Source organism: Pararhizobium sp. DWP3-4 (assembly GCF_049898205.1).
Lineage (GTDB): Bacteria > Pseudomonadota > Alphaproteobacteria > Rhizobiales > Rhizobiaceae > Pararhizobium.
On the sequence record NZ_JAFCXF010000003.1, the window covers coordinates 111,860 to 166,874 of the forward strand.

Annotated in this window: 60 protein-coding genes, 1 other RNA gene and 2 pseudogenes (2 of these 63 cut by a window edge); 19 read left to right on the top strand and 44 right to left on the bottom strand. The window is 59.4% G+C overall.

The window, feature by feature from the left end; translation table 11 throughout:
* On the bottom strand, positions 1-826 hold the 5' portion of the coding sequence (mnmA, locus tag ACP7E6_RS09870; protein WP_426229605.1) for a tRNA 2-thiouridine(34) synthase MnmA. The gene continues 371 nt to the left of window position 1, outside the view; 826 of the gene's 1,197 nt are visible here — the first part of the coding sequence; the start codon lies at positions 824-826; its stop codon lies off the left edge, out of view.
* Positions 827-1,005: 179 nt separating this feature from the next.
* Positions 1,006-1,752 (bottom strand): LuxR C-terminal-related transcriptional regulator, encoded by a 747-nt coding sequence (locus tag ACP7E6_RS09875; RefSeq protein ID WP_426229607.1) that lies wholly within the window; start codon positions 1,750-1,752, stop codon positions 1,006-1,008.
* A 496-nt stretch (positions 1,753-2,248) separates the two neighbouring features.
* On the opposite strand from ACP7E6_RS09875, the gene ACP7E6_RS09880 reads away from it, so the two are divergent.
* A complete protein-coding gene (locus ACP7E6_RS09880; RefSeq protein ID WP_037099805.1) occupies positions 2,249-2,524 on the top strand; it encodes a DUF1153 domain-containing protein in 276 nt (91 codons plus the stop codon).
* A 37-nt stretch (positions 2,525-2,561) separates the two neighbouring features.
* Here ACP7E6_RS09880 and ACP7E6_RS09885 read toward each other — a convergent pair.
* Positions 2,562-3,010: pseudogene (locus ACP7E6_RS09885) on the bottom strand (paraquat-inducible protein A).
* 114 nt (positions 3,011-3,124) lie between these two features.
* On the opposite strand from ACP7E6_RS09885, the gene ACP7E6_RS09890 reads away from it, so the two are divergent.
* Positions 3,125-3,406, top strand: a complete 282-nt coding sequence (locus ACP7E6_RS09890) for a GNAT family N-acetyltransferase (protein ID WP_426229610.1) — start codon at positions 3,125-3,127, stop codon at positions 3,404-3,406.
* A 104-nt stretch (positions 3,407-3,510) separates the two neighbouring features.
* On the opposite strand, the gene ACP7E6_RS09895 is transcribed toward ACP7E6_RS09890, so the two are convergent.
* Positions 3,511-3,861 carry a hypothetical protein gene (locus ACP7E6_RS09895; protein ID WP_037099811.1) on the bottom strand — a complete coding sequence of 117 codons (351 nt, stop codon included), beginning with the start codon at positions 3,859-3,861 and terminating at the stop codon, positions 3,511-3,513.
* Positions 3,862-4,302: 441 nt separating this feature from the next.
* Here ACP7E6_RS09895 and ctrA point away from each other — a divergent pair, with 441 nt between their 5' ends.
* Complete coding sequence (gene ctrA, locus ACP7E6_RS09900) at positions 4,303-5,001, top strand: response regulator transcription factor CtrA (RefSeq protein WP_060639445.1); 699 nt, start codon at positions 4,303-4,305, stop codon at positions 4,999-5,001.
* A 225-nt stretch (positions 5,002-5,226) separates the two neighbouring features.
* Here ctrA and ACP7E6_RS09905 read toward each other — a convergent pair whose 3' ends face one another.
* Entirely contained in the window at positions 5,227-5,589 is a 363-nt protein-coding gene (locus tag ACP7E6_RS09905) for a response regulator (RefSeq protein ID WP_426229613.1), read from the bottom strand.
* Positions 5,590-5,699: 110 nt separating this feature from the next.
* Entirely contained in the window at positions 5,700-6,347 is a 648-nt protein-coding gene (gene chpT / locus ACP7E6_RS09910; protein ID WP_426229931.1) for a histidine phosphotransferase ChpT, read from the bottom strand.
* A gap of 321 nt (positions 6,348-6,668) precedes the next feature.
* On the opposite strand from chpT, the gene ACP7E6_RS09915 reads away from it, so the two are divergent.
* Complete coding sequence (locus ACP7E6_RS09915) at positions 6,669-7,202, top strand: DUF1134 domain-containing protein (protein ID WP_426229932.1); 534 nt, start codon at positions 6,669-6,671, stop codon at positions 7,200-7,202.
* Positions 7,203-7,373: 171 nt separating this feature from the next.
* Positions 7,374-8,573 carry a hypothetical protein gene (locus ACP7E6_RS09920; RefSeq protein ID WP_426229615.1) on the top strand — a complete coding sequence of 400 codons (1,200 nt, stop codon included), beginning with the start codon at positions 7,374-7,376 and terminating at the stop codon, positions 8,571-8,573.
* Between the two features lie 7 nt (positions 8,574-8,580).
* On the opposite strand, the gene ACP7E6_RS09925 is transcribed toward ACP7E6_RS09920, so the two are convergent.
* Together ACP7E6_RS09925 and ACP7E6_RS09930 are read right to left on the bottom strand one after the other, a co-directional pair.
* Positions 8,581-9,402, bottom strand: coding sequence for a TrmH family RNA methyltransferase (locus tag ACP7E6_RS09925; RefSeq protein ID WP_426229617.1), 822 nt, complete (start codon positions 9,400-9,402; stop codon positions 8,581-8,583).
* Between the two features lie 12 nt (positions 9,403-9,414).
* Entirely contained in the window at positions 9,415-9,798 is a 384-nt protein-coding gene (locus ACP7E6_RS09930) for a hypothetical protein (RefSeq protein ID WP_426229619.1), read from the bottom strand.
* A 30-nt stretch (positions 9,799-9,828) separates the two neighbouring features.
* Between ACP7E6_RS09930 and ACP7E6_RS09935 the strand changes: the two genes are divergently transcribed.
* From ACP7E6_RS09935 to rpoH, 3 genes are all read left to right on the top strand, one after another.
* Positions 9,829-10,851, top strand: a complete 1,023-nt coding sequence (locus ACP7E6_RS09935) for an RluA family pseudouridine synthase (protein ID WP_426229620.1) — start codon at positions 9,829-9,831, stop codon at positions 10,849-10,851.
* A gap of 170 nt (positions 10,852-11,021) precedes the next feature.
* The gene (locus ACP7E6_RS09940; protein WP_426229622.1) at positions 11,022-11,279 is read left to right on the top strand and encodes a DUF2171 domain-containing protein; all 258 of its coding nucleotides are present in this window, start codon (positions 11,022-11,024) and stop codon (positions 11,277-11,279) included.
* A 234-nt stretch (positions 11,280-11,513) separates the two neighbouring features.
* On the top strand, positions 11,514-12,419 hold the full coding sequence (gene rpoH, locus ACP7E6_RS09945; protein ID WP_426229624.1) for an RNA polymerase sigma factor RpoH: 906 nt from the start codon (positions 11,514-11,516) through the stop codon (positions 12,417-12,419).
* Positions 12,420-12,495: 76 nt separating this feature from the next.
* Here the strand turns inward: rpoH and ACP7E6_RS09950 are convergent, their stop codons facing one another.
* Together ACP7E6_RS09950 and ACP7E6_RS09955 are read right to left on the bottom strand one after the other, a co-directional pair.
* Positions 12,496-14,820 carry a hypothetical protein gene (locus ACP7E6_RS09950; protein WP_426229626.1) on the bottom strand — a complete coding sequence of 775 codons (2,325 nt, stop codon included), beginning with the start codon at positions 14,818-14,820 and terminating at the stop codon, positions 12,496-12,498.
* Between the two features lie 62 nt (positions 14,821-14,882).
* A complete protein-coding gene (locus ACP7E6_RS09955; RefSeq protein WP_426229628.1) occupies positions 14,883-16,181 on the bottom strand; it encodes an adenylosuccinate synthase in 1,299 nt (432 codons plus the stop codon).
* Positions 16,182-16,608: 427 nt separating this feature from the next.
* Here ACP7E6_RS09955 and ACP7E6_RS09960 point away from each other — a divergent pair, with 427 nt between their 5' ends.
* Positions 16,609-17,523, top strand: a complete 915-nt coding sequence (locus ACP7E6_RS09960) for a DMT family transporter (protein ID WP_426229630.1) — start codon at positions 16,609-16,611, stop codon at positions 17,521-17,523.
* On the opposite strand, the gene ACP7E6_RS09965 is transcribed toward ACP7E6_RS09960, so the two are convergent.
* The 9 genes from ACP7E6_RS09965 to ybgF form a co-directional block, all read right to left on the bottom strand.
* Complete coding sequence (locus ACP7E6_RS09965) at positions 17,520-18,047, bottom strand: GNAT family N-acetyltransferase (RefSeq protein WP_426229633.1); 528 nt, start codon at positions 18,045-18,047, stop codon at positions 17,520-17,522. The genes ACP7E6_RS09960 and ACP7E6_RS09965 overlap by 4 nt on opposite strands.
* 88 nt (positions 18,048-18,135) lie before the next feature.
* Complete coding sequence (gene serA, locus ACP7E6_RS09970; RefSeq protein ID WP_426229635.1) at positions 18,136-19,731, bottom strand: phosphoglycerate dehydrogenase; 1,596 nt, start codon at positions 19,729-19,731, stop codon at positions 18,136-18,138.
* A 76-nt stretch (positions 19,732-19,807) separates the two neighbouring features.
* The gene (locus ACP7E6_RS09975; protein WP_426229636.1) at positions 19,808-20,986 is read right to left on the bottom strand and encodes a phosphoserine transaminase; all 1,179 of its coding nucleotides are present in this window, start codon (positions 20,984-20,986) and stop codon (positions 19,808-19,810) included.
* Between the two features lie 152 nt (positions 20,987-21,138).
* On the bottom strand, positions 21,139-21,945 hold the full coding sequence (locus ACP7E6_RS09980; protein ID WP_426229637.1) for an outer membrane protein: 807 nt from the start codon (positions 21,943-21,945) through the stop codon (positions 21,139-21,141).
* Positions 21,946-22,128: 183 nt separating this feature from the next.
* Positions 22,129-22,950 (bottom strand): outer membrane beta-barrel protein, encoded by an 822-nt coding sequence (locus ACP7E6_RS09985; RefSeq protein ID WP_426229638.1) that lies wholly within the window; start codon positions 22,948-22,950, stop codon positions 22,129-22,131.
* Positions 22,951-23,181: 231 nt separating this feature from the next.
* Positions 23,182-24,534, bottom strand: coding sequence for a phosphoglucosamine mutase (gene glmM, locus ACP7E6_RS09990; protein WP_426229639.1), 1,353 nt, complete (start codon positions 24,532-24,534; stop codon positions 23,182-23,184).
* Positions 24,535-24,903: 369 nt separating this feature from the next.
* On the bottom strand, positions 24,904-26,844 hold the full coding sequence (ftsH, locus tag ACP7E6_RS09995) for an ATP-dependent zinc metalloprotease FtsH (protein WP_426229640.1): 1,941 nt from the start codon (positions 26,842-26,844) through the stop codon (positions 24,904-24,906).
* Positions 26,845-26,945: 101 nt separating this feature from the next.
* Positions 26,946-28,328, bottom strand: coding sequence for a tRNA lysidine(34) synthetase TilS (tilS, locus tag ACP7E6_RS10000; RefSeq protein ID WP_426229641.1), 1,383 nt, complete (start codon positions 28,326-28,328; stop codon positions 26,946-26,948).
* Positions 28,318-29,313, bottom strand: coding sequence for a tol-pal system protein YbgF (gene ybgF, locus ACP7E6_RS10005; protein ID WP_426229642.1), 996 nt, complete (start codon positions 29,311-29,313; stop codon positions 28,318-28,320). The genes tilS and ybgF overlap by 11 nt, the downstream gene beginning before the upstream one ends.
* 198 nt (positions 29,314-29,511) lie before the next feature.
* Here ybgF and ACP7E6_RS10010 point away from each other — a divergent pair, with 198 nt between their 5' ends.
* Entirely contained in the window at positions 29,512-29,646 is a 135-nt protein-coding gene (locus ACP7E6_RS10010) for a hypothetical protein (RefSeq protein ID WP_426229643.1), read from the top strand.
* Between the two features lie 77 nt (positions 29,647-29,723).
* Here ACP7E6_RS10010 and pal read toward each other — a convergent pair whose 3' ends face one another.
* The 5 genes from pal to tolQ form a co-directional block, all read right to left on the bottom strand.
* The gene (pal, locus tag ACP7E6_RS10015) at positions 29,724-30,251 is read right to left on the bottom strand and encodes a peptidoglycan-associated lipoprotein Pal (protein ID WP_426126890.1); all 528 of its coding nucleotides are present in this window, start codon (positions 30,249-30,251) and stop codon (positions 29,724-29,726) included.
* 193 nt (positions 30,252-30,444) lie between these two features.
* Positions 30,445-31,749, bottom strand: a complete 1,305-nt coding sequence (gene tolB / locus ACP7E6_RS10020) for a Tol-Pal system beta propeller repeat protein TolB (protein ID WP_426229933.1) — start codon at positions 31,747-31,749, stop codon at positions 30,445-30,447.
* A 38-nt stretch (positions 31,750-31,787) separates the two neighbouring features.
* Positions 31,788-32,855: a hypothetical protein gene (locus tag ACP7E6_RS10025; protein WP_426229644.1), complete on the bottom strand. Its 1,068-nt coding sequence runs from the start codon at positions 32,853-32,855 to the stop codon at positions 31,788-31,790.
* A 10-nt stretch (positions 32,856-32,865) separates the two neighbouring features.
* The gene (gene tolR, locus ACP7E6_RS10030) at positions 32,866-33,327 is read right to left on the bottom strand and encodes a protein TolR (RefSeq protein WP_113317157.1); all 462 of its coding nucleotides are present in this window, start codon (positions 33,325-33,327) and stop codon (positions 32,866-32,868) included.
* 46 nt (positions 33,328-33,373) lie between these two features.
* Entirely contained in the window at positions 33,374-34,093 is a 720-nt protein-coding gene (gene tolQ / locus ACP7E6_RS10035; RefSeq protein WP_426126885.1) for a protein TolQ, read from the bottom strand.
* Positions 34,094-34,401: 308 nt separating this feature from the next.
* On the opposite strand from tolQ, the gene ACP7E6_RS10040 reads away from it, so the two are divergent.
* From ACP7E6_RS10040 to ligD, 3 genes are read left to right on the top strand one after another with little or no spacing between them, the layout of a single operon-like run.
* Positions 34,402-34,674, top strand: coding sequence for a hypothetical protein (locus ACP7E6_RS10040; RefSeq protein ID WP_426229645.1), 273 nt, complete (start codon positions 34,402-34,404; stop codon positions 34,672-34,674).
* A gap of 26 nt (positions 34,675-34,700) precedes the next feature.
* Complete coding sequence (locus tag ACP7E6_RS10045; protein ID WP_426229646.1) at positions 34,701-35,540, top strand: Ku protein; 840 nt, start codon at positions 34,701-34,703, stop codon at positions 35,538-35,540.
* 9 nt (positions 35,541-35,549) lie between these two features.
* Complete coding sequence (ligD, locus tag ACP7E6_RS10050) at positions 35,550-38,168, top strand: DNA ligase D (RefSeq protein ID WP_426229647.1); 2,619 nt, start codon at positions 35,550-35,552, stop codon at positions 38,166-38,168.
* Between the two features lie 2 nt (positions 38,169-38,170).
* Here the strand turns inward: ligD and ybgC are convergent, their stop codons facing one another.
* Positions 38,171-38,614 (bottom strand): tol-pal system-associated acyl-CoA thioesterase, encoded by a 444-nt coding sequence (ybgC, locus tag ACP7E6_RS10055; protein ID WP_426229648.1) that lies wholly within the window; start codon positions 38,612-38,614, stop codon positions 38,171-38,173.
* A gap of 125 nt (positions 38,615-38,739) precedes the next feature.
* On the opposite strand from ybgC, the gene ACP7E6_RS10060 reads away from it, so the two are divergent.
* Genes ACP7E6_RS10060 through ACP7E6_RS10070 form a run of 3 tightly spaced genes read left to right on the top strand, consistent with a single transcriptional unit; the run spans position 38,740 to position 41,730 of the window.
* The gene (locus tag ACP7E6_RS10060; protein WP_426229649.1) at positions 38,740-39,960 is read left to right on the top strand and encodes an NAD-dependent epimerase/dehydratase family protein; all 1,221 of its coding nucleotides are present in this window, start codon (positions 38,740-38,742) and stop codon (positions 39,958-39,960) included.
* Positions 39,957-40,829, top strand: a complete 873-nt coding sequence (locus ACP7E6_RS10065) for a glycosyltransferase (protein WP_426229650.1) — start codon at positions 39,957-39,959, stop codon at positions 40,827-40,829. The genes ACP7E6_RS10060 and ACP7E6_RS10065 overlap by 4 nt, the downstream gene beginning before the upstream one ends.
* A gap of 13 nt (positions 40,830-40,842) precedes the next feature.
* Positions 40,843-41,730: an NAD-dependent epimerase/dehydratase family protein gene (locus ACP7E6_RS10070; RefSeq protein WP_426229651.1), complete on the top strand. Its 888-nt coding sequence runs from the start codon at positions 40,843-40,845 to the stop codon at positions 41,728-41,730.
* A 36-nt stretch (positions 41,731-41,766) separates the two neighbouring features.
* On the opposite strand, the pseudogene ACP7E6_RS10075 reads toward ACP7E6_RS10070, so the two are convergent.
* The 9 genes and pseudogenes from ACP7E6_RS10075 to ruvC form a co-directional block, all read right to left on the bottom strand.
* Positions 41,767-42,275 (bottom strand): annotated as a pseudogene (locus ACP7E6_RS10075) (NUDIX hydrolase).
* 3 nt (positions 42,276-42,278) lie between these two features.
* A complete protein-coding gene (locus ACP7E6_RS10080; protein ID WP_426229652.1) occupies positions 42,279-43,151 on the bottom strand; it encodes a metallophosphoesterase in 873 nt (290 codons plus the stop codon).
* Positions 43,152-44,192: a Holliday junction branch migration DNA helicase RuvB gene (ruvB, locus tag ACP7E6_RS10085; protein ID WP_421873719.1), complete on the bottom strand. Its 1,041-nt coding sequence runs from the start codon at positions 44,190-44,192 to the stop codon at positions 43,152-43,154.
* The gene (locus ACP7E6_RS10090; protein WP_426229653.1) at positions 44,189-44,593 is read right to left on the bottom strand and encodes a PIN domain-containing protein; all 405 of its coding nucleotides are present in this window, start codon (positions 44,591-44,593) and stop codon (positions 44,189-44,191) included. Before ACP7E6_RS10090 ends, ruvB begins: the two co-directional genes overlap by 4 nt.
* Positions 44,590-44,874 (bottom strand): AbrB/MazE/SpoVT family DNA-binding domain-containing protein, encoded by a 285-nt coding sequence (locus ACP7E6_RS10095; RefSeq protein ID WP_113241988.1) that lies wholly within the window; start codon positions 44,872-44,874, stop codon positions 44,590-44,592. Before ACP7E6_RS10095 ends, ACP7E6_RS10090 begins: the two co-directional genes overlap by 4 nt.
* A gap of 74 nt (positions 44,875-44,948) precedes the next feature.
* Positions 44,949-45,566 carry a Holliday junction branch migration protein RuvA gene (ruvA, locus tag ACP7E6_RS10100; protein WP_426229654.1) on the bottom strand — a complete coding sequence of 206 codons (618 nt, stop codon included), beginning with the start codon at positions 45,564-45,566 and terminating at the stop codon, positions 44,949-44,951.
* A gap of 13 nt (positions 45,567-45,579) precedes the next feature.
* Positions 45,580-45,993: a type II toxin-antitoxin system VapC family toxin gene (locus ACP7E6_RS10105; RefSeq protein WP_426229655.1), complete on the bottom strand. Its 414-nt coding sequence runs from the start codon at positions 45,991-45,993 to the stop codon at positions 45,580-45,582.
* Between the two features lie 2 nt (positions 45,994-45,995).
* Positions 45,996-46,247: an AbrB/MazE/SpoVT family DNA-binding domain-containing protein gene (locus tag ACP7E6_RS10110; RefSeq protein ID WP_426229656.1), complete on the bottom strand. Its 252-nt coding sequence runs from the start codon at positions 46,245-46,247 to the stop codon at positions 45,996-45,998.
* A 57-nt stretch (positions 46,248-46,304) separates the two neighbouring features.
* Positions 46,305-46,817, bottom strand: a complete 513-nt coding sequence (gene ruvC, locus ACP7E6_RS10115; protein ID WP_426229934.1) for a crossover junction endodeoxyribonuclease RuvC — start codon at positions 46,815-46,817, stop codon at positions 46,305-46,307.
* Positions 46,818-46,989: 172 nt separating this feature from the next.
* Here ruvC and ACP7E6_RS10120 point away from each other — a divergent pair, with 172 nt between their 5' ends.
* Complete coding sequence (locus ACP7E6_RS10120) at positions 46,990-47,991, top strand: LLM class flavin-dependent oxidoreductase (RefSeq protein ID WP_426229657.1); 1,002 nt, start codon at positions 46,990-46,992, stop codon at positions 47,989-47,991.
* Between the two features lie 45 nt (positions 47,992-48,036).
* Here the strand turns inward: ACP7E6_RS10120 and ACP7E6_RS10125 are convergent, their stop codons facing one another.
* The 8 genes from ACP7E6_RS10125 to ACP7E6_RS10160 form a co-directional block, all read right to left on the bottom strand.
* On the bottom strand, positions 48,037-48,393 hold the full coding sequence (locus tag ACP7E6_RS10125; protein WP_426229658.1) for a cupin domain-containing protein: 357 nt from the start codon (positions 48,391-48,393) through the stop codon (positions 48,037-48,039).
* 91 nt (positions 48,394-48,484) lie between these two features.
* Entirely contained in the window at positions 48,485-49,231 is a 747-nt protein-coding gene (locus ACP7E6_RS10130; RefSeq protein ID WP_426229659.1) for a YebC/PmpR family DNA-binding transcriptional regulator, read from the bottom strand.
* Between the two features lie 87 nt (positions 49,232-49,318).
* Entirely contained in the window at positions 49,319-49,798 is a 480-nt protein-coding gene (locus ACP7E6_RS10135; protein ID WP_426229660.1) for a hypothetical protein, read from the bottom strand.
* A 16-nt stretch (positions 49,799-49,814) separates the two neighbouring features.
* Complete coding sequence (locus ACP7E6_RS10140) at positions 49,815-50,654, bottom strand: MBL fold metallo-hydrolase (RefSeq protein WP_426229661.1); 840 nt, start codon at positions 50,652-50,654, stop codon at positions 49,815-49,817.
* Positions 50,655-50,769: 115 nt separating this feature from the next.
* Complete coding sequence (locus ACP7E6_RS10145) at positions 50,770-51,078, bottom strand: BrnA antitoxin family protein (RefSeq protein WP_426229662.1); 309 nt, start codon at positions 51,076-51,078, stop codon at positions 50,770-50,772.
* Positions 51,038-51,319, bottom strand: coding sequence for a BrnT family toxin (locus ACP7E6_RS10150; protein ID WP_426229935.1), 282 nt, complete (start codon positions 51,317-51,319; stop codon positions 51,038-51,040). Before ACP7E6_RS10150 ends, ACP7E6_RS10145 begins: the two co-directional genes overlap by 41 nt.
* Before the next feature lie 46 nt (positions 51,320-51,365).
* Positions 51,366-52,190 carry a TIGR00282 family metallophosphoesterase gene (locus tag ACP7E6_RS10155; RefSeq protein ID WP_426229663.1) on the bottom strand — a complete coding sequence of 275 codons (825 nt, stop codon included), beginning with the start codon at positions 52,188-52,190 and terminating at the stop codon, positions 51,366-51,368.
* Positions 52,168-52,779: a 5-formyltetrahydrofolate cyclo-ligase gene (locus ACP7E6_RS10160; protein ID WP_426229664.1), complete on the bottom strand. Its 612-nt coding sequence runs from the start codon at positions 52,777-52,779 to the stop codon at positions 52,168-52,170. The genes ACP7E6_RS10155 and ACP7E6_RS10160 overlap by 23 nt, the downstream gene beginning before the upstream one ends.
* Positions 52,780-53,059: 280 nt before the next feature.
* On the opposite strand from ACP7E6_RS10160, the gene ACP7E6_RS10165 reads away from it, so the two are divergent.
* Together ACP7E6_RS10165 and ACP7E6_RS10170 are read left to right on the top strand one after the other, a co-directional pair.
* On the top strand, positions 53,060-53,272 hold the full coding sequence (locus ACP7E6_RS10165) for a transcriptional regulator (protein WP_426229665.1): 213 nt from the start codon (positions 53,060-53,062) through the stop codon (positions 53,270-53,272).
* Between the two features lie 321 nt (positions 53,273-53,593).
* Positions 53,594-54,466: a LysR family transcriptional regulator gene (locus tag ACP7E6_RS10170; RefSeq protein ID WP_426229666.1), complete on the top strand. Its 873-nt coding sequence runs from the start codon at positions 53,594-53,596 to the stop codon at positions 54,464-54,466.
* A 21-nt stretch (positions 54,467-54,487) separates the two neighbouring features.
* Here the strand turns inward: ACP7E6_RS10170 and ssrS are convergent.
* A non-coding RNA gene (ssrS, locus tag ACP7E6_RS10175) (6S RNA) lies at positions 54,488-54,647 on the bottom strand.
* Positions 54,648-54,707: 60 nt separating this feature from the next.
* Positions 54,708-55,015, bottom strand: the 3' portion of a protein-coding gene (locus tag ACP7E6_RS10180; protein ID WP_426229667.1) for a cell division protein ZapA. The gene runs 70 nt beyond the window's last position; the window shows 308 of its 378 coding nt (coding positions 71-378); its start codon lies beyond the right edge, outside the window; the stop codon is at positions 54,708-54,710.

Below are 55,015 nucleotides of genomic sequence, written 5' to 3' on the forward strand. Positions count from 1 at the left end.
CGAGATGCACCACATAAAGCGGCTCGCCGGTGGCGACGCCGATGCCGCGGCGTTGACCGATCGTATAGTGCAGGATGCCATCGTGGCTGCCGAGAACGCGGCCATCCAGATGGACGATATCGCCCGCCAGCGACGCATTCGGCTTCAGCTTGTTGATGATATCGGCATATTTTCCCTGCGGCACGAAACAGATGTCCTGGCTGTCGGCCTTCTTGGCGACGACGAGGCCCATATCCTCAGCCAGCTGCCGGGTTTCCGCCTTGGTGAGGTTGCCGAGCGGAAAACGTAGATAGTCGATCTGCTCCTGCGTGGTGGCAAACAGGAAATAGCTCTGGTCGCGATCGGCATCCGTCGGGCGAAACAATGCGCGGCGGCTAGGCGCGTCCGGCTGCGGATTGGCCTTTGAGCGGATGTAATGGCCGGTCGCCAGCGCATCGGCGCCGAGATCGCGGGCCGTCGCCAGAAGATCGGCGAATTTGACGGTCTGATTGCAGGCAACGCAGGGGATCGGCGTCTCGCCGGCGACATAGCTTTCGGCAAAGGGATTTATTACCGTTTCGCGAAAGCGCTGCTCGTAGTCGAGAACGTAATGCGGAATGCCCAGCACCTCGCAGACGCGGCGGGCATCGTCGATGTCCTGGCCGGCGCAGCAGGAGCCGGCCCGATGGATGGCCGCCCCGTGATCGTAAAGCTGCAGGGTGATGCCGAGAACGTCGTAGCCCTGGCGTTTGAGGATGCCGGCCACCACGGAACTGTCAACGCCGCCGGACATGGCAACGACGACGCGCGTATCTTCGGGCTTGCGATCAAAATCGAGACTGTTCACGGCATCCAATCCGGCATTCCGGTCAATCGGCGGGTTGTTCGCATTTTAGCGCGACCATACCCTGTTTCCTGCAAACGGCCAACGCCGCAGCAAAGCGGTTCCGGCCCAGGCCGGCCATGCCGCAAGCCGTTATATAGAAAGTCGCGGGGAATTGAACAAGGGCGACGGCTTTGGGCTGGTCAGATCAGCTTCATCCGCATGGCGCGGGCGATCGCCTGCATGCGATTGACCGAATCGAGCTTGCGGGTCGCGGTCTTGAAGTAACTGGAAACCGTATAGGCGGAAATACCGAGGATGATGGCGATCTCGTCGCTGCTCTTGCCGGCCGCAGCCCAGCGCAGACACTCGATCTCGCGCGTCGACAGCTTGTCGCGCGCCGAGGCGCCGACTTCTAAGGTTCGCTCGAGGGTTTCGAACAGTTGCAGCAGGGTCAGATAGAGATCGGCCGTCTCGGCCCTCTCGGGCTCGCCACGCGGTCCGCACAGCAGAGCAGCAAATGCCTCCCCATGGGTGGTGTGCAGTGTAACGGCAAATGTATTGTTCATCGCCTGCGCGGCAAACAGCGCGCCGACAGTATCACGGGCTGCAGAGCCTTGCGCATTGAGCAGCGATTGTGTTGCGCCGAAGACCGGCAGTTTCGTATGACGCAGCCGCTCGATCAGTGCACTGGCCTGGAAAACCGTGGCGGCGTCGTATTCCCGCACAAGCTCCGATGGCCAGCTGCTCAAAACAAGGCGCTCGGCGAAGCGCTGCTGCTCGCCGAAGGGAATACGCACGATCATGAAATGGCTGAAACCGAATTGCGCCGTGCACTGGCGCATCAGGTGGAGCACTTCATACTCCGTCTGGACTGCGGAACTGTTCATGCCTGAAAGAAAATCAGCATAAGCTTCGCTTCGCAAGGTCAGCTTGTCAGGGTCTCTCATATTTTCATCACCAACCTGCCGGCCATCGCGCCAGCTCTCGAAAAATTCTCATTCCGGAATTTTTTCGGCAGCAGCACGATAGATCCAACACCGACAAAAACTCCGAGAGGCCACCAGGGACACAATCGAAGCGAAAAGGAGGGTGTTTTGAAATAAAATGGCGCATCGAGAGCATTCCAGAGCAACAAAATGCTGCATATGCTCAATTACTCGCCGTTATTATCAACAATTTGATGAAAATTGAACCATTATATTTGCATAGCTCCCATGCATACCTGGAAATTACCAGGACAAAGCTTTAGAAGACTACAATAAAAATGGCTCCGCGAGAACAGTTACGCCGCTCCATATACGGCTTGGACGATCCGCAATTGGTCGAAGAGCGCTCTGGAAGTCTCTAAAATTATTAGCAAATTGTTACCACCCGCTTAGGCAAATGTTAAATGTGGCAGGGTAAGTTGAGCCTACATGGTCTTGAGTATGTGTAGAGAGTCCAATGACCGAAATGATACGACCCCGCGTGAAATATGTCATCGGACCCGATGGCAGCCCTTTGACAATTGCTGATCTGCCACCGGCCAATACGCGCCGCTGGGTGATCCGCAGAAAGGCAGAAGTCGTCGCCGCCGTGCGTGGCGGACTGCTGAGCCTGGAAGAAGCCTGTGACCGCTATACCCTGACCGTCGAAGAATTCCTGTCCTGGCAGTCCTCGATCAGCGACCATGGCCTTGCCGGCCTGCGGACGACCCGCATCCAGCAATATCGCCACTAGCCAGACCCTTCATTTGCAAGAGCTCAAGCGGCCGCATTCAGTGCGGCCGCAGCTGCATTTGAAGCAGCCCCGTCAGCACCGCCGATCCTGCGTAGAACCAAAGGCCCGGCTGGGTGAAAGCCTCTGCCATTCCACTGGTCTTTGCCGCAAAGATGACGAGCGCTACAAGCATCACATCCATCATCGACCATTTGCCGAGTAACGGCAGAAGGCGGGCGACCATTCCGTCCGCAGCCTTGCCGTTCGCCGGTGCTGTCGCCTCGAAGGCAATCCCGACCAGCTTCGCAAAAGGGAACACGATGGAAAAAAGCGCCACGATGATGGCCAGCATCTGGTTGCCCTCTCCCCAAAGCGACGATACGATTCCCAGAAGCGACGGCGTTTCGGTGAAAAAAACCATTTTTCAAACTGAACCAACGGCAGCACAAGCCCGAGAGCGAGAAAAAAAGCGGACAGAACAAGGAAAAGCGGAGGGATGAGACGCATGATTCCTGTCTTCTCTTGCACGGACGGGATTACATATCACCTTTGGTGGCGCTGAACAGTGATGAACCAACCACGATGGAAACGGTCCGGGCAGCCGGCAAGGGGGAGAGATTGATGGATATTATCAGCGAAGAAACCGGCTCGCATGGCCGCTACAGTACAAAAGTCGAGGGCCATACGGCTGAAATGACCTATTCCCGGTCATCGCCGCAACTGATCATCATCGATCACACTGCGGTTCCGGATGAACTGCGCGGCAAAGGCGTCGGCCAAGCGCTGGCGGCGCACGCAATTGACGCGGCGCGAAAAGGCGGTTGGAAGATCATTCCGCTCTGCCCCTTCATGCGCGCCCAGACACAGCGTCATCCGGAATGGCAGGACGCAATCCAAGCTTAAGAAGCGTCCTTGAACCTGCTTCAAAAATACACAAGGCCCTTCTCACGGACTTGAAGTAAGTCCGTGAGAAGGGCCTTTTGGCCTTGGGCAAGCCTCAAGCGCGCCTAAGCGCGCATGCGCGCACCGCTGTCGCGTTCTTCGAGCGCTGCGGCCTTGGCGAATTCCGCCTGAACCTCTTCCAGCGCAAGTTCCGCCGCATCCTGCTGTACCTTCAGTTCCCGAACCGAGACCTGGAGATTGTCTGCCCGCTGTCGCGCAGCCTTGGCAAACGTCGGATAGGCGAAATGGGTGGGATCGGTGATCCCGGACTTCTTTTCCTCGAAAGTGATCTGATTTTCCAATTCCTTGGTCATCCGCTCAAATTCGGACATCATCAGTTGTAGCTGGCTCAACTGACGCTGTTTCTCCTTCACCTGAAATTCCTTCAGGCGAACAAGGCTCTCACGTGACTTCATACGCAATACTCCCGTGATGCGAGACCCCGGTTACTGGATTTGACCCGTTCAACCGACCTTACGGCGTCGGAAACAAAAATAATTACAGCGATCTTAACAAAATCCTACCGCTGGTAACCTTTCGTTTACGGGCATCGTTAATCATAGGGACGATCATTTAAGGGTCAGTAAATGCCCAGCGCTAAATTTGGTGTTTGGCATAGATTGAGTCAGATGAGTCAGATAGCCGATTTCCTTAATGTTGTGCGTTAAGGATGTCATTCTAGATTCACATGTAAAATCAGAGGACTGCAAAAAATATTTAACATTTTCGATACACCTTGCCAGAGTGAATCAGAATTTGTTAACCATTTGCTGGCAGCCTCCAAATCAGGCAACGACTGGATCCGTATCGCGTAAGGGGGCCACAACGACCTTTCGGCGGCGGAAAAGGGGACAATTATGCGGGTTCTACTCATCGAAGACGACAGCGCGACAGCGCAGAGCATCGAACTGATGCTCAAGTCGGAAAGTTTTAACGTTTACACCACCGATCTTGGTGAAGAGGGTGTCGATCTCGGCAAGCTCTATGATTACGACATCATTCTGCTCGATCTTAACCTGCCGGACATGTCCGGTTACGAGGTTTTGAGAACGCTGCGTCTGTCCAAGGTCAAGACACCTATTCTGATCCTCTCCGGCATGGCCGGCATCGAGGATAAGGTTCGGGGCTTAGGCTTCGGCGCAGACGACTACATGACCAAGCCTTTCCACAAGGACGAATTGGTTGCTCGTATCCATGCGATCGTGCGCCGTTCCAAGGGCCATGCGCAGTCGGTCATCTCGACCGGCGAACTGATCGTCAACCTGGACGCGAAAACCGTTGAAGTCGGCGGCCAGCGCGTTCATCTGACGGGCAAGGAATACCAGATGCTGGAGCTGCTTTCGCTCCGCAAGGGTACCACGCTCACCAAGGAAATGTTCCTCAACCACCTTTATGGCGGCATGGACGAACCGGAACTGAAGATCATCGACGTGTTCATCTGCAAGCTGCGCAAAAAGCTCGCAAATGCTGCCGGCGGCGCCAACTATATCGAAACCGTCTGGGGTCGCGGCTATGTGTTGCGCGAGCCGGAAGGCGAATTCGCAGAAAGCGCCTGATAACCACCGGCCATTCCAGCCGGCGGTGTTTCGCATCCCGCATAATGCAGGGACGCCACGGCTGATCGTGCCGAAAGTTTCGTGAAAGCCCGCCGATGATGGCGGGCTTTTGCGTTTCCGGGTTTCAGCGTCGTAACGCGCCCGCCCCCTTTACGAAGGGTGCGCAAAAAAGCCGCCGCCTGGAAAGGCAACGGCTAGTTTGAAACGATATCGGTTGATCAAGGATCAGGCGGCGATCGACAGGCTGCCAAAGACGCTGGTCAGGATCTTGCGGTCGAACGGCTTCAAAAGGAAATCGTCGGCACCGGCGCGCTTGCCGGCCATCATCTTCTTCAGGTCCGCCTCGACGACGCAATAATAGATGCGGACGGCCTTGCCGTCGGGAAGGTTGCGGATATTGGCAATCAAATCCAGCGCGCCATCAAGGCCCGCATCAACGATGATGATGTTGGGCAGTTCCGCTTCGCAGCGCACGAGCGCTTCGAGACCGTTTGCGGCCTCGGAGACCAGGAAATTCAGGCCCGAGAGGATGCGCTTCCCGACCTTGCGTACGACGTCCGAATCATCGGCAATCATCAAGCGTTGCATCTCAAGCTCCCTCTTGGCGCTACAGCGGGAATTAATCCCTATCTACAACCGTATGCCGCTTTGGCAAAGAATCAGTTACTGCCATGCCTAAAAGCAGATTTATCTCGACTTCAGGCTGCAACCATTTTCGCGGAAAACACGATTTCTTCCGAGTTCGAGTTGACCTCGATCTCCATGCCGGCCTCGTCGGCAAGCAGAACCGTGTAGTAGGGCTGGATCGTATGCGCGTCGACGGCCTCTTCGAGCGTTCCCGAAAGAAGCTCGACAAGCTTTGGCGGTACGCGCATCATCCGGCCCTTGCAGATCAGCTTGAAGGCCGCGTCATATTCCGGGTTTTCCAGGACGACATCGATCGAACCACCACGCGGAATGGCGCCGTAAGCGATCAGGAACAGGTTGAGCAGCAGCTTGACCCGGTTCTTGGCGATGATCACGCGTGGTCCGGTCCAGGTGACTTCCGTCTTCTTTTCGACGGAGGCAAAATCCTTGGCCGCCTTTTCCGCCTCACCAGTATCGATCGAAGCGCCGGCCGAGCCCGAAGCACCGAAGGCCAGACGGGCAAATTTCAGCCGGACCGAAGCGTTGAGCGCGCTGGTGCGGATGAGGTCCATGGCATCGGCATCCGCCCCGCCCTCGTCCAGCAGTTCGAGGCCGTTGTTGATCGCGCCAACCGGCGAGATGATGTCATGGCAGACACGGCTGCACAGAAGCGCTGCGAGATCGGGACCGGTCAAGGTCAGGTTCGGGTTCTTTCCCATGGTCGTATCCTCAATAGCCGCCGGACGGCTCACAAGCGAGATCAGGCGGCCTTCCGCGATCCTATTGCCCATTGGTCTAGCCCGCGAAGATTGCGCGGGCATAGTCTCAAGGCGAAGATCATAAAGACACCACATTTGGTAAACCGATTGTTAAGATCATCGGTTCAAATTGCTGACAATCAGCCCGACCCCCGTCACAGAGTGAAACGGGGCAGGATAGCGGCCCGCGCATGACGTCGCGGCGCTCCTGAGATTACGGAGAAAAACATGCAGCGGATCCTCAATGCCGTGAAATTCCCACTCTTGCGCACATTCGTGGCGATGATGGCCGCGTTCAGCCTCATGCCGGCGGCGCTTGCGCAGAGCAGAGGCGAACAATACACGATGCAGGAAATCGTCGATGCCGGTCACGGCTTCTTCGGCTCCACCTCCGGCGGACTTGCCAAGGTGGTCGAGAACGCATTTTCCAAATACGGCCTGCCGAACGGTTACATTCTCGGCCAGGAAGGATCCGGCGCATTCGTGGCCGGCCTGACCTATGGCGAAGGCGACCTCTATACCAAGAATGCCGGCCAGCATAACGTGTTCTGGCAGGGGCCGTCACTCGGACTCGACTGGGGTGGGCAGGGTAGCCGGACGATGATGCTGGTGTACAACCTGCCTGCCGTCCCCTCGCTCTACAAGCGTTTTGGCGGCGTCTCGGGCTCGGCCTACGTGGTCGCCGGCGTCGGCATGACGGTACTCACCGACGAAAACATCGTCCTGGTTCCGATCCGCACCGGCCTTGGCGCCCGCCTCGGCATCAATGTCGGCTACCTGAAGCTGACACAGCAGCCGACCTGGAACCCCTTCTGAGGCAAAACGTCTGCTGATTTTCCCGAGGTTTTCCAGTCGCTGAGGCGGCTGGAAAAAATTGCGCGTTCGCGAGCACTTGAAGTGATATTCTCGTTCGTCTTTAGTGCGAATGAAACGAAAACCATGGATTATTGCGTATCGCCGCGTGCCCTGAACTGAAATGGCCAGCCCGTGATTGAATTCGCACTCCTGTTCGCCCTGGGTTTTCTGACTGCGGCGCTGCTCGGCCTGCTGGTGGCGCCCGTCGTGCACAGGCGCATCGTCCGCTTTGCCGAGGACCGGCTGACGGCAACGATGCCGCTGTCGCCACAGGAGGTCCGGGCCCAGAAAGACGCGGCCCGCGCCGGGTACGCGGCCGAAAATGCCAGGACCAGCCAGATGCTGAAACGCGAGCGCGACAAGAACGTCGCTCTTTTGCTGCAAAACGGTTCCACCCTGAAGGAAACCCAGCGCCTCGCCGGTGAAAACGCCGACCTGCATGCGCAGCTTGCCGACATGAATGTCGAAGCGGCGGACCTGCGTTCTGCTGCCCGGCAGCTCGAGCAGAACATCGAGCGGCTGAAAGTGACGCTTGCCGATGTCGAGCGCGACAATGTCAAAAAGAACATCGACATCAAAACCCTGACCAGACAGGTGGAGCACCTTTCCGGCGATATGGACAGTTTGAAGATCGACGTTGCCGCCCATGATGCAGAGGCAGAGAACCTGAAGAGCCGCATTGCCGGCCTGAAGGACGAACGCGAGATCATGCGCAACGAACTGAAAGCCGAAAGCACCAAGGCGCGCGAACTGGAAGTCCGGCTTGCCCGTGACGAAACCCGCCTGAAGCAGTTGGAGGCAAAGCTTGCCAGAGAAATGGCCGCCAATGCCGACAAGGACAGTTTTCTGGAACGCAGGGGCGGCGAGATCGAGCGATTGAAAGCCAAGGTCAGGGATGCGGGCACGGACCTGCGCGATGCCTCAAAAGCGTTGCGTGCCGCCGGTCTGACCATGCCCGTGCGCCGCGAGAAGAAAACTGCGGCACCGGATCCGGCAACAGTCGGCACCATACGAACACAGGACAACCCGGATGCACAGAACGCCATGTCACCCGTAGCCACCATCGATCTGACCGTGCCGGCTGACTATGCCCGCAACCGGGCTGCCGCACTTTCGGAACAGTTGATCAACTCGGCATCCTCAGCACACGACGACGCCTTGCGCGAGGAAATTGCCGACATCGCGGCAACCATGGTGGCTTTGACAGCGGCCAGGGAAGGCCAGGGATCGCCGATACCCACCCTCCTCGCTGCGGCAGACACGCAGCCCAATCGTTCGGATAAAAGCCTCGCAGCCCGCGCCCGCGACATGCTGCCGCCGGACCATCGATAACTTCTGCTCAGATAAAGCCGTTGATCATCGCCACCTGATGCAGTGCGATGCCTGTCGCTGCCGCGACGTTCAGGCTGTCGAGGCCCGGCCGCTGGCGGATGCGGGCGGTCTGGATCAATGCCATGATGTTTTCAGGCAGCCCCTCGCCTTCCGTCCCGGCAAGCAGCACGGTGCGCGGCGATGGCGGAATATTGTGCAGATCGGTTCTGCCCCGCGGCGACAATCCCCAGATCGCAAAACCTTCGGCCTGCAGACGCCCGATCAGTGCTGTCACCGAGCCCTCGCGGGCAAAAGGCACGCTCAACACCGAGCCGACCGAGACCCGAATCGCCTTGCGATACATCGGATCGCAGCTGGTCTCATCCATCAGGATGGCATCGACGCCGAAAGCGGCGGCGTTGCGGAACATCGAGCCCATATTGTCATGGTTGGAAATGCCGCAGGCAGCGAGAACAAGGCTCTTCTCCGGAAGGCTGCTGACGAGCGTATCCAGACTGGGTGCCGATTGACGTTTGCCCAGCGCCAGCACGCCCCTGTGCATGTTGAAACCGGCAACGGCATCGAACACCGGAGCGCTGGCCACATAGACCGGAATGTCCGCCGGGAATTCAGCCAGGATGCCGCTGACACCATCGACGCGGTTTTCGAGCAGCAGGATGGATTCAGCCTCGATACCGCGCCCGGCGCGATGGGCGGCCGCCAGCATGCGCAGTACGACCGTGCCCTCGGCAATAAACCGGCCCTGCCGGCCGGTCAGGTCGCGCTCCTTGATCGAGACGAAGCCGGCGATGCGCGGATCGGCCGGGTCATCGATGCGGAGCGGGATCACGGCCAGGCCTTCTCAGTTGGTCTTGACGGAAACATCCGCAACAATGCGGCCAGCAGCGATATCGAAGACGATCGCCTTGCGATCGCCACCGGCAACCGCGCCATAAAACAGGATCTGGCCGCCCGACAAAGCAACGTCGGAAACTTCGAACCCGGCAGGCAGGGCAGCGATTGCCGTGACCGGCGCCTCGCCCGGCACCGTAACAGACGCGCTTTGCGTCACATCGGCCTTGCCCGGACGCGTAAGCTTATAGACAATCGCTGAAAGCACGACCATAAGCATCACCACCATGACACCAGCCGAGACCAGCTGCAGCTTGACCATCTTGCGGCGCACGTTCTCCATCACCGGATCGAGCGGCTTGTCTTCCTGTTCGACTGGTTTCTGATTGGACATGGCTGGCCTACCCTGCGGAATGGAATGAGAATGAACGACCCCTTTAAACAAGCCTCGGCGATTAGGAAAGTCCTCACGGCAAATGAGGACGCGACCGGGCGCATGGATGCCTATCTGACCGAAGCGCTGGGCGGCGAGTTTTCACGCAACCGCATCAAAGCCCTGATCGAACAGGGCGAGGTCTCCGTCAACGGCAAGACCGTCAAGGAAGCCAAGAAGAAGGTCCAGCCCGGCGATGTCTTCGAGATCGGCATGCCCGAAGCGGAAGACCCCGAGCCGAAGGGCGAGAACATCCCGCTCGACGTACTTTTTGAAGACGACGATCTCATTGTTCTGGTCAAGCCGCCGGGCCTCGTGGTTCATCCCGGCGCCGGAAACTGGACGGGTACGCTGGTCAACGCGCTGATCCATCATTGCGGCGCAAGCCTTTCCGGCATTGGCGGCGTCAAGCGCCCCGGCATCGTCCACCGGCTCGACAAGGATACCAGCGGCGTCATGGTGGTCGCAAAGAACGATATCGCCCATCGCCACCTCTCCGACCAGTTTGCCGACCATGGCCGTACAGGGCCGCTGGAGCGCGCCTACATGGCTATCGTCTGGGGACGCCCGCGCGGCCTGAAGGGCACGATCGACGCGCCGCTCGGCCGCGCCGGCGACAGGATCAAGCGCGCCGTCAAGCAGGAAGGCGCCGATGACGCCCGCGAGGCGATCACCCACTATCAGGTGATCGAGCGCTACCTAGAAAAACCGGATTCCACGGCGCTCGCCGCCATGGTCCGCTGCAATCTCGAAACCGGCCGCACCCATCAGATCCGCGTCCATATGGCCTATATCGGTCATCCGCTGATCGGCGACCCGGATTACGGCGCTGCCTTCAAGACGAAAGCCAATCTTCTTCCGGATGCTGCAAAGGCGGTCGTCAACCGCTTCCCCCGCCAGGCCCTGCATGCCTTCATGCTGGCCTTCGAACATCCAACCACCGGAAAGACCATGCATTTCGAATCGCCGGTTCCCGACGACATGCAGGAACTGGTCGAAGCATTGCGCGGCTGAAGCACAAACTCGGACATTCGCTTGTTGAGGCACGTCATGCGCGAAGGGCGGCGCGCTCAAACGCGAGCAAAGGGCAGAATTTGCATAGCGGCGCCCGACGATTTCTGACGCCGCTATGCATCCTTTCCAGCTCTGGCGCGTTGTTGCGAAACAGCAAAAGGAGAAACCCGATGATTGATGTCACACAGATCAAAGAACATGCCGAAGTGATCAGCGCCGACGGCCTTCATGTCGGCACGGTCGATCATGTCGAAGGCGACCGGATCAAGTTGACCAAAAGAGATAGCGGCTCTGGCCATGAAGGCCATCACCACTTCATCGCCCTTGAACTGGTTGCAAGCGTTGATGACAATCGTGTGCGCCTCAGCGCCAATGGCGACGTCGCCGTGATGTTCGAGGAAGAAGAAGACAATTCGCCTATCCACTGATCCAGACGCAGGAAAATATCGTGAACTCCGTTTCCGCCCTTGATATTTCGGGGGCGGACCCAATTTACAGGCTGTAACCCAACTGGAGCATACGCGTCTCCGGCTTCACGTCTCTGTGAAACCGGCGTTCTTGAATCATGCTTTCGCTGCACTTATCTATGAAGATGTGGGGTCGGACAGACCCACATGCCCGGCCTGCCAGCAGGAGGCCGGAACGCGAAAGGGGGGTGCATCATGGCCCGCAGTACGTTACCGTCCATCACCGCAGGAGAAGGTGGTCTCAACCGCTATCTCGATGAAATCCGCAAATTTCCCATGCTTGAACCGCAGGAAGAGTACATGCTCGCCAAGCGGTATCAGGAGCATGACGATCGCAAGGCCGCCCATCAGCTCGTGACCAGCCATCTGCGCCTCGTGGCGAAGATCGCCATGGGTTATCGCGGCTACGGCCTGCCGATCGGCGAAGTCGTTTCCGAAGGCAATGTCGGCCTGATGCAGGCGGTCAAGAAGTTCGACCCGGAACGGGGCTTCCGTTTGGCCACCTACGCCATGTGGTGGATCAAGGCCTCGATCCAGGAATATATCCTGCGCTCGTGGTCACTGGTGAAGATGGGCACGACCGCCAATCAGAAGCGGCTGTTCTTCAACCTGCGCCGCCTCAAGGGCAAAATCCAGGCCCTCGACGAGGGTGACTTGAAGCCCGATCAGGTCGCGCATATCGCCACGACCCTGAAGGTGTCGGAAGCCGAAGTGATTTCGATGAACCAGCGCCTCTCCGGCGACGCCTCGCTGAACGCGCCGATCAAGGCGGGTGAAGGCGAATCCGGCCAGTGGCAGGATTGGCTCGTCGATGACCACGACAACCAGGAAGACATCCTGATCGAACAGGACGAGCTGGATAACCGCCGCAGCCTTTTGTCGAGCGCGATGAACGTGTTGAACGACCGTGAACGCCGCATCTTCGAGGCGCGCCGCCTGACGGAAGATCCGGTGACACTTGAGGAACTGTCGACGGAGTTCGACATCAGCCGCGAGCGCGTCCGGCAGATCGAGGTCCGCGCCTTCGAAAAGGTCCAGGATGCCGTCCGCAAGGCGGCGCAGGAGCGCCAGAATGCGCTTCGGGTCGTCGAAGACGCCTGACACCGCCGTTGATTGAACAAAAAGAAACCCGGCTGGATCGCTCCAGCCGGGTTTCTTTTTTTTGTATTCTTGAAGATTACTGACCGGCCGGATCCGGCTTTGCGGCCAGGCTCCAGGCCTGCATCGCCTTGGTGAAGGCCTCCGTGCCGGCAGCCCCCTTCTCCAAGGTCAACAGCGCGCGGCGGCCGTTGCGATAGGTCAAAGGAATATCCATCCAGCCGCGCGTGCGCAGAAGTTCGGTATTCGTTGCGACCGCTTCGGGGAAGTCGTTGAGTGCGATCATGTGGAAATCTTCGGTGATCTTGGCCGGAACCGCAATCAGCGCATCGCCACGATCCTGCTCGTTGCGCTTCATCGAAACGCGTTGGACGCTATCGATGCTGCCACCTTCGAAATTCTCCGGCAGCGAGAAGACAAACTCGATCACATGGCTGGCCGGCAGCGATGAGTCGGCGTTGCGCTTGATCGTCATGAGGGCCGTCAGCCCGCGCTCGGGAACATTGATCTGCGCCTGAACGACCGGTTCCGGCTTGGCATCGCCACCAGGTGATTCTTCCTTGACCGACCAGGCGACATTGCCTTCGATTGCCGTTGGCGCCGACTGGCCCAGCCGCTCCTCATAGAGGAACATCTTCTGAGCGCCGGCCGGCACCTGCTGCGTCGCCGGATTGGCCGCTGCCTGCTGACCGGGCACGGGCTGGGCGGGCTGCGCGTCAGTGGCCGCCTGGCCTGCCGGCGTGGTTGCAGTCGCCTGAGCAGTATCGACAGGCTTGCCGGCCTCGGTCTGCGCAGCCACCGACTTGCCCTCCTCGGTGGCATTTGCACCTGCAGGCACCGCCGCCGGACCCGGATCGATCTCCGTACCATCCTGCTGCAACCGCTGTGTGAACTTGCTATTGCCTTCGACCGCCGCGACCTCGGCATTCGCCGGCGTCTGCGTCTGGTTGTTCGTCTCCGGCGCAGTCAGATTCTTGTTGCCCTCTTCGGGCGCAGATGCCTCCGGCGTCGTCTGGCCTGGGATCTTGGCGGTGATGGAGGCCAGCACGCCGGAGACCCACGCATTCACTCTGGTCTGATTTTGCCAATAGGCATAACCGCCGCCGCCCAGGATGAGCGCAAGCACTGCGGCAAGTCCGATCGCCTTCACATTCAATCGCGAGCGCTTCGGCTCTACCCGATAGGAAACGGGCCGTGCCGGCACGTCGACATCTTCATCGACGGCGGCGGAAGTTCTACCGGCCTGTGACGCGCTGGCGGCTCCAACCGCTGCGGCCGTGCTGCCGTGCGCCAGAAGCTCGTCGATATCGTTCCAGCTGTCATTGGCAGCTTTGCGCTGTTCAGGTTCGGCCGCAGCCGTCTTCTCTACCGGCCAGGACCAGTCAGCGATTGCAGGTTCCGACGTTTCGGCTGGTGCGGCGGCTGGCGCCTGGGTAAAGGGATCGTTATCGTCCCAGGCCCAGGCCGCCGCCGCTTCACCTGCAGCTCTGTTCTTGACGCCGGTGTCGTCGTTCAGCGGCGTTACCGTCTCGACAGGCTGGTACTGCGTCAGGTCGGGAATGTCGTCAACGACAGGTGCTGCTTCCGCAGCCTCCGTCCAGACCGGTTCGCTATGGGCAGTTGCCGGAACCGGATCGTTCCATTCCGGCAATTCCCACTCAGCGGAAGCCGCAGGTTTTTCTTCGACCGGTTCTACAGCGGGCTCGATGATCGGTTCGGCGACTGTTTCGGGTTCGGCGACGGCTTGGGGTTCGGCGACGGCTTCCGGAGTGTGAACCGTTTCTTCGACGGCCGCGCCGTAGTGCTCAAGAGGGTCGAACACCGTAGTGGCCGGATGCTCCGGCTCGGCAGCAGGCTCGTGGCGATCGCCTTCCGGCTCTTCCGGATGGACCGATACGGCCGGGAGGTGGTCTTCGACACCAGCAGTTGCCGTACCGGCATCCACCACTTCCGGCTCTGGCTGAGGATAGACATGCTCGTCCTCCACCGGTGGCTGGACGGCAGCGGCCGGCACTGGCTCTTCCACCGGTTCGGCGGCGGCGTAGGGCTCGGCAACGGGTTCCGGGCGTTCGTCCTCGGCGGCTTCCGGTTCCGGTTGATATTCCTCTACCGTTGCCGGGTCAGCAACGTTATCCTCGGCATCGGCCGCTTCCGGTATCGAAACATCGTGCGGCTCGTCCAACGGCGGAAGCGCCTCGGCGTGATCGTCCTCGACCTCGTTGATCGCCGCCTCGAGCTTGACCATCTGGCGCTCGATCATCTCGTCCGAAGGACGAGGCTTCATGCTTTCGAGCTGACGGCGGACGGCGCCGCGGGCCTTGTCATAGACCTTGGCCCGCATTTCGGGAACATTGTCCGACAGACCATCGACGGTCCTTCGAATAACTGCAACAAAATCCGCCATCAGAACTTTCTCATACCATCGGCGCGTTTACGCCAAATTCTTCCCTAGTCGTCAACGTCAGACTAGTCCTCAAACGGGTCCGTCACAAGTATGGTGTCGTCGCGCTCCGGGCTGGTGGAAAGCAGCGCCACCGGCGCACCGATCAGCTCTTCGACCTGACGCACATATTTGATCGCCTGGGCCGGAAGCTGCGCCCAGCTGCGGGCACCGACAGTCGATTCTTTCCAGCCTTCAAGCGTGATGTAGCGCGGCTTTGCCTGGGCCTGCTGCGCCTGGCTTGCCGGCAAATGATCGATATCGACGCCATCGAGCGTATAGCCGACGCAGATCTTCAATTCGTCGAGGCCATCAAGCACATCGAGCTTGGTCAGCGCGATGCCGGTGATGCCGTTGGTGGCAACCGACTGACGCACCAGAGCCGCATCGAACCAGCCGCAACGGCGCTTGCGCCCCGTTACCGTGCCGAACTCATGGCCTTTTTCGCCGAGGAACTGACCGATTTCGTCATGCAGCTCGGTCGGGAACGGGCCTTCGCCGACGCGGGTCGTGTAGGCCTTGGTGATGCCGAGGATATAGCCGAGCGCCCCTGGCCCCATGCCGGAACCGGCCGCCGCCTGTCCGGCAACCGTGTTGGACGACGTCACGAAGGGGTAGGTGCCATGATCGATATCGAGCAACGTTCCCTGCGCGCCTTCGAACAGGATGCGGGAACCCTTGCGGCGATGACGATCGAGCAGCAGCCAGACGGTTTCCATGAACGGCAAAACGCGGGCAGCGATCGAGGAAAGCTCGGTCATGATCGCCTCATGGCTCACTTCGGCTTCGCCAAGACCACGGCGCAGCGCATTGTGATGGGTGAGCAGACGATCGATCTTGGCGGGCAGCGTATCGAGATCGGCAAGATCCATGACGCGGATGGCGCGGCGGCCGACCTTGTCTTCATAGGCCGGGCCGATGCCGCGGCGTGTCGTGCCGATCTTGGTGCCGCTGTTGGAGGCTGCATCCTCGCGGATACCGTCCAGTTCGCGATGCAGCGACAGGATCAGCGTGGCGTTATCGGCGATGCGCAGATTTTCCGGCGTAATGGTGACGCCCTGCCTGTCGAGCTTCTCGATTTCCGAGATCAGTGCATGCGGGTCGATGACCACGCCATTGCCGATAACGGCGAGCTTGCCTGGGCGCACGACGCCGGACGGAAGAAGGGAAAGCTTGTAGCTGGTGCCATCGATGACAAGCGTATGGCCGGCATTGTGCCCGCCCTGAAAGCGCACGACCACGTCGGCACGCTCGGAAAGCCAGTCGACAATCTTGCCCTTGCCTTCGTCACCCCATTGCGATCCGACCACCACGACATTCGTCATTTCAGTTTTCCTGTTTCCACGCGCCTGTGATTGCGCTGTCTTCAAACCCGCGCATCTATACTGTTTTGTTTTTTGGAAAGCGACCCTGCTTAAGCCGGGATTCGCGGTTTTTGCATGGTAAAGACCGCATTTGATCCTCAGATTTTGCCTTGACGCGCTGTTTGGCAGGACGGAATTAACCGGGGATACTGACAAAACGGCTGGGTCGGCGAAATATTCATGCCCGTTTTGCAGCGGCATCGTCGTCGAGAGTGGCGTAAGCCCCCTCTATCCATGCTGCAACTGCCAACGCCCAAAAATGCGGGCTTGCCTTCTGCGGTCCGGGTTGATTCAATGCGCGGATAAAGCTGCGTCGGCAAAGGCCGGTACGGCAGCACCTGTCTTTTACCATCATCTATACCCGTCATGTTTTGCCTTAGGGAATACCGTGCCCGTTAATCTGCAAGCTTATATCATCCTCTGCATCACCACCCTGATCTGGGGCGGGAACACGGTGGCCGGAAAGATGGCGATCGGCCATGTCAGTCCGATGATGCTGACGGAAATGCGCTGGGTGATTGCCTGCAGCGTGCTTTTGATTTTTGCCGCCCCGCAAGTGCGCCGCGATTTTCCGGTGATCCGCAAGAACTGGCTGCTCCTGCTTGGCTACGGCACCGTCGGCTTCACCGCCTTCAATGCTTTTCTCTATTCGGCTCTGCAGTTCACCAGCGCCATCAATGCCGTCATCGAACAGGCTGGCATTCCGATGGTGATCTTCGTCATGAACTATGTGCTGTTCCGCACCGCCTTTTCCATGGCGCAGATCGCCGGTTTTACACTGACGCTGTTCGGCGTGGCGCTGACCGCGTCGCATGGCGATCTGACGACACTCCTCTCCCTCGATCTCAACCAGGGTGACGCGCTGATGATGGCAGCGGTGCTGGTCTATGCCGGCTATACGGTGGCGCTGCGCTGGAAACCGGCAATCCACTGGAAAAGCCTGATCGCGATCTCTGCCTTCGGGGCGCTGCTCAGCAGCCTTCCGCTGGTCGTCTGGGAATTCTCCACCGGCCGGTTGATCTGGCCGGATACGCAAGGCTGGATCATCGTCGCCTATGCCGGCCTCCTGCCCTCTCTCGTGTCGCAGATTCTTTACGTGCGCGGGGTTGAGCTGATCGGCCCGAACCGGGCCGGCCTGTTCATCAACACAATCCCGATCTTCGGCACGTTGCTGTCGATCGCCCTGATCGGCGAGGCGTTGCAGACATTCCATATCGTCGCAATCGTGCTGGTGCTGGGTGGTATTGCGGTGGCGGAAAAAGGGCGCCCGCGCCTGGCGACAGACACCGGGAAAACATCCTAGCGCCGATCCGCACCAGCCAGATCGCGCTCCATGTAGACGGCCTCGTTGCCATAGCCGGAAAGCTTGACGGCAAGCATTTCATCCTGGTGCACGGAAAAACCCTGCCGTTCCCAGAAACCTTGCGATCCGTTGACCGAGACTAGTGCCAGGGTTTGGTATCCATTCCTGCGGGCGCGTTCCGCAATCAGCGTCGCCACTTTCGCACCCGCGCCGGAACCACGCGTGCCCGGCAACAAGGCCAGATCGTGCAGATACCAGCTATCCGCGCCTGCCGGAATTGCCCCAAGCCTGGTATCGATCGGCGGCGGCGAGAGACGGCGCCAAGGGTGGCTGAGCACATATCCCGAAACCACGCCGCCTTTTTCCAGCACGAAACATCCCGCCGGGCACAGTTCCAGCCTCTCAAGCAGAACCTCCCGCGCCTCTGGGTATTCGGCATGCACGATGCACTGGATACCGTAGATGGCGTCAATATCCGTCAAAATGGCAGGGCGCCAATCGGCTAGGCGGTCTGTCGCGTTCATTCCATTACTTTCATCAACGGCAAACGCGCCGGAGAGCATCCGGCGCGTTTGCCTCTCAATTCTTCGAAGCCATCAACCTTTCAGCTGATCAATCGACGTTGAAGACCAGCGGTTTTGCAGCCCGGATGGCCGGGTTGGCGCGCAGCTTGTCGAGCACGTCTTCCGACACGGCGCCATCGACGTAGAGCAGCGCAATCGCATCGGCGCCGGCATTGTGGCGGCCGAGCTGGAAGTTGGCGATGTTGACGCCGGCATCGCCCAGCGTCATGCCGATAAAGCCGATCATGCCGGGAACGTCGGTATTGGTGATGTAGACCATGTGGTTGCCGACATCGGCGTCCAGATTGATGTCCTTGATCTGAATGAAGCGCGGCTTGCCATCGGAAAAGACGGTACCAGCAACCGAGCGCGTCTGGTTCTCGGTCGTCACAGTCAGCTTGATGTAACCATCAAAGACGCCCGACTTGTCGCGCTTGACCTCGGACAGGATGATGCCTTTCTCCTTGATCATCACCGGTGCCGAAACCATGTTGACGTCGGAAACCTGGCTGCGGATGAGACCGGCAAGGGCTGCACTCGTCAGCGCCTTGGTGTTCATTCCAGCGGTCGATCCATCGTAAAGGATCTCGATTTCCTTGATCGCACTTTCCGTCACCTGACCAACGAAGGCGCCGAGCACGTCTGCAAGCCGGATGAAAGGCTTGAGAAGCGGGGCTTCCTCAGCCGTGATCGATGGCATGTTGATGGCGTTGGAGACCGCACCCTTGACCAGATAATCCGACATCTGCTCGGCCACCTGCAGTGCGACATTCTCCTGCGCTTCCGTAGTCGAGGCGCCGAGATGCGGTGTGCAGACGACGTTCGGCAGGCCGAACAGCGGGCTTTCCGTTGCAGGCTCGACTTCGAACACGTCGAAACCGGCGCCGGCGACATGGCCGGACTTGATGGCGTCGGCGAGCGCCTGCTCGTCAACCAGGCCACCACGGGCGCAGTTGATGATGCGCACGCCGGGCTTGGTCTTGGCCAGTGCCTCGCGATTGAGGATGCCGCGCGTCTTGTCGGTCATCGGCACGTGCAGGGTGATGAAATCGGCCTGGGCGAGCAGCTCATCCAGCTCGACCTTGGTGACACCCATTTCCTCGGCCCGTTCCTTCGACAGGAAGGGGTCGTAGGCGAGCACATGCATCTTCAGGCCGATGGCGCGCGAGCAGACGATGCCGCCGATATTGCCGGCACCGATAACGCCAAGCGTCTTGCCGGTGATTTCCACGCCCATGAACTTGGACTTTTCCCACTTGCCGGCCTGGGTCGACGTGTCGGCCTGCGGCAGTTGACGGGCAACGGCAAACATCAGCGCGATGGCATGTTCGGCCGTCGTGATCGAGTTGCCGAACGGCGTGTTCATGACGATGATGCCGCGGCGCGAGGCAGCCGGGATATCGACATTGTCGACGCCGATGCCGGCGCGGCCGATGACCTTGAGGTTGGTCGCAGCAGCAATCAGCTTTTCCGTCGCCTTGGTGGCAGACCGGATCGCAAGACCATCATAATTACCGATGATCGCGGCAAGCTTTTCCTTGTCCTTGCCGAGTTGCGGCTGGAAATCGACGTCTACGCCGCGATCACGAAAAATCTGGACGGCAGTTTCCGACAGTTCATCGGATACGAGTACGCGCGGTGCCATGAGAGGCCTCCATTGGTTTCGTCAAAAATTCTGATTGGTGAGGAGGACCGCGCCCTGTTGGCGCGGTCTAAGCCGGTTAGGCCGCTGCCTGAGACAGCGTCGCCTTCTGGGTCGCAAACGCCCAGTCGAACCAGGGCATCAGCGCCTTGATATCCGAAGTCTCGATCGTCGCACCGGCCCAGATACGGAACCCGGACGGCGCATCGCGGTAGGCGCCGATGTCATTGGCGACGCCCTGCTTTTCCAGCAGCGCAACCATGCCCTTGGCAAAGGCGTCCTGACCGGCAGCATCAAGCGCTGCAACGTCCTTGTCGACGATCTTCAGGCAAACCGAGGTGTTTGACTGCGTTTCCGGATCGACCGCCAGATTGGCAATCCAGTCGGTCTTCGCAACGAAGTCATCGATAGCCTGCGCATTGGCATCGGCCCGCGCCATCAGTGCCTTGAGGCCGCCGAGCGACTTTGCCCAGTTCAGCGCATCGATATAGTCCTCGACGCACAGCATCGACGGGGTGTTAATCGTTTCGCCCTGGAAGATGCCTTCGATGATCTTGCCGCCCTTGGTCATGCGGAAGATCTTCGGCAGCGGCCAGGAAGGCTCGTAGCTTTCCAGCCGCTCGACAGCGCGCGGGCTGAGGATGAGAATGCCATGCGCGCCCTCCCCGCCCAGAACCTTCTGCCAGGAGAAGGTGACGACATCGAGCTTGGCGAAATCGAGGTCCTGCGCAAACGCGGCCGATGTGGCATCGCAGATCGTCAGGCCCTTGCGGTCGGCCGGAATGAAATCGGCATTGGGAACACGGACCCCAGAGGTGGTGCCGTTCCAGGTGAAGACGACGTCACGGTCGAAATCGACCTGGTCGTAATCGACGAGCTTGCCGTAATCGGCAACGAACTTGCGGGTGTCGGCGAGTTTCAGCTCCTTGACGACGTCGGAGACCCAGCCGGAGCCGAAGCTCTCCCAGGCGACCATGTCGACGCCACGGGGGCCAAGCAACGACCAGAGCGCCATTTCGACGGCGCCGGTGTCGGAGGCAGGCACGATACCGATGCGGTAGTCCGCTGGTACCTGCAAAATTTCGCGGGTGAGATCGATCGCCTGCTTCAGCTTGCTCTTGCCAACCTTGGCACGGTGCGAGCGCCCGAGGGCCGCATCAGAGAGCGCATCAAGCGACCAACCGGGGCGCTTGGAGCAGGGACCAGAAGAAAAATGGGTGTTTGCCGGACGCAATTCCGGTGTCGCAGGGGTCGTCATCAATGCTATCCTTCCAGATAGAAAGCCTCTCGTTAGGGAGAGGTGGCCTGCCGCCGTGGATATTGCGGACAGGCCCGGAAGTCAAGAATGATGTGTCGTTTCCGGAAAGATTTTTGGCGTTGAGAGCATTGCTAGGGTCGATGCCGTCTCGCCTACCACAAAGACAGACGCAAGCCGGCGCGGATTTCGTGGCGGCCGAGGCCGTCGTCCATGCCGTCGATATCGCTGCCGTTGAACATGTCGCCGTCGGTGATCTGCGAATAGCGGTAGCCGACGTCCAGTTTCAGCTGCTCGGTCATATTGTAGGAAACGCCTGCCATCAACGCGTAGGTCAGGCGCCAGCTGCTTTCGCCGTCAAAGGTCTGATTGACCGGCCCAGCACCGGAGCAACCGGCTGCGCCCGGCACGCAGCTGGTGCGCAACGCGATATCGTTCCAGCGAAGCTGCGTCACGCCGAGACCGGCGCCGACGTAAGGGGTCAAGCCGGCCACCGTCGCGAGATCGACATAGCCGTTCGCCATCAGGCCAATCGCCTTATAGTCGGCATTGAGGCCGCCGGCGCAAGATGTCCCGGCAGCTTCACCGTCGCAAGGAATGTTCGCCTGGCCGCTTCCCCGGACGTCGCCTTCGAAATAATCGCCGGTCAAATCCGCCCGGAACATATCATTGAACTGATAGCCGGCGCCAAGGGTCCCGGAAAAAGGTTGGTCGAAGTCATTGTCAAAGGACGCGGAGTTGGTCGCACCCGTGCCGGCATCGAACAGGCGCAGCGATGGGTCGCCGCCTCGCGTCCATCCGGCGTAACCGAGATCGCCCCGCAGATAGAACCCCTGACCCACAGTCTCCATGGGTGAGATGCTGACTTCCGGCGCTTCGAGAAGATCTGCAGCCATCGCCTGCCCACCGGCAAACAGCAGGATCAGTGCAGATGCATTGAGGAGAGAAAGCCGCAACTTCATTTTGCTGTCCTTGAAAAATGATAACGGCGACCGGAACTTCCGTCGCCCGTGTTAATATGCTCCCATCATCGCATCCGCCGGTTAACCTCAGGTTAAGCATGCTCCTTAACCAAACGGGTCCGCAAAACTGAAAAGGCCGCCCGGAAACCGGACGGCCTTTTGCAGATGGGAAGCGCGGCGCGCTTACTTGTAAACGATTGGCTCAGCCGGCGGGACGTAAGCTTCGGCACATCCACCGAAGGAGTAACGCAGACCGGCGCGGGCTTCATGGAGATACATGCCCTTGTCTGAACCCGGGCCGCTGTTCTCGTTGTAGCCGAACATGTTGCCGCCAAGCACGTGACGGAAGCGGTAGCCGACGTCAGCCTTCAGATTACAGGTCAGGTCGATCGCCGTACCCGCCATCAGGCCGTATGTGAAGCGCCACTTGCGGCCGCCTTCATGTTCGAAGGTCGGATCGCAATTGCTTGGATTGGCCGTTTCGCAGCTCGTGTTGCGCAGCTTGTCCCAACGGACCTGCGTTCCGCCAATACCGGCGCCGATATAGGGAGTGAACGAACCGTAGGTACCGATATCAACATAGGCGTTGGCCATCAGGCTCCAGGCCGCGATTGCCGAAATATCCCGCGATGTGCAGGCGACGGCGACGCCGCAGCCGCCGGTCGTCGAACCCTCGAAATCGGCATTGCCGAGATAATCGAGCGTCACGTCCGTGCGCAGGTAATTGTTGATCTGGTAACCGACACCGACGCCGGCCGTCCAGCTGTCATCGAGGTCGGCCTCATCGAAATCGCGAACGTAGCGGCCCGGGCCTTGATAGAAATTGGCACCGCGAAGATTGGTGAAGGCGTAACCAACGTCACCGCGCAGATACCACCCACTCGCTTCGACCAGCTGAACCGGCTCTGCGACGGGCTGCTCCATAGGCGGCTCGTAGAGATCCGCAGCAAAGGTCGCGGTGCTGCCGAGCAAAGCTGCAACAACGCCAATCAAAATAGTCTTCATTGCCACACTCCAATACATCTCGCGCTTGGTCAGCCGTTAGACCGGCCTCCAACAAATCGTGTTGATGTGGATCATGGATAGGAAAGGTTAAGGTCTAATTAACTACAAAAATTTACCGTAACTGTTAATAAATCGACTGAACTATTAAGCAACGCTGCCTGCCCCTTAAGCAACGCATAAAAAAAGACCGGGGAAAACCCGGCCTCTTCAAGTCTCGTCTCGCGGGGCGGATCAGGCGACGTTGCGCACGCCACCGATCACGCTGATCAGATCATCGACGATGCGCTCCACCTGGGCCCGGTCGTCGCCTTCCGCCATAACGCGGATCAACGGTTCGGTACCCGACGGACGGATCAGCAGGCGGCCATTCTTGGCAAGCTCGGATTCCGCGTCGGCAATGGCTTGGCGCACGGCGGCGTTTTCGAGCGGCATGCCGGCAGAAACCCGGACATTCTTCAACACCTGCGGCACGGGGTCGAAGCGATGGCAGACTTCGCTGACGGTTTTGCCCTGGCGCTTGACGCAGGCGAGGATCTGAAGAGCTGCGACAAGACCGTCACCGGTGGTGCCGAAGTCGGACAGAACCAGATGGCCGGATTGCTCGCCGCCGACGTTGAAGCCGTGCTGGCGCATGTGCTCGACCACGTAACGGTCACCAACCTTGGTGCGGTGCAGATCGAGGCCGCGGCCGTTTAGGTAGCGTTCCAGGCCGAGATTGGACATCACCGTCGCGACGATGCCATTGCCCTTGAGCACACCGTCATCGGCCCAACTGTTGGCGATAACCGCCATCAATTGGTCGCCATCGATAACCGTGCCGTTCTCATCGACGATCAGGACGCGGTCGGCATCGCCATCGAGCGCAATGCCGATATCGGCCCGCACTTCATGCACTTTCCGCGACAGCGCTGCCGGATGCGTCGAGCCACATTCGAGGTTGATGTTGACACCGTTCGGCTCGTTTCCGATGGTCACCACGTCTGCACCAAGCTCCCAAAGTGCCAAGGGGGCGACCTTGTACGCGGCACCGTTGGCGCAGTCGATGGCGACCCTCAGCCCCTGCAATGTCACATCGCGCGGCAACGTGCGCTTGGCATGTTCGATGTAGCGGTAGATGTCGCCTTCGACACGCTTGGCCCGGCCGATTTCCTGGGATTTCGCGAGTTGGGCGGTCATGTCCTTCTCAAGGAGATCCTCGATCTGTGCTTCGATCTCATCGGACAGCTTGTAGCCGTCCGGCCCGAACAGCTTGATGCCATTGTCTTCAAACGGATTGTGCGAGGCCGAAATCATTACGCCAACATCGGCGCGAAGCGAACGCGTCAGCATGGCGACGCCGGGCGTCGGAATAGGTCCAAGCAGAAACACGTCGAGCCCTGCAGCTGTAAAACCGGCGACCAGCGCATTCTCCAGCATATAGCCGGACAGCCGTGTGTCCTTGCCAATCACCACACGGTGACGATGCGCGCCATTGCGGAAGATGGTGCCAACGGCAATGCCGACCCGCATTGCCAGATCCGGTGTCATCGGAAAAACATTGGACTGTCCGCGGATACCATCCGTGCCGAAATATTTGCGCTTCATAAAAACTCCAATTTTTATCAGGGGTGCCGGCGGCTCACCAAGAGAGCACTGCCGGCGACATCACCCTGAATTCCATCTTAAGCCCAATGGGTCATTTCAAGAAACCGTCGCCGGGGAGCGTCATCGACGGCTGCCCTCCCGCAACTGCGAGGTTTTCAGTTATGCCTGCAGTTGCGCCAAAATCCGACGCATCCTTTTGGGCGACCTCGTTACGTCATGGCATAAATCTTCTGCAACAGCATCCCACCCTATCATCAGAATTCATTACAGCGCGTTACCAAGCCGGAGGCCGGAAAACCAGGAGACACAAACGAAAACCGCCGCGCATCAAGGCGCGGCGGCTCTGTTTCGCTTGTCTACTTCGGTAGATTACTGAGGCTGCGGCTCAAACCCGCCTTCGGCTTCGTCACCCTTACCGACGGACCCGTCTTTCTTGGTTCCGGCCGATGGAACGGCTGAACCGCGATGCGGGGTCGAATCGTCGCCAAGGTCACGGGCAGGCTTCTCGCCGCGGATCAACGCCTTGATCTCATCGCCGGTCAGCGTCTCGTATTCAAGCAAGCCTTCGGCAATCGCAACAAACTCGCTGTGCATCTCGGTAATGATCCGCCTGGCTTCCAGATAAGCCTCATCGATCAGGCGGCGGACTTCGTTGTCGATCTTCTGAGCCGTCGCTTCAGACACGTTCTTCGTCTGCGAAACCGAATGCCCGAGGAAAACCTCCTGCTGGTTTTCGCCATAGGAAACCTGTCCAAGCACGTCGGAAAAGCCCCACTGCGTCACCATTGCCCGGGCAAGCTTGGTTGCCTGTTCGATATCGGAGGACGCTCCGGAGGTGATGTTTTCCTTGCCGAAGGTGATTTCCTCGGCAACGCGGCCGCCCATCATGATGGCAAGACGCGAGACCATCCACTTGTAGCTCATCGAATAGCGATCGCCTTCGGGAAGCTGCATGACCATGCCGAGTGCACGGCCGCGCGGAATGATCGTCGCCTTGTGCAGCGGATCGGCAACCGGAACCTTCAGCGCCATGATGGCGTGCCCGGCTTCGTGATAGGCGGTCAGCTTCTTCTCGGCTTCGGTCATGGCAGACGAGCGGCGTTCCGCGCCCATCATGATCTTGTCCTTGGCGTCTTCGAATTCCTGCATGGTGACGACGCGCTTGTTGCGGCGTGCGGCCATCAGGGCGCTTTCGTTGACGAGGTTCATCAGGTCGGCACCGGAGAAACCAGGGGTACCGCGGGCCAGAACCTTGAGATCGACATTCGGGGCCAGCGGAACGTTACGGACGTGCACCTTGAGGATGCGCTCGCGGCCGTTGATATCCGGATTGGGAACGACGACCTGGCGGTCGAAACGGCCTGGACGCAGAAGCGCCGGGTCGAGAACGTCGGGACGGTTGGTGGCGGCGATCAGGATGATGCCTTCATTGGCCTCAAACCCATCCATCTCGACCAGCAACTGGTTGAGCGTCTGTTCGCGCTCATCGTTACCGCCGCCGAGACCGGCACCACGATGGCGGCCGACGGCATCGATTTCGTCGATGAAGATGATGCAGGGGGCATTCTTCTTGGCCTGTTCGAACATGTCGCGCACACGGCTTGCGCCGACACCAACGAACATTTCCACGAAGTCGGAACCGGAAATCGTAAAGAACGGCACATTGGCTTCGCCGGCAACGGAGCGGGCGAGAAGCGTCTTACCGGTGCCTGGAGGGCCAACGAGCAGAACGCCGCGCGGAATTCGGCCGCCAAGGCGCTGGAACTTCTGCGGATCGCGCAGGAATTCGACGATTTCCTCAAGATCCTGCTTGGCCTCGTCCACGCCAGCGACATCGTCAAACGTCACCCGGCCGTGGGCTTCGGTCAAAAGCTTGGCCTTGGACTTGCCGAAACCCATCGCGCCACGCGAACCTCCCTGCATCTGGCGCATGAAGAACAGCCAGACACCGAGGATGAGCAGCATCGGCAACAACGTGCCGACATAGCTCAGGAAGCCGGACGAACCATCGGTTTCGGGGCGAACCGTCACGGTTACGTTCTTGGCTTCCATGCGCTCGGTCAGGGCGGTATCGATCGCAGGTGCATAGGTCTGGAAGGTCGCACCGCTCTCGGCATAAGAGCCGATCACCTTATTGCCGGTGATCACCACTTCCTTGATGCGACTTCCGTCAACATCCTTCAGGAACTGGGAAAAGGGAACTTCCTTCGATCCAGTCCGCTCGGTCGGCTGCTGGAACATGCTGAACAGCGCGATCAAAAGCAGGGCAATGATTGCCCAAAGTGCAAAATTTCTGAAATTAGGGTTCATCGAACTCCCCGGAACCTCTGTCGCAACCCGCAATGATTTGTGGCTGCATTCTTGCCCCTAACATAGGGTTGCGTGACCGCCTTGCCAAGGCAAACTCAAGACTAACCTGACTTTTCCGTCAAAACATCGTGAACCGGAGGAGCAAGATAGCGGTCACGGCCAAAGAGCGTGGCAATGCTGTTGGCCATCATCAGGTCGAAACACGGCAAAAAGGTGTCGTAAAGGCTGATGTGGGTTTGCACGCAAGGCGTTGGCTGCAAGGGAGCCGCCGCATCGGAAGGAGATGATACCTCAGCCATCGCGGAAAAATAGATGGCGGATTTGACGGCGCGCTTGGCCACCGGTTCGGGCAGGCCTGCGGCAATCAGTCTCGCGCGTAATCCGGCCGTTTCACCCCCTGCATGAACTGCAACGCTGTCCGAACCCGTATTGCTGACCAGAAAGCGGCCATCCCAGAGGGCGCGTTCACCGGGTTGAAGCTCCATTTGTCTCAGCCCCCTCGCCTCGCGGTAGAGATAGAGCCCGGACTTGCGGCGATCGAACACCACCCGCCCTGCCGTCATCCGCCCGCCATCGGCATCTCTCAGAAACGCGGCAAGCCGTACGGCCGTCTCGCGGCCGGGAAGATGATGACGTCCACCGACAACAGCGGCAATGGACATCAGCGCCCGCGCACCATCCGGGCCAGCCATATTCGCCGAGAGTGCAGGATCGACCCGCGCCACCAGCCCTTCGAAACCCTGCACATGCTGGGCAACCAATAGCGCTACCCGCCCGCTCGAGCCAAGCCGGGCTGTGCCGGCGGCAAGGATATCTGCAGACAAAGCCCCATCCCCGTTCAGTGCCTGCCGCACACGCACGCGTTCGAAGCGGCGGTTGCTGTTGCTTGGATCATCAAACCACCCCTCACCGCGCGCCGCAAGAAAGGCACGGATGTCTGCCCGGCATACATGGAGAAAGGGACGCCACACCCAGGCGCGACGGTCAACCAGAACCCCCGCAGCCATCCCCGCCAGACCCGGCGCGTTGGGGTCCGACCGGCTTTGCCGCATGGCAATCGTTTCGTTTTGGTCATCTGCGGTATGGGCCGTGACGATGCACAAGGCGCCCATGCCCTGCGCCGCGTCGGCGAGCAACCCATAGCGCGCTGCCCGCGCAGCTGCCTGAATACCGGTCGCCGGTTTGTCGCCCAGCCATTGGCGGATGGTATGCGGGATGCCTTTTTCGGCGCAGAAGGCCGCAACATCACGTGCTTCCTCTGCAGATTCAGACCGAAGCGCATGATCAACGGTACAGGCGGCAAGTGAAAAAGCTGAGAAGCCGCCGAGCGTTATCGCTTCATGCAACGCCAGAAGCAGGCCTTTTGAATCGCTGCCGCCGGAAACGGCGGCCATAATCAGGCCGGGGGTCTTGAACGTGGAGAGAAATCGTTTTGCCGCATCGATCGCGGCGTGCGGCGCGGCGCGGTCCGCCTCAGCAGGCAAGGCGGCCCTGTTCGCTGGCAACTTTGGTCTTTACCGCCTGCGAAGCCTTCGGATAGCGTTTATTGACCTCGCGCAACGTGGCGCAGGCGGTATCCTTGTTGTCGAGAGCTGCCAGCGACATGCCGAGCTTCAACAGCATTTCCGGCGCCTTCGGCGACTTGCTATAGGCCTGATGGGCATTCAGGAACGTCTTGGCGGAATCGTTGAACTTGCCCTGGGAATACTGCGCCTCACCCATCCAGAAGCTGGCATCTGCGGCTTTTTCGCCCTTCGGGAAGGCGTCGAGATAGCTGCGGAACTCGTTTTCGGCCTGGCTGTAATCGCCGGTCAGAACATGGCCATAGGCCGACTGATAGAGATCGCCGGGATTGTCGAGCGCCGCTGTCTGTTGCTGGCTATCCGGTGTCTGGTTGATGCCCTGATCAGCACCGGGAAGTGTTGATTCAAGGCTCGACGTGTCCTGATTTGCTGCGACGGGATTGCCGTTTTCGTCAAAGACGATCTGGCCGAGCGTCGATGACGGCGCGCCGGTACTGGCACCGGCAACGGTACCCGATCCCAAACCTGCGTTGGGATCGGTTGCCGTTGCCTGATCGGTCGCTGCCGGCGCGGTGCCGGAAGCCTGATCGTTGGTGCGTGGTGTTTCAAGCTGGCTCTTCTTGGTGGAACCAGACTTGCCGCCTTCCAGTTCCTGGAAACGAAACTCGTTGTCCTCTTGGAACTTGCGGATTTGCTCCTGCATCTGCAGAAGCTGGAAACTCATCTCCTCGATACGCCCGTTGAGCGAGCGGATCTGTTCCTCAAGCTGCCCGATGCGTCCAACCTCACTCGACTGGACCTTGAGCAACGGCGCTTTGCCCGGCGATTGGGCTTCGCCGTGAATTGCGCGGTTAAACAGCGCGGAAAGCGGCATGGCGGTCACTGTCTGTCCAAACCCCGCAAAGGCGGTCAGGCCGATCAATCCCGCCACGACAAAATGTTTCATGTCATGTGTCCTGTTTGTATATCCACTCTCACCCAAACCGTTGCAAATCGGTTGACGGATGATTGCCGCACAGTTTTCCAATTGGCCTCAAAAAGCAACGGAGTTCGGTCAAAGTGTGACAAAAAAGAAAGGAACGGCCGGAATGCCTACCCTTTCGCCCATGCGGCGATTGAAACCACGGCACCGGAGAGAACCCTCATGTCAAACCAGGCTCTGGCAAACGTCGTCGGAGACGCGAAACTGGAGTGGATCGAAGGCGGCGGCCACGAACTGCACCGGAACGATTGGCCGCAGATCATCGGAGCGATCGCGGCGCATGCCCCCGCCGCGTGAAATAAAAAAAGGGCCACGTGAAAAACACGCGGCCCTTGGCATTTGGCGAAAAGTCCGGCTGTCACACAGACCAGCAATTACATGCCGGCGCCACCGAGAACCGTGACGGCGCGGCGGTTCTGCGACCAGCAGGAAATGTCGTCGCAGACGGCGACCGGCTTTTCCTTGCCATAGGAAATCGTGCGGATCTTCGAAGCTGAGATACCGCGCGAGGAGAGATATTCCTTGGTCGAAGCGGCACGGCGTGCGCCCAGTGCCAGGTTGTATTCGCGGGTGCCGCGTTCGTCGGCATGACCTTCGACCGTGATGGCGTAGTTCGGGTACTTGGCCAGCCACTGAGCCTGACGATCGAGCGTTGCCTGGGCATCTGCACGGATCGATGTGGAGTCCGTGTCGAAGAAGATGCGATCGCCGACATTGACGGTGAAATCCTGGGTCGAACCCGGGGTCGCCGCAGAATTGGCACCGAGACCGAGATCACCGGCGCTGTTCATCGGCTTCTTGGCGCAGGCGGCAAGTGCCAGACTGGCGAAGAGAGCGATCATGATCGGGTTGCGGGCGATGGATTGCATGCGGCCTGCGGCCTGGGCGTGAATGCGGCTCATGGGCCGGTCTCCTTGGATGGTCTGAATTCAGGGTTGCCAGACTGTAACCGGAAGCGGTTAATCCCATTTCAACGGATATGGTTAACAGTTTGTCAAAATAGGCTTGTGGGCTTGCTAGATCAGTCCTTTGCGGCGAGAAAGCGGCAATTTCGCCTTATTTCCCGCCGCACCGTCACGATGCTATTCGAGGAGGCTATTCAAGAAGCGGCGACCAGGCCGGGTCGGACGCGAAGCCCTTGGTCTGGACCAGCTGCTCGTTATAGCCGGTCAGGTCGATCGAATAGAGCTGCGGGCCACCGGCACCGGCGTTCTGGCGGAAGAACATCAGGACGCGGCCGTTCGGGGCCCAGGTCGGGCCTTCATTGTGGAAGCCGGTCGTCAGGATGCGTTCGCCAGACCCGTCCGGCTTCATCACGCCGATCGAGAACTTGCCGCCCGACTGCTTGGTAAACGCGATCAGGTCTCCGCGCGGCGACCAGACCGGAGTCGAATAGGAGCCGTCGCCGAACGAGATGCGGTTCTGGCCGCCGCCACCGGAGCTCATGACATAGAGCTGCTGGCGGCCGCCGCGATCGCTTTCGAAGACGATCTGCCCACCATCAGGCGAATAGGATGGGGACGTGTCGATTGCCGGCGTCGAGGTCAGGCGTGTCGTGGTGCGCGAACGCAGGTCCATCGTATAGATGTTGGCGTTGCCATCCTGCTGCAGGCTCATGATCACCCGCTGACCGTCCGGCGAGAAGCGCGGCGCAAAGGTCATGCCGGGGAAATTGCCGACCACCTCGCGCTGTCCGGTTTCGAGCTGCAGCAGATAGACGCGCGGCTCGTTGCCCTCGAACGACATGTAGGTGATTTCCTGCTTGTTCGGCGAAAAACGCGGTGTCAGCACGATATCGTTGGAATTGGTGATGCCGCGGGCATTGGCGCCGTCCTGGTCCATGATGGCCAGCTGACGCTTGCGTGCCGTCTTCGGGCCGCTTTCGGCGACATAGACGATGCGCGTGTCGAAATAGCCCTTCTCCCCGGTGATCTGCTCGTAGATCGCGTCGGCGATGATATGGGCGACACGCCGCCAGTTTTCCGGCTGGGTGAAGAACTGCTGGCCTGCCATCTGCTGACCGGCAAAACTATCCCACAGGCGGAATTCAGCCTTCAGACGGCCATCGCCTTCCTGGGTGACGCGGCCGGTGACCAGCGCCTGCGCGTTGATGACCTTCCAGTCTTCAAAGCGCGGTGCAGCATCCGGATTGGTGATTTTCTCGATGAAGGCGCTCTTGGCGATCGGCGCAAACAGGCCGGAGCGCTTCAGGTCGGCTGCGACGACGTCGGAAATTTTCTGGCCCAGTTCACCCTGCAGGAAGTCGGTGATGGCGATCGGGAGGGGCTCGACATTGCCCTTGTTGATATTGATTTCCACACGCGCATGTGCGGGCGCGATCGCCAGAGTGACCATCGTCGCGAGCGCGATCAGAAAACGGAAGGGATTGCGTTTCAACATTGTAACGGAGCCTTTCAGCCATTCATTCATGTGATGTTCTAAAGCATGGCGCTTGGATCGAAATTGACGACCACTTCGCTCCATGAATCGTATTTGTCTGCGGGCAGATTATCGAATGGTGCGGATTTCATGATTGCCCGCCGCACGCTGCCCTCGAAAGTGCGCCGCGCGGCATCCGTTCCGCCGGACGCAACCACTTCAGGCCGCCCGATGATCTCGCCATTCTTGTCGAGCTGCATCGTCACCGTGATCGTCAGGCCTTCGGCACCGGAGATCCCGGCAACAACGGACCAGTTGTTCTCGATCCGCCCCCGCAGCGCATCCATCTCGCTGGCGGACAGCGTATTGCCCGTCGTTTTCTTGGCACCGAGCGAAGCCGTTTCGGTGGACCTCTTCGTGCCGCCACCGGACGAGTCCTGCTTGTTCAAGAGGGCCGACACTTCGTCAGCATCGAAATCCGATTTCATCGCTGTCGATGTCTTCTTCTTTTCCGTCTTGTTCTCTTCATTCTTGCGATCGGGCGTCTTGGCCGTCTGCGCCGGCTGTTCCACCTTGGGCTTTGCCATTGGCGTCGGAACCTTGTCCGGCAGGGCTTCGGCATCCGGATTTTCCGCAGGCTTCTCCTCGGCAGGGGTCTCCGCAGGCTTGGGGTCGGGCTGGACCTCCTGCTTCGGCTCCGGCAGCGAAGCGACCTCCGTCGCAGGTTCCGATGCCGGCTTTTCTTCGGTCACGTCGGGCGTGTCTTCCTTCACCGGTTCGGGTGTCGGCAGCGGCTTTTCTTCAGATTTGATCGCGCCGGTCGATTCCTTCTCGATCGGCTTGGATTCCGGTTTCGGCGGTGTTTTGAGATCGACACTGTTGTCGCCGGTATTTTCACCATTGTTGATTTCGGCCGGCTTTTTTGTTGGAATAGGCGAAGGCTTTTCGGACTTCGGAGCCTTTGCGTCTCCCTGCTGCAACTGGGTCAGCTCTTCGACAGAGACCATATCGACCGGAATGGACTCCATGCTGGAGACCTCGAACGATTTGGGACTGCCAAGCGACACCAGCGCCCAGGTCAGAACCAGGCCATGCAGCACAGCGGATGTGATGAGACTGCTCTTCATCGTACGCGCTCTACTGGCCCTTCTGCGGCTGGGTTACGAGACCGATATTCTTGAAACCAGCTTCCTGAATGCGCGCCATGACATCGGCGATCACGCCGTAAGGCGCCGTCGCATCACCACGCACGAAGATGCGCTCGCTGTAGCCCGTCGTGGCGATCGCCTCGAGCTTTGCTGCGACCTCTTCGACCGGGATCGGCGTTTCCTGCAGGAAGACCTGGCCGTCGCTCTTGACTGAAATGGTGATCGGCTGGGTTTCGGCATTGAGCGCCTTGGCCTGCGTTTCCGGCAGGTCGATCGGCACGCCGACCGTCATCATCGGTGCTGCAACCATGAAGATGATCAGGAGCACCAGCATGACGTCGACGAACGGCGTCACGTTGATCTCGCTCATGACGCCCTTGCCACCGCGGCCGCTACGGCCGCCACGGCGACGGCCGCCACCCTTAGATCCACCTGCTGCTGACATACCCATGGTCTATCTCCGTCTTCGTGCCGCTCAGGCTTTTACTGTGCGGCCGTCACTGTGCCGCTTGGCGCGGCTGCAGCTTTTCATCGATCTGGCGCGAAAGAATGGCCGAGAACTCGTCGGCAAAACCTTCCATGCGGGCCGTCAGCTTGCCGGCATCGGCGGAGAACTTGTTGTAGGCGATAACCGCCGGAATAGCGGCGAGAAGGCCGATTGCGGTGGCCAGAAGCGCCTCGGCGATACCGGGAGCAACAACCGCAAGATTGGTCGACTTCGAACCGGCGATGGCCTGGAACGAGGTCATGATACCGACGACCGTACCGAACAGGCCGACGAACGGACCGGCGGAACCGATGGTGGCGAGCGATCCGAGCCTGGCCTCCAGGGCCTCGGCTTCACGCGACAGGGTGACGTCCATCGCCCGGTCGATACGCATCTGCAGACCGATCGGCGAACGGGCCCCGCGCTCGAACGACTTTTTCCATTCGCGCATGGCCGAAACGAAGATCGCACCCATGCCGGAGGTCGTCCGGTCGGACAGCGTCCGGTAGAGTTCCTCCAAGGATTGGCCGGACCAGAACACCTGCTCAAAGGCGTCCAGCTGGCGGCGGGCCTTGCCGAATTTCAGCGTCTTGTCGACGACGATCGCCCAGGTCCAGATCGACGCGCCGATCAGTCCCAGCATGACCAGCTTCACCACGAAGCCCGCTTGCATGAATAGCGACCACAGCGTTACGTCTGTCGTCGCCGCAGCCAATCCAACCTGTTCCATCGTTCTCAAATCCCCGAATCCAAACGCCCGGCAAGAGCAGTCACATGCTCACAGCCAGGGTGCTCAAACGTCATTGTTGCAAGATTGACCCGGCAGCTGCCGATGACCGGCGTCATGCCGATCTTTAAGCTTCCTGTCTGCCTTCTTGCGTTCAATCTTGGTGAAAGGATGACGTGCACTGCACGAAACCCTAATATGCGCATTAAGACATCATTATGGTTAAGAGAGTATTACTTTGCCGCACTGCAATGTCATCTTTGCCAAGACTTGGCACCGGAACAATTTGCCCCTCGCCGCGTTACCCGGCCATGAGCACCACCACGCCGAAGAAATCGTCCAAACCTCTGTCCCGGCCGCATTTGGATCATCGCGACCGCCTGATCCTTGCGCTTTACGCCCAACTGAAGGCAGAGCGCGAGACGCGTGAAGCGCTGGAATGGGCTATCGAGAACGGTGCCATAACGCCGGACCTGCTGCAGGCCATGGTCGCCGATCCGGTGCCGGTGATTACCAGCGAGGACGTGGCGGCGCTGGAACGTCTGCTGGCCCGCGACACGAACACGACGAATATTCCGCACTAACATCGACACACGGAAAAGGTGGAGCCATGGTATCGCGTGCATTGTGGAAGGGGCAGTTGCGCCTTTCCCTCGTTTCCATCCCCGTCGAAGTGTTCAGCGCCACCAAGACCGGCGCGCGCTTTGCCTTCCGCCAGATCCACGAACCCTCCGGCAAGCCGGTTCACTATGACAAGGTGGTCGATGGCATCGGGCCGGTCGATACCGACGAGATTGTCAAAGGTTATGAGTACGAGAGCGGCAAATATGTCCTGCTCGAGCCCGAGGAAATCGACGCCGTCAAACTCGAGACCAAAAAGACGCTTGAACTCGTTCAGTTCGTCGATGCCTCGGAAATCTCGCCGATCTACTATGACAAACCCTATTATGTCGTCCCCGCCGACGATCTGGCCGAGGACGCCTATCGCGTGGTGCGGGATGCGCTGCGCAAATCCGGCAAGGTGGGGCTTGGCCAGCTGACACTGCGGGGCCGCGAATACATCGCCGCCATCAAACCCTGCGGTGACGGGCTGCTGTTGGAGACGCTGCATTACGCCGACGAGTTGCGCAAGGCCGACCCGATGTTCCACGGCCTTTCCGGTAAAACCTCCGACGAGGACCTGCTGGAAGTCGCAACCGCATTGATTAACAAGAAGAGTGCTCCGTTCGATGCCACCACCTTCAAGGACAATTACTCAACCGCCCTGAAGGAACTGGTGCAGAGAAAGCTCAAGGGCAAGAAGGCCAAGATAGAGGTCGAAGATGAGGAAGATACCAGCAAACGTGGCGACAATGTCGTCGATCTGATGTCGGCGCTGAAGAAAAGCCTCGAAGGCGGCGGCGAGAAGGCCGCGCCCAAGAAAGCTGCCCCGAAGAAAAAAACCGCTTGAGGCACCGCCATGGCCGAGCATCAAGACACCCTTTCCGAATACAACCGCAAGCGCGATTTCACCAGGACTGCCGAGCCGAAGGGTGCGGCGAAACGCGCCAAGGCGGGCAAACTCTTCCTCGTGCAGAAACACGATGCGACCCGGCTGCACTACGATTTCCGGCTGGAATGGAAGGGCGTTTTGAAAAGCTGGGCGGTGACGCGCGGTCCGAGCATCAACCCTGACGACAAGCGGCTTGCCGTGCGTACCGAAGACCATCCGCTCGCCTACGGCGATTTCGAAGGCACGATTCCAAAGAAGCAATATGGCGGCGGCACGGTGATGCTGTGGGATACCGGCTGGTGGGAGCCGGACAATGATCCGGATGAAGGCCTGAGGGAAGGCAAGCTTAAATTCCACATCCATGGCCAGCGCATGCACGGCGGCTGGACTTTGGTGCGGATGAAGCCGCGCAACGGAGAAAAGCGCGAAAACTGGCTGCTGATCAAGGAGCATGACGAGGAAACCGGCGAGGACGGCGAAACCCTTTTGACAGAAAACCTGACAAGCGTGAAAACCGGCCGCTCGATGGAGGAGATCGCGTCCGGCGAGGGGGAAAAGAAAGCCCATGTCTGGGAATCGGCGAAAAGTGCTGCCGCCAACGTCAAGGCTGGTGCCATTGCCGCGGAACCCTCTGAGCCACGAAGTGCGCGGAAACGCACGGGCAAAGCCCCCGCCTTCGTCAAGCCGCAGCTGGCGACCCTTACCGCCGAAGCACCGGCAGGCGACGGCTGGCTGAACGAAGCCAAGTTTGACGGCTACCGTCTGATTGTTGCCATCGGCAAGGACGGCATCACCTGCTTCACCCGTACAGGACTGGATTGGAAGGAAAAATTTCCCGACATCGCCCATGGGTTCGCCGATTTGGATTGCGATACCGCATTGATCGACGGCGAAGCCGTCGCTGCCTCCGACAAAGGCTCGAAGTTTTCCGCTCTGCAGAAGGCGATCAAGACCGGCGGTGAAACGCGGTTCTATGCCTTCGATCTGCTGCAACTCGACGGCAAGGATTTGCGCAAGCAACCGCTGATCGAGCGCAAGAAGGCGCTGAAAGCCCTCTTGGACACACTCGGCCCAAGCCGATCGGTACAGTACAGCGAACATGTCCGTGGCAATGGCGAGAAAGTATTCCAGGCCATGTGCAAGTCTGGGCAAGAAGGCATCATCGCCAAAAAAGCCGATGCCCCCTATCGCGAAGGCAGGGTCGGCAGCTGGCTGAAGATCAAATGCACGAAACGGCAGGAGTTTGTCATCGGCGGCTATTCGCCCTCCGACAAACGCGGCCGCCCGTTCGCCTCGCTCCTGGTTGGCGCCTATGATGGCGGGAAGTTCGTCTATCAGGGCCGCGTCGGCACCGGGTTTGACGAAGACACGATGGCAGACATGGCCAAACGCTTCCTGAAGCTGAAGCGCAAGACGTCACCCTTTGACGCGGTCCCTAAGGAGATTGCCCGTGACGCTGTCTGGCTGACGCCGGAGCTTGTTGCAGAGGTCGATTTCGCCGAGTTTACCGACGATGGTCATATCCGTCACGGGGCTTTTCAGGGCCTGCGTGAAGACAAGGAGGCTTCCGCCGTGACACCAGAAACGAAGAACCCAACACCACCGTCCAGAGCTGCGGTGAATGAAGCGGAAGCACCGGCCGAGCCGCCTGCGGACAAGAAACGTCCGGCGCGCAGGCAGAAGGATGCGGACGGCGACGTGCTTGGTATCCGCATTACCCATGCCGACCGTTTGCTGTTTTCCGATCCGGATATCACCAAGATCGACCTCGCCCGCTATTACGGCGTCATCGCCGATCGAATGTTGCCCTACGCTGCCGACCACCCCGCCTCGATCCTGCGTTGCCCGCAGGGACCAGATCATCAGTGTTTCTACCAGAAACATGCCGGCGACGGTTTCCCCGATGAAATCCATCAGGTTCCCATCAAGGAATCCGATGGCGATATGGCCAATTATCTCTACGTCAATGATGCCAAGGGCTTGGTTGCCGCCGTGCAGATGGGCACGATCGAGTTGCATATCTGGGGCTCGACCATCGACAAGCTCGACGCCGCCGACCGGCTCGTCTTCGATCTCGACCCGGATCCGAGCGTGACGTTCGAGACGGTCAAACAGGCCGCCGTCGCGCTTCGCGACGCGCTGGAAGAGCTTGGATTGAAATCGGTCGCCATGATCTCCGGCGGCAAGGGCATCCATGTCATCGTGCCGCTGTCGCGCCGCGCCCCGTGGGAGGAAGCCAAGGCCTTTGCCAAGGGGCTTTCCGCCAGGATAGCCGACAACGATCCGGACAACTACATCGCCACCATGTCCAAGGCCAAGCGCAAGGGCCGCATCTTCATCGACTGGCTGCGCAACGATCGCGGCTCCACCGCCGTCGCTCCCTATTCGGTGCGCGCCCGCGCCAATGGACCGGTCGCCACACCTGTCGGCTGGGACGAACTGGACGGTCTCGACGCCGCCAACGGGTTTCATATTCCCGATATTCTCAAGCGGCTGGAAAGCGGCACCGACCCGTGGGGCCATGCAAAGGACTGGAAACAGAGCCTGACCAAGGCGATGCTGAAAGCCGTCGAGGCGGACGGCTAAATTCAGCCTTGTTCGAGGAACCTTTTGCCCAGCGTCTCCGGCAGCCGCCGTGGCCGTCCTTGCCCGTTGATCACGGCGATGATCACTTTGGCCGCGATCAGCAGCGTGCCCTCGCGGCGGATTTCCTGTTGCAATATCATCTTCGCGCCGCCGGCCTTTTCCGTTGCCGTGATGATTGTCAGGATATCGTCCATGCGCGCCGGCTGCTTGAAATCGATCTCCATCCGGTGAACGACGAAAATCAGGCCTTCGCTATCCCCCTCGATCGCCAGCGTCGCCTGCTCGACGCCGAGCAGTCGCAGATAATCGGTACGTGCCCGCTCCAGGAAATGCAGGTATCGGGCGTGATAGACGACACCGGAAAAATCCGTGTCCTCGTAGTAGACACGCTGCACAAGCTGGTGTCCGGCATCCGTCAGTTCGCCTGAAAGTGCGATCAAAGTCATTCGCAACCTCGCAAAATTATTCGTTTTCCTGTGCAGGAACCGGACGCCTTTTGCAAGCTTTGCAGGCTTGTCACACTATTCTCCTATCACCGGCGCATGACTTCCATCCCACTGGAGATTGGCGCATGAAGATTGCAGTCCTTGGCGGTGACGGCTTTGTCGGTTGGCCGACAGCCCTGCATCTGTCCGATGCCGGACATGACATCCACATTATCGACAACCTCTCGCGCCGCTGGATAGACACCGAGCTCGGCGTGCAGTCGCTAACCCCGATGGACAGCATTCAGGAACGCACCCGCATCTGGCATGCCGAGACCGGCCGGCGTATCCATTTCCACCTGATCGATCTGGCCCGGGACTACGAACTCTTGAAAAACTGGCTCGCCGAAAACCGGCCGGATGCCGTCATCCATTTTGCCGAGCAGCGCGCCGCGCCCTATTCGATGAAAAGCGACCGCCACAAGAACTACACGGTCAACAACAACGTCAACGCCACCCATAACCTGCTGAACGCGCTGGTCGAGATCGGCCTCGACGCCCATCTGGTCCATCTCGGCACCATGGGCGTCTATGGCTATTCGACGGTCGGCGCAGCCATTCCGGAAGGCTACCTTCCAGTCGGCATCGAAACACAAAGCGGCGAGACGGCGAAGCAGGATATCCTCTATCCGGCCAATCCCGGCTCGATCTACCACATGACCAAATGCCTCGATCAGCTGCTGTTCCAGTTCTATGCCAAGAACGACAGCCTGCGGATCACCGACCTTCATCAGGGCATCGTCTGGGGCACGCATACCGAACAGACCCGCCGCCACGAGCAGCTGATCAACCGTTTCGACTATGACGGCGACTACGGCACCGTGCTCAATCGCTTTCTGATCCAGGCGGCGATCGGCTATCCGCTGACCGTGCATGGCACCGGCGGCCAGACCCGCGCCTTCATCCACATCCAGGATTCGGTGCGCTGCATCGAACTGGCATTGAAAAACCCGCCCCAGCGCGGCGCGCGCGTCGAGATTTTCAACCAGATGACCGAGACGCACCGGATCCGTGACCTTGCCGAAATGATCGCCGGCCTGACCGGTTCGGATATCGCCTGGCTGCCCAATCCGCGCAAGGAAGCGGCCGAAAACGATCTGGTCGTGCGCAACGAAAAATTCCGCCAGCTCGGCCTCAACCCGATCACGCTGCAGGACGGCCTGCTTGCGGAAATCGTCGATGTCGGCAAGAAGTACGCCTACCGTGTCGATCGCAGCTGCGTGCCTGCTGTTTCAGCCTGGACCAAGGACATTGCCGCCAGGATCAATCACGATCCGGAAGGAAAAAGGCTGAAATCGGTTTCATGATGCAATCCGTTGCTGCCTCAGACGGTGTCGCTCCCTCCGCCCCTGCCGGATCGCGGTATGCATTCGTGACGCTGGTAACGAATGCGGACTACGCGATGGGTGCAACGGCGCTTGCCCGCTCGATCCGCCTGACGGGAACGAAGGCCGATATCGTTGTTCTCCACACCGGCGGTGTCGATCAGCAGGCTTTGAAACCACTCTGCGACTTCGGCTGCCGGTGTGTCGCCATCGAGCTTCTGCCGCTCTCGGACGCTTTCAACGTCCGGCATGCACGCAAGAGCATTCACAGCACGACCCCCTTCACCAAAGGGCGCAAGCCTGACTTTCACTCGCCGCTCGACAATTTCTGCAAGCTGCGGCTTTGGCAACTAACTGGCTACGAGCGCTGTATCTTCATCGATGCCGATGCGCTGGTCCTGAAAAACATCGACCGCTATTTCGACTATCCGGAATTTTCCGCAGCGCCCAACGTTCATGAGAGCCTTGCTGATTTCCATCGGCTGAACTCCGGGGTCTTCGTCGCCACGCCCTCTCTCCAGACGTTCGACGCCATGCTGGCACGACTGGATGCGCCGGATACCTTCTGGCCGCGCACCGACCAGACTTTTCTGCAGGATTTTTTCCCGGAATGGCACGGGCTCCCTGTCACGATGAATATGCTGCAATATGTCTGGTTTACCATGCCGGCGCTGTGGGATTGGTCATCCATCAGTGTGCTGCATTATCAATATGAAAAACCGTGGGAAAAGGACCATCCAAAAGCGGAAAGACTGCGACCGCTGATCAATCTCTGGCATGCTTTTTTCAGCGGCAAGGCTATTCCGTCCATTGCCGATCTGCCAAACCCGAGCCCGCAAAGCCCGGAGTGACATCAGGAAGCTTATGACACGCGTTCTCGTTTCCGGCGGCACCGGCTATGCCGGCCGCTTCATCGTCGAGCACCTGCTGGCCAATGGCTACAAAGTCACCGTCGGCGGCCGCACCGCGCCCGAACCGGGCTTCTTTTCCAAGGATGTCGCTTTCGTGCCGCTGCGGCTCGATCCGGATGCCGAGCAGATCGAAGCCTTCGATCATGTCTATTATTTCGTTCATGCCGCCTTTGATCATGTGCCCGGAAAATATCGCGATGGCGAAGGGGATGATCCCGAAGGATTTCAACGCGCCAATCTTGACGGCACCGTGCGGCTTTTCGAAACCGCCCGCGACGCCGGCGTACGCCGCTGCGTTTTCCTGTCGAGTCGCGCCGCCTATGGCCAGCAACCGCCCGGCACGCTCTTGACAGAGGATATGCACGGCAAGCCGGACACGCTCTATGGCGAAGTCAAGCTGCAGGCGGAGCGCAGCCTGCTTTCCCTCTGCGGCCATGGCTTCGTCACCGCAAGCCTGCGGGCAACCGGCATTTACGGCCCCACAGGACCCGGGCGTCGTCATAAATGGGCCAGGCTGTTTGAGGACTACCTTGGCGGCAAGCCCATTACGCCGCGCGCCAGCACCGAAGTACACGGCGACGATGTTGCCCGGGCCGTGCGGCTGATGCTGGAAGCGGACAGCGTGCGGATCAACGGAGAAACCTTCAACGTCTCCGATGTCGTGACCGACACCCGTGAAATCCTGTCGATTCTGCAGCGCGCAACGCACTGTCCGCATCCCCTGCCGCCCCCCGGGGACAGGGCAGCCTGCAACCCGATGGGCACCTGCAAGATTGAGGCGCTGGGCTGGAAGCCGGGTGGCTTGGAGTTGCTCAGAGCGACGATAGGACAGCTGGCTTAGCCCGGCAGTGTCCGGCCGTGTGCCGGGCGCTGTGATCTACCGATCGAGATCGCCGTCATCCCAGATGATATGGACCGGTGTCTGCGGCAAGGCCTTGATCTGTTCGGCGATAAAATAGGGCGGGATATCAAGCGCCGTCAGCGCCGCCTTGGTAGCTTTCACCCATTTGAATTCCAGGTCGTTCTTGCCGTCCCGCAAGCGATGAACGATATCGCTGGGATGAAACGGAAACCGCGCGGGAATTTCCATCTCGTAGTAGAAGCCGATCTCGTGATAATGCGCTCCTCGTAGCGAAAGAAGTTTTCGACCGTCCAGAGCATGCGCCCGACGCTGACCTCGACGCCGAGTTCGTCGATCATTTCGCGCTTCAATGTTTCAACCGACGTCTCGCCAATCTCTGCCCGCCCGCCCGGAAATGTCCAGAAATCCTCATGCACTGCCCGATGCACCAGAACGTAACCGTCGCGAAAGCCAAGGCCTGCAATGCGAAAATTGAACCGCTGTCTCTGCGGCCCATCCATCCGGATCATCTTTCGTTTGGGCATGGCCTATCCAAGTTCGACGACGACGATTTCCGGCGGGGAGCCGAAACGGATGGGGGCAATGGAGCAGCCGAGCCCACCTGAAACGATCAGGTTACGATCGTCCTCCACCACATGCCCATAAGCGTACCGGTTGCGGTAGCGCGAAGGCACGATCGGCGAATAGCCAAACAGGCGGATCTGCCCGCCATGCGTATGCCCCGACAATGTCACCGACACCCTGTCCGGCACCGCTGGAAAAACATCCGGCTCGTGCGCCATCAGGATAACCGGCGCTTCGTCGGTGACCTGCGCCAAGGTTCCCGGTAAATCGTCGAGGCCTTCGCGCGGCCCGATCTGGTCGGCAAGACCTGCCAGCCAAAACCCTTTGCCGTCCTTTTCGAAACGGGCTGCCTGGTTTTCGTAGACAGGGACATTGATCGAGGAAAGAGCCTTGTGCACGATCGTTGGCCCCATGCCTGCGATCATTGCATCGGGATCATCGATCCAGTCATGATTTCCCATCACCGCGTGAACACCGAGAGGCGCCGCAAGGCGGGCAAGCTCGACCGCCCACTCATCGGATGTTACCCAGTTGCCCCCCATGCGCATTCCGGAGAGAAAGTCGCCCAACAGCAGGATCATGTCGCCATCAAGCGCATTGGCCTGCGCACAGATGTCGCCGATCCGGCGCGGTGGCATCCAAGGCCTGCAGGCATGCAGATCGGCCAGGATCACCAGCCGCAACTTCAGCCCGGCCGGCCATTTGTTTGGCAACAGATGATACCGTGCGACCCGCGGCCGTCCCACTGGCTCTATCCCCACGGCATAAGCGCCGGACGCCACGCCCGACAACATCAGTGCGCCAAGCGTTCTGACAAAGCTGCGCCGCGTCAACAATCAATCATCCTCTTGGAACAGGCGGAACTGCGTGGCTTCCAGATCCTTCGGCACCTGCAATCCAAGGTGTTTCCATGCGTTTGCGGTTAAAATACGCCCCCGTGGGGTCCGCTGGATGAAACCCTGCTGGATCATGTAGGGTTCGATGATGTCCTCGATCGCATCGCGGGGTTCGGACAGACCTGCGGCAATTGTTTCAATGCCGACCGGACCGCCGCCAAAATTGAGTGCAATCATCGTCAGGTAGCGCTTGTCGAGTTGGTCGAGCCCCATATTGTCGACCAGAAGCCGTGTCAGCGCCTCATCGGCGATCTGTTTGGTGACGGCTTCGGCCTTTGCAACCTCGGCAAAATCCCGCACCCGGCGCAACAGCCGTCCGGCAATACGCGGCGTGCCGCGCGCCCGGCGGGCGATTTCGCGCGCACCATCTTCGGTAATACCCAGCCCCATTAGCCGGGCGCCACGACGGACGATCGATTCCAGTTCTTCCACCGTATAGAAGTTCAACCGCACCGGAATGCCGAAACGGTCGCGCAGCGGCGTCGTCAAAAGCCCGAGCCGGGTGGTGGCCGCTACCAGCGTGAATTTCGACAGGTCGATCTTCACCGACCGGGCCGCCGGGCCCTCGCCGATGATCAGGTCGAGCTGAAAATCCTCCATCGCCGGGTAGAGGATTTCCTCTACGGCCGGGTTCAACCGGTGAATTTCGTCGATGAACAGCACATCCCGGTCTTCAAGGTTGGTCAAAAGTGCCGCAAGGTCACCAGCCTTGGCGATCACCGGGCCGGATGTCGAACGAAAATTGACACCAAGCTCCTTGGCCATGATCTGCGCCAATGTAGTCTTGCCAAGGCCGGGCGGCCCGACGAACAGCACATGATCCAGCGCCTCGCCCCGGTTCTTCGCCGCCTCTATGAACACCTTCAGATTGGCGCGCGCCTCCGCCTGGCCGGTAAACTCGTCCAGCGATTGCGGGCGCAGCGTCGTATCGAGGTCCTCGCCGCGCTTTTCCGGGGTGATCAAACGTGCGGCATCGGTCATGCGAGAAGTTCCATTCCGGGTATTTTCCCTGCGGCCTTTTTATCGAAAGTCTTGATAGACAGGCAGCCTTCGTCCAGCGAGCGGCAGGCGATCAAGGTATCGGCAAAATCCGCATTGCTGCTCTCTACCAGCCTGAGAGCCCGAACGACCATGCTGTGATGCTCTATCGTCAATCCACGTGTGTGTAAAAGCTTGTCAATCACGGTCGCAACGTCTGCTTTCTGAAAGCCGTATTGCGATCGCAGCGCCCAGTCCAACTCGATTAGGCTGATCAACGACAGGAAAGCGCTGTGTTCGCGACCAAGACCAGCGCCAAAGGTCAAAGCGGCACGACGCTGAGCAGGATCGTCATCAACGATGAGCCGCAGAACTATATTCGTGTCGAGACCAAAGGTCTTCATGCCGCGACGCCCGTCTCGGCATCGCCCTTCATGTCGGTCACGTTTGCACCCGCAGCCTTCCGAACCGTATGGTCGATTTCCTCCAACGTGGCTGGCCCATTCGGTGCCTTACCCAAAAGACCGGCCAGATCGTTGAAGTCGACATTCTTCGGCGTGATGACAACGTGCCCATCGATCATACTGTAAATCAATTGATCCCCCGGCCGCAGATCAAGCAATTCGCGCATCTCCTTCGGGATGGTGACTTGCCCTTTGGCAGAAATAGTCATTTCCCACTGCATTGAGAAATCCTTCAGAAAGAATGGCATTCGGCGGATAATATCAGATTTGGAGGAATTTCCAAAATTCCTCCAAATCACCGTGCCAATTCCTTCAGCCCCAACCGGATCAGCTTGGCGCTGTCCAGCCCCTCGCCGCCATTCTTCAAGGCCGCTGCCACGGCATTGGCCGCCTGATCTCGTGAATAGCCGAGATTGCTCAGCGCCGATACCGCATCGGAGACTGGCGCCGAGGCAACGCCTTCGCCCAGCTCCTGCTTCAGGCCAATATTAGCATCCGCATCGCCGGCGAAGGCCGGTGCCTTGTTCTTCAATTCGGTAACAATGCGCACCGCGACCTTCGGCCCGACGCCCGGCGCGCGCGACACCGCCGTCTTGTCCTGTAGTGCAATGGCATTGGCCAGTTCGCCCGGCGTCAGCACCGAAAGAACGGCCAGCGCCACCTTGGAGCCGACGCCTTGAACGCTCTGCAACAGCCGGAACCATTCCCGCTCCAGTGCCGACAGAAAGCCGAACAGCCGCAACTGGTCCTCGCGCACATAGGTCTCGATGAACAGCACCACAGCCTCACCGGCCGAACCAATCTTCGACAATGTTCGCGACGAACAATGGGCGACGTAGCCGACGCCATGAACGTCCACCACGACATGGTCGTCGCCAATCTCGTCGATCGTTCCCTTGAGCTTGCCGATCATGGCGCAAAATCCTTCATGGGTGAGTGTCTGGGGTGATCAATTCGACGGAGGGGAAGTAGGCACGATAACCCTTTGGATCGCGGGTCAAAATGGTGTGCCCACGAATGGCCGCATGGGCGCCGATGAGAAAATCCGGCAGCACCCGATCGCGTCCGCCGCCTGCTTGCTTGTATCTCCGAAAGGCGGCACCCGCTGCAAAGGCAGCCGTCCAAGGAAGGTTTTCCCGGCTGTAATCGGGCTCGGGCAGCAGCAAATCTACATCTTCCATGCGCTGATAACGCACGGAAAACTCGGAATATATAATTGGATTGATGACGATTGCTCCACGCTTCGCGGCAGACAGGAGCTGTGCCTTCGACCAACCAAGCCAAATAGGATCGCGGACGGCGATATCGACCAGAACATTCGTATCTACCAAAGTCGCCATGATCAGTGGTCCCGCGTCATGCTCATTAGCGCGTCTGCATCGATAGCCTGATCACCCGTCCCCTCCAGCCGTTGCAGACTTTCAAGGAACCGTTCGAGGCGCAGACGGTCTTCCTGCTCCTGATGGCCATCTTTGGGAACGATGGTCAGCTTGCCGCCTTCCATCGAAAACAGCACGTCGCTATTCGGGGCTATGCCCGCCAACTCGCGCAAGTCCCTGGGTATGGTCACTTGGCCTTTGGATGTGACACGCATCAACATTCTCCTTCAAAGTAAGAAATATCCTTACCAGAAGAACAAGTCAAGAACAAACTAGCCGGCGAGCGCTGCCATGCGCATCCGCGCGCCGCCGCGATTGTGGGCGTGGCAGATGGCGATCGCCAAGGCATCCGCAGCATCGTCGCCTTTGAATTCTGCCTTCGGCATCAGGATTTTCAGCATCATGTGGATCTGCTTTTTTTCACCGTGGCCAACACCGATCACGGCCTTTTTCACCGCGTTCGGCGCATATTCGGCCACCTGCAGACCGGCTCGGGCCGGCACCAGCATGGCGATACCGCGCGCCTGGCCGAGCTTCAGCGTCGCCACCGCGTCCTTGTTGACGAAGGTCTGCTCGACGGCAGCCTCATCCGGCTTATGGGTGTGAATAACGTCAACCAGACCGTCATGCAGCTGGCAAAGCCGCGACGCAAGGTCCATCTCGCCATCCGAGGTAACGGTTCCGGAAGCGACGAAGCGCAGCGAATTGCCGAACGTATCGATGACACCCCAGCCGGTGCGACGCAGGCCTGGATCGATGCCAATGATTCGAATCGTGTTGTGCATGGTCGGAAGCTTAATACTCATGCCCGGACGCTGCCAGAAAAATGTGAACAAAACAAAAACATCCACCACAATTTGGCGATACGGCCTCATCACATGTCATCGTCAGGCTTGGATTTACGAAATTCGATCTTACATACACTTCTATCAATTCCATTCATCGAAGGCTTTTCCCATGGTGCCCTTTTCGATCCTCGACCTCTCCCCGATCACGCAGGGGTCGACCGCCTCCCAAGCCCTGGAAAATTCCCGCCGGCTGGCGCAGGAAGCCGAGGTATACGGCTACAAGCGCTTCTGGCTGGCCGAGCATCACGGCATGAAGGGCATCGCCAGTGCGGCGACCGCCATCGTCATTTCGCATGTGGCGGCCGGCACCAAGACCATTCGCGTCGGCTCCGGCGGCATCATGCTGCCCAACCATTCTCCGCTGGTGATTGCCGAGCAGTTCGGAACGCTGGCCGCGCTCTATCCGGGCCGCATCGACCTTGGCCTTGGCCGCGCGCCGGGAACGGACATGCGCACCGCATCGGCGCTTCGCCGCAACATGGAAGCGAGCGCCAACAATTTCCCCAATGACGTGATTGAACTGCAGGCGCTGCTCGGTCCGATTCAAGATGGCCAGGACCTGATCGCCGTGCCCGGCGCCGATAGCAATGTGCCGATCTGGCTGCTCGGCTCAAGCCATTTCAGTGCGCATCTGGCCGGCATGCTTGGCCTGCCCTTCGCCTTCGCCTCGCATTTCGCTCCGGACATGCTCCTGTCGGCGTTGGAAATCTACCGCGAGCGTTTCGAGCCGTCGCAATATCTCGACCAGCCCTATGCCATGGTCGGCATCATGGGCGTCGCTGCCGATAGCGATGCCGAGGCCGACCACCTCTTCACCTCGATGCAGCAGTCTTTCGTGGCGCTGCGCCGCAATGCCCGCGGTCAGTTTCCGCCACCGGTCGATTCGATGGACGATCTCTGGAGCGACAATGAGAAAATCTTCGTCGATCACGCCATGACCTATGCAGTCGTCGGCGGGCCGGAGACGATCAAAACGAAGCTCGACCGGTTCATCGACCAGACGGACGCCGACGAAGTGATTGTCTCCATGCCGATCTACGATATGGATGCGCGGCTGAAATCGGTGCGGCTGTTTGCAGATGCGCAGCAGCGACTGGCAAAGGCGGCATAAAAATACCCCGGACAAATCCGGGGTATCCATCACCTCAAGCTTAGATCAGGCTGAAACCTTGAAATCGAAATGCTTGCGCACGGTTTCAAGGATTTCCCACGTGCCCTTGAAATCGGCCTCGACGACGAAGGCATCGCCGGCGGAGACCGTGACGGGCGTGCCGCCATCCGGTGTGATGATGATCTTGCCGGCGATCATGTGCACGAACTCATAGGCCGTGTAGGTCGCGTGGTAGGTGCCGGGCGTCGCTTCCCAAAAGCCCGATACCATCGACCCGTCAGACGATGTGTGCAGTGCCCAGGTTTTCATCGAAGGATTACCCGCGACAACAACCCAACCAGCCAGTGTTGCCGGATCCCCGTCTGCGGGAACGGGTGTCGCGAGTTTCGTCACGGTCTGCATATCAACATCCTCTCGAAAATGAGGAGCCTAATGCCCAACTGCCCGAACTGGATTGCCAATTCCGACAGGCGGTGACGTGAACCGGCGCAATTTAGGCCGAAAGCTTGGCCATCACTTCGTCGGACACTTCGAAGTTGGTGTAAACGTTCTGCACGTCATCGTCGTCTTCCAGCGTGTCGATCAGCTTCATCAGCGACTGGGCGCGTTCTTCGTCGACCGGCACGGTGTTCTGGGCCTTCCAGATCGCCTTGACGGTATCGGCTTCGCCGAGCGTCGCTTCAAGCGCCTTGGAAACGTCGCCGATATCCTCGAAGCCGCAGATGATGAAGTGGCCGTCCTCGTCGGTCGTCACGTCCTCGGCACCGGCCTCGATTGCCGCTTCCATCACCGTGTCGGCATCGCCAACCGAAAGCTTGTAGGAAATCTCGCCGACACGATCGAACGAGAACGAAACCGAGCCGGTTTCGCCCAGCGCGCCGCCGGCCTTGGTGAAGGTCGAGCGGACATTGGAGGCGGTGCGGTTGCGGTTGTCCGTCAGAGCCTCGACGATGACGGCAACGCCGCCCGGGCCATAGCCTTCGTAACGGACTTCTTCGTAGTTCTCGCCGTCGGCACCCGAGCCCTTCTTGATGGCGCGCTCGATATTGTCCTTCGGCATCGACTGTGCCTTGGCGTTCTGGATCGCCAGGCGCAGGCGGGCATTCATCGTCGGGTCGGGCAGACCGCCCTTGACCGCAACGGTAATTTCGCGTGCGAGCTTGGAGAACATTTTCGACCGCACGGCGTCCTGACGGCCCTTGCGGTGCATGATGTTTTTAAACTGTGAATGGCCGGCCATGGCGCCCTCTTCTCATGCTAGTCATGTTTGGAATTGGCCGCCTTATAGTTTCATTGGCGCATTGCGTCCAGAAGGGGCCGCCTTTTTTCAGTTGGCGACAAGCCGCTTGCGGCTGAGAAAGAACGAATGGCCGTCGCTGCGCTCGCAGGACAGCCCGGTTCGGGTCGAAAGACAGGAAAAGGGCCCTGCAGCCCAGCTCTGACCATAATCGAGCACGGGGCCTGCCGAGCAGCAACTCGGATCGCCGACATCTTTGACAAGCGCGGCAGCCCCTTTGCGGGACAATGTCGCGCGGACATAATGGGGCTCGACGCGATCACAGGACAGTTCCGGACCGCCGTCCGCTGGCTGATACACCTCCGTGCCGCCTTCAGGCGTATAGATGCAGCCGATATTGCCGGAGGGCAGAACGAACTCTTCCTGCCGGCCGAACGTTGTCGTCTCCGGCACGGTGATAGGCGTCTTGCCGCCTTCCGCAGCGGGCAAACGCGGCGGCGGGGCGCCGTCGGCAAGAACCTGAGTTGTCATGGAAAGAACGGCAAGAAGGCAAGCGGCGAAAAACTTCATTCCAGGGTCCCCAGGGTCAGACGCCCTGCAGAATATAAATCAGCGGCTTCTTTGGCAAGGAACGCATGGAGACCGTTACGCTTGCCTGCGCGGAAAAACTCTTGTCGAAACCATCCCCGAACATCTGCAGGAAGCTTGTGACCGGCGGGCCGCGGCGGTGCATCGGCAGGATCAGCGACGAGCGCAGCCGCGTCACCACCCGGCTCATGCTTTGCGCCCCCATCGTCAGGCCGCCATCGACCGGCACCATCAGCACATCGAGCCTGCCGATCTCGGCATAATCGGTATCGTCGAGTTCATGATGCAGATGCCCGAGATGGCCGATGCAAAGGCCCGCCACCTCGAAGATGAAGATCGAATTGCCGTCCGGCTCCATCACGGCGCCGCCCGAGCGGATATCCGTCGTGACATTGCGGATATAGGCGTCACCGACAACGACATCGTGATCCGCCGGTTGCCCGTTATCACCCCACCCGTGGAGCACTTGGCTGATCGCCGGGTCCGGCGTCAGCGTATAGTGACTGGAATGCGCTTTGTTCATCGTCACCACATCCGGCACCTTCGGTGGCGCATACCAGCCGCTGTAATCCGTGGCGATCGAAACGCCGCCCGGCGTCTCGATCAGAAACGTCGAATGGCCGACATAGGTGATAACGACCTTGTCGTCGGCCACGGCCTGAACGCCAAAGGCGGACGACGGCTTGAAACTGGCGAAGGTAACGTCGGGAAGAGACCTAGCGATCGCCTGGCACTGGCTGACAGGCGGACGGGCGCTTTGCGCATGGGCTGGCATCAGCCACAGAATGTGCAAAAGAGCGATGGCGGCAAATGCAATCAGGATCAATCGCGGCATCATGCACCTCATGGGACCAAGGTTGGCATGGACGCTGAGGATAGACAGCGGATGCGCAAGGTCCAGTCTCGATTGCCGAGCTGCCACTCACGATTACGTCATCAGTATAATGGCTGGATTAGGGTTTTGCCTGCTTCAAAATCTCGTTGACGCGCGCCTGCCAGCCCTTGCCCGTCGCTTTGAACTTCGCGATGACATCGGGATCGAGCCGCAAAGAAATCTGCTGCTTGCGTGTTTCAACAACCGGGCGCCCGCGCGAACGGCGGATACTGTCCATCAATTCGGGAAACACCTCGGCAAAAGGGCGCGCTTGCGACAGTTCTTCGTCGGTCGCTTCAGGGTTGTCCGGGTCACTGGCTATCTTTCTTTGAATGTCAGCCTCCTGCTCATCCGTCAGCGGTGGGATTTGCGGCTTGTGAACGTTCATGAGCCAACCTTTCCTTTCTGCTTGCCAGGCGTTGCGAGACAATCGAAATGGCCTGCGTACCAAGAGTGACAAAGACGACGGCGATCACGCCGGGTCGCATGATTCCGATCGCCATCAATCGTCCCTGCTTGACCGGAACGATCGTGGCGCTCGCAAAAAAGTCCAGTGTCAAATCAGCGAAATCAAACCCGTGCTTCTCTATATTGAGCTTCCGCTTGATCTCATCATAAACGATTTTTATAATTTTTGTATCACATTTAATCGCGTGAAATTATGAAAGGGAAAGTTCAACTCCAGAACGTGGGGATCGTCTCGGCCAACCGCGGCCCGATTCTCAGCGGCGCGATATTCTCGGCCAATCCCGTGCGATCGGAAATCTCGACACCGACTCCGCAGAGGGTGGCCGGACCGGAGGCGGCCTCGAAGCGGCCCTTCGGCATCTTGGAGATGAAGCGGTTGAGCGGCTCTTCCTTTTCCATGCCGAGCGACGAGTCGTAATCGCCGCACATGCCAGCGTCCGACATGTAAGCCGTGCCGCCATTAAGAATCTGCGCGTCAGCGGTCGGGACATGGGTATGGGTCCCGACGACAAAGCTGGCGCGGCCATCGACGAAATGGCCAAAGCATTGCTTCTCGCTGGTTGCCTCAGCATGGAAGTCGAATATGATCGCGTCGGCCTGTTCCTTCAGCGGGCATGCGGCCAGAATGCTTTCGGCCGCCTTGAAGGGGTCGTCGAGTTCCGGATGCATGAAGACACGGCCCATGACATTGGCGACGAGCACGCGGGCGCCGTTGCGGGCGAAATAGAGGTTCGAGCCACGCCCGGGTGTTCCGGCCGGATAATTGGCGGGCCTCAGGAACTGGTCGTGTCGCTGGCAGAAAGAAACCGCTTCCTTCTGATCCCAGACATGGTTGCCGGTGGTCACCACATCGGCGCCGGCATTGATCGTTTCGAGAAAGATATCTTCGGTGATGCCGAAACCGCCTGCGGCATTTTCGCCGTTGACGATGACGAAATCGAGTTTCAGGTCGCTGATCAGGCCGGGCAGTTTTTCCCAGACCGCCGTCCGGCCAGTCTTGCCAACCATGTCACCCAGAAACAAAAGTCTCATAATTGCTTATTCCTAGCCCGAAGATCCGGAACCCGCTTTCGGTCAGCAGGGCATCCAGCGCCACATCATGCGGCTCCGCCGGCACTGATGCCACTTCCTGGCAGTCAAATGCAATCCCGATCAGCCTCGGCATATGGCCTTTCAGGCGCAAACGCTCGATGGCGCGGTCGTAATATCCAGCTCCATAGCCGATCCGGTGGCCCGTCCTGTCGAAGGCAGCCAAGGGCACAAGCATAATGTCCGGATCGAGAACCGGCGCGTCTTCGGCTGGCCCGGTCGTACCAAACCCTGTTTCCACGATAGGGGCGCCGGGTACAAGTTCACGAAAAACGATCGTCTGCTTGTCAATGATGGCCGGCAGGCAAAGCCGGGCGCCGCGCTCACGCAACCGTGCCATCAGCGGCCGGATATCCACCTCCGAGCGGATCGGCCAGAAGCCGGAAATCACCTGTCCTGGCTCAAAATCGATCACATCGCCGGCATGGTCGAGCATCCGTAAACCTGCCTCGATGCGCGCTTCCGGCGTCATCGAATCGCGCAGCGCAAGACGTTCCAAACGCAGCGCAGCTTTCAGTTCCCTCGGTGTCATGGACATGCTCTCCCGTCTGCCAGCATTCATGTCTAGTGCATCAAACCGGGCCAAGGAAACCGCGCAACCGGCACATCTGCCACTTTTTGCCACACAACCGCGCGGTTTTCCCAAACTGGCACGATTTTAGAAGTCTGTTCATCATGCAAACCGGTTCCACTTTCGCGCCCTCTCGCCGCCGTGCAAGAGAGGGCTGCAATCAACATCAGGAAAACAGTTCGGTGCCCGCTTCCGGCGATGCGGGGAACTGTTCAGCTTTTATACGGAGCCGGATATGTCCATGAAGGACAAGATGCTGCAAGAACTCGATCCATTGGAACTGCGTTGCCTGTCACTGACGGCGCGCGGGAGAACCCGGGAAGACATCACCCGGGAAACCGATATTTGCCACGAGAAGATAGAGCAGGCCTTCGCCTCGGCGATGGAGAAACTGCAGGCGGGCAACGTCGCCGAAGCGGTTTTTCGCGCCGCCCGGATGGATTTGATCTCATAACATCCAGAAACGGTGCCGCTTGGCACCATCAGGCAGATCGCATCCGGCATCCCTTCTGTTCAAACCGATGTCCTCCAGCAGATGCGCGCTTTTACGGCGCGATATTTCCGTAAATGCCAGCCGCGCCCGGCGCTTCTGCTGCCATTGCGCAAGCGTGCTCCATACCCATGTGCTCAGCCTGGCGGGCCACCGCCGTGTTCTGTGGTCGTGCTTCATATCCGGACAACTCCGACGTGTTTACAGGGAGTATCGGACGTCCATTGACATCAATCAAACGAATTGCGAACATGCCTATCATCAGAAAATATGATGGCTGGCACGATGTTTCCTCCTCTCGAAAGCGATCTTCTCCGTACCTTCGTCGCCGTCGCCGAAAGCGGCAATTTCACCAAGGCGGGTGAAACCGTCGGCCGGACGCAATCGGCCGTCAGCATGCAGATCAAGAAGCTCGAGGATATCCTGGGCGAGAGCCTGTTCGAGCGCGGTTCACGCGGCGTCAACATGACCGGCCACGGCATACGGCTGCTGGACAACGCCCGCCGCATCGTCACGCTGCTGGATGACACCGCCGCATCGATCCGGCTTCCTGCTCTGGATGGCTCGGTCAGGATCGGCATCTCGGAGGAATATATCAGCTCGACCCTGCCGAAGGCGTTGGGTGCATTCGCCGCCGTTCATCCCGGCGTCGAAGTGACCGTGCAACAGGGTGTCTCGATGTCCAACCTCGCAGCGCTCGATGCCGGCGAAATCGACATTGCTGTTGTGTTCGAGCCGGCCGGACCGACGCGCAACGAAGTGCTGATGGTCGATCCAACCGTCTGGGTGACATCCGACCAGCACGGTGCCCACACGAGGCAGCCTCTACCGATCGCCACCTATACCTATTTGAAAAACGGATGGTGCGATGAGCTGGCACTGCGCAGCCTGACGAAACGCGGCATCGATAGCCGGGTCGCCTATATCAGCCGCACCAGCAGCGGCCTGATCGCCGCAGTCACGTCAGGCCTTGCCATCGCCCCGCTCACCCGCTCAAGCATCCCCGCCGGTTGCCGCGAGCTCACCGCAGCGGATGGCTACGACGTCATCGATTTTTCGAATGTCGTGATGAAAACCAGACCGCGCGGCAACAAACGGATCGTCGAAACCATGTCCAACGCCATCCGCGAGGCCTTTCGGCCAGCGGCGCAGGGGTAAGTATTTCCAAAAGGAGAAAAAGTGCGATCCACACGACCGATGGACTTTTTACGATCCTGGGTGCCTACAAACGTAGGTGGGCGCCATGTGACCTAGCCCACGGGCCAGGTCAGGGACAGCTCCCTTTGGATCGAGTATGGCCCCAGGGATTGTGGTGTCCTGTCGGGAAGCGCAGACCGCAACTGGAATATAGAGTGCATTGACCGCTTGCGCCAGTGGCAGGCGCTGAAACTGTCAAAATTCAATGAGGGGCAGGGACAGCCTTGCCGCTGAGCTTGGCGGCAATGTCGTGGATCTGCGATGTCACCTCTGAGAGCGCCGAAGCCAGGGCATCCTCATTCTTCTGCTGATCGGACAAGGTCGCGGCGCGGCCCTGCCTGAGGCCATCGGCCTCTTCATGCAGGTTTTTCAGCTTGCGGTTCACTTCGCTGAGTTCGTCCATCACCATGATGCCGGCCATCACGGTCAGGCGGAGGTCGCCAATCTCGCCGAACTGGCTCTTCAGATGATTGACATACTGGTCGAAGCGGGTGGCCAGTTCGGTCAGGT

Coding starts and splice junctions, on each gene's coding strand:
- tolB (WP_426229933.1), bottom strand. CDS start 31,749: ATGTTGAAACGCAATCCCTTCCGTTTTCTGATCGCGCTCGCGACGATG.
- ACP7E6_RS10065 (WP_426229650.1), top strand. CDS start 39,957: ATGATGCAATCCGTTGCTGCCTCAGACGGTGTCGCTCCCTCCGCCCCT.
- ACP7E6_RS10060 (WP_426229649.1), top strand. CDS start 38,740: ATGAAGATTGCAGTCCTTGGCGGTGACGGCTTTGTCGGTTGGCCGACA.
- ACP7E6_RS09985 (WP_426229638.1), bottom strand. CDS start 22,950: ATGAAGACTATTTTGATTGGCGTTGTTGCAGCTTTGCTCGGCAGCACC.
- ACP7E6_RS09950 (WP_426229626.1), bottom strand. CDS start 14,820: ATGGCGGATTTTGTTGCAGTTATTCGAAGGACCGTCGATGGTCTGTCG.
- ligD (WP_426229647.1), top strand. CDS start 35,550: ATGGCCGAGCATCAAGACACCCTTTCCGAATACAACCGCAAGCGCGAT.
- ACP7E6_RS10070 (WP_426229651.1), top strand. CDS start 40,843: ATGACACGCGTTCTCGTTTCCGGCGGCACCGGCTATGCCGGCCGCTTC.
- ACP7E6_RS09955 (WP_426229628.1), bottom strand. CDS start 16,181: ATGACGAATGTCGTGGTGGTCGGATCGCAATGGGGTGACGAAGGCAAG.
- chpT (WP_426229931.1), bottom strand. CDS start 6,347: ATGGGAAAGAACCCGAACCTGACCTTGACCGGTCCCGATCTCGCAGCG.
- ybgC (WP_426229648.1), bottom strand. CDS start 38,614: ATGACTTTGATCGCACTTTCAGGCGAACTGACGGATGCCGGACACCAG.
- ACP7E6_RS09940 (WP_426229622.1), top strand. CDS start 11,022: ATGATTGATGTCACACAGATCAAAGAACATGCCGAAGTGATCAGCGCC.
- ACP7E6_RS09880 (WP_037099805.1), top strand. CDS start 2,249: ATGACCGAAATGATACGACCCCGCGTGAAATATGTCATCGGACCCGAT.
- ACP7E6_RS10140 (WP_426229661.1), bottom strand. CDS start 50,654: ATGATGCCGCGATTGATCCTGATTGCATTTGCCGCCATCGCTCTTTTG.
- ACP7E6_RS09980 (WP_426229637.1), bottom strand. CDS start 21,945: ATGAAGTTGCGGCTTTCTCTCCTCAATGCATCTGCACTGATCCTGCTG.
- rpoH (WP_426229624.1), top strand. CDS start 11,514: ATGGCCCGCAGTACGTTACCGTCCATCACCGCAGGAGAAGGTGGTCTC.
- ACP7E6_RS10045 (WP_426229646.1), top strand. CDS start 34,701: ATGGTATCGCGTGCATTGTGGAAGGGGCAGTTGCGCCTTTCCCTCGTT.
- glmM (WP_426229639.1), bottom strand. CDS start 24,534: ATGAAGCGCAAATATTTCGGCACGGATGGTATCCGCGGACAGTCCAAT.
- ACP7E6_RS09875 (WP_426229607.1), bottom strand. CDS start 1,752: ATGAGAGACCCTGACAAGCTGACCTTGCGAAGCGAAGCTTATGCTGAT.
- ACP7E6_RS10040 (WP_426229645.1), top strand. CDS start 34,402: ATGAGCACCACCACGCCGAAGAAATCGTCCAAACCTCTGTCCCGGCCG.
- ACP7E6_RS10010 (WP_426229643.1), top strand. CDS start 29,512: ATGTCAAACCAGGCTCTGGCAAACGTCGTCGGAGACGCGAAACTGGAG.
- ybgF (WP_426229642.1), bottom strand. CDS start 29,313: ATGAAACATTTTGTCGTGGCGGGATTGATCGGCCTGACCGCCTTTGCG.
- ACP7E6_RS10025 (WP_426229644.1), bottom strand. CDS start 32,855: ATGAAGAGCAGTCTCATCACATCCGCTGTGCTGCATGGCCTGGTTCTG.
- ACP7E6_RS10160 (WP_426229664.1), bottom strand. CDS start 52,779: ATGACACCGAGGGAACTGAAAGCTGCGCTGCGTTTGGAACGTCTTGCG.
- ACP7E6_RS09915 (WP_426229932.1), top strand. CDS start 6,669: ATGATGGCCGCGTTCAGCCTCATGCCGGCGGCGCTTGCGCAGAGCAGA.
- ACP7E6_RS09905 (WP_426229613.1), bottom strand. CDS start 5,589: ATGCAACGCTTGATGATTGCCGATGATTCGGACGTCGTACGCAAGGTC.
- ACP7E6_RS09930 (WP_426229619.1), bottom strand. CDS start 9,798: ATGTCCAATCAGAAACCAGTCGAACAGGAAGACAAGCCGCTCGATCCG.
- ACP7E6_RS10095 (WP_113241988.1), bottom strand. CDS start 44,874: ATGCAGTGGGAAATGACTATTTCTGCCAAAGGGCAAGTCACCATCCCG.
- ACP7E6_RS10125 (WP_426229658.1), bottom strand. CDS start 48,393: ATGCAGACCGTGACGAAACTCGCGACACCCGTTCCCGCAGACGGGGAT.
- ACP7E6_RS10105 (WP_426229655.1), bottom strand. CDS start 45,993: ATGGCGACTTTGGTAGATACGAATGTTCTGGTCGATATCGCCGTCCGC.
- pal (WP_426126890.1), bottom strand. CDS start 30,251: ATGAGCCGCATTCACGCCCAGGCCGCAGGCCGCATGCAATCCATCGCC.
- tolR (WP_113317157.1), bottom strand. CDS start 33,327: ATGGGTATGTCAGCAGCAGGTGGATCTAAGGGTGGCGGCCGTCGCCGT.
- ACP7E6_RS10130 (WP_426229659.1), bottom strand. CDS start 49,231: ATGGCCGGCCATTCACAGTTTAAAAACATCATGCACCGCAAGGGCCGT.
- ACP7E6_RS10090 (WP_426229653.1), bottom strand. CDS start 44,593: ATGAAGACCTTTGGTCTCGACACGAATATAGTTCTGCGGCTCATCGTT.
- ruvB (WP_421873719.1), bottom strand. CDS start 44,192: ATGACCGATGCCGCACGTTTGATCACCCCGGAAAAGCGCGGCGAGGAC.
- ACP7E6_RS10120 (WP_426229657.1), top strand. CDS start 46,990: ATGGTGCCCTTTTCGATCCTCGACCTCTCCCCGATCACGCAGGGGTCG.
- ACP7E6_RS10165 (WP_426229665.1), top strand. CDS start 53,060: ATGAAGGACAAGATGCTGCAAGAACTCGATCCATTGGAACTGCGTTGC.
- ACP7E6_RS09965 (WP_426229633.1), bottom strand. CDS start 18,047: ATGAACGCGACAGACCGCCTAGCCGATTGGCGCCCTGCCATTTTGACG.
- ACP7E6_RS10155 (WP_426229663.1), bottom strand. CDS start 52,190: ATGAGACTTTTGTTTCTGGGTGACATGGTTGGCAAGACTGGCCGGACG.
- tolQ (WP_426126885.1), bottom strand. CDS start 34,093: ATGGAACAGGTTGGATTGGCTGCGGCGACGACAGACGTAACGCTGTGG.
- ruvC (WP_426229934.1), bottom strand. CDS start 46,817: ATGCACAACACGATTCGAATCATTGGCATCGATCCAGGCCTGCGTCGC.
- ACP7E6_RS10170 (WP_426229666.1), top strand. CDS start 53,594: ATGTTTCCTCCTCTCGAAAGCGATCTTCTCCGTACCTTCGTCGCCGTC.
- ACP7E6_RS09890 (WP_426229610.1), top strand. CDS start 3,125: ATGGATATTATCAGCGAAGAAACCGGCTCGCATGGCCGCTACAGTACA.
- ACP7E6_RS10145 (WP_426229662.1), bottom strand. CDS start 51,078: ATGAACGTTCACAAGCCGCAAATCCCACCGCTGACGGATGAGCAGGAG.
- ftsH (WP_426229640.1), bottom strand. CDS start 26,844: ATGAACCCTAATTTCAGAAATTTTGCACTTTGGGCAATCATTGCCCTG.
- ctrA (WP_060639445.1), top strand. CDS start 4,303: ATGCGGGTTCTACTCATCGAAGACGACAGCGCGACAGCGCAGAGCATC.
- ACP7E6_RS09895 (WP_037099811.1), bottom strand. CDS start 3,861: ATGAAGTCACGTGAGAGCCTTGTTCGCCTGAAGGAATTTCAGGTGAAG.
- ruvA (WP_426229654.1), bottom strand. CDS start 45,566: ATGATCGGCAAGCTCAAGGGAACGATCGACGAGATTGGCGACGACCAT.
- ACP7E6_RS10110 (WP_426229656.1), bottom strand. CDS start 46,247: ATGCGTGTCACATCCAAAGGCCAAGTGACCATACCCAGGGACTTGCGC.
- ACP7E6_RS10135 (WP_426229660.1), bottom strand. CDS start 49,798: ATGAAGTTTTTCGCCGCTTGCCTTCTTGCCGTTCTTTCCATGACAACT.
- ACP7E6_RS09935 (WP_426229620.1), top strand. CDS start 9,829: ATGAACGACCCCTTTAAACAAGCCTCGGCGATTAGGAAAGTCCTCACG.
- ACP7E6_RS09975 (WP_426229636.1), bottom strand. CDS start 20,986: ATGACGACCCCTGCGACACCGGAATTGCGTCCGGCAAACACCCATTTT.
- serA (WP_426229635.1), bottom strand. CDS start 19,731: ATGGCACCGCGCGTACTCGTATCCGATGAACTGTCGGAAACTGCCGTC.